Origin of the sequence: Micromonospora sp. H61 (assembly GCF_018070325.1) — a bacterium.
GTDB classification, from domain to species: Bacteria; Actinomycetota; Actinomycetes; order Mycobacteriales; family Micromonosporaceae; genus Micromonospora; species Micromonospora salmantinae.
In genome coordinates this window covers 1-57671 of the sequence record NZ_JAGPXY010000024.1, presented here as the reverse complement: position 1 = coordinate 57671, position 57671 = coordinate 1, and the positions used below count along the sequence as shown (strand labels likewise).

At 71.0% G+C, this 57671-nt stretch carries 50 protein-coding genes (1 of these 50 running past the window's edge); 21 read left to right on the top strand and 29 right to left on the bottom strand.

Annotation, left to right across the window (positions count from 1 at the left end):
- From KBX08_RS14840 to KBX08_RS14830, 3 genes are all read right to left on the bottom strand, one after another.
- Window positions 1–582, bottom strand: the beginning of a protein-coding gene (locus KBX08_RS14840; protein WP_210784076.1) for a hypothetical protein. 1587 nt of this gene lie to the left of the window's left edge; 582 of the gene's 2169 nt are visible here — the first part of the coding sequence; the start codon lies at window positions 580–582; its stop codon lies beyond the left edge, outside the window.
- A gap of 8 nt (window positions 583–590) precedes the next feature.
- On the bottom strand, window positions 591–1793 hold the full coding sequence (locus tag KBX08_RS14835) for a low temperature requirement protein A (RefSeq protein WP_210784075.1): 1203 nt from the start codon (window positions 1791–1793) through the stop codon (window positions 591–593).
- Between the two features lie 122 nt (window positions 1794–1915).
- Window positions 1916–2833: an SDR family NAD(P)-dependent oxidoreductase gene (locus KBX08_RS14830; protein ID WP_210784074.1), complete on the bottom strand. Its 918-nt coding sequence runs from the start codon at window positions 2831–2833 to the stop codon at window positions 1916–1918.
- A gap of 131 nt (window positions 2834–2964) precedes the next feature.
- Between KBX08_RS14830 and KBX08_RS14825 the strand changes: the two genes are divergently transcribed.
- A complete protein-coding gene (locus KBX08_RS14825) occupies window positions 2965–3786 on the top strand; it encodes a helix-turn-helix transcriptional regulator (protein WP_210784073.1) in 822 nt (273 codons plus the stop codon).
- Between the two features lie 25 nt (window positions 3787–3811).
- Here KBX08_RS14825 and KBX08_RS14820 read toward each other — a convergent pair whose 3' ends face one another.
- From KBX08_RS14820 to KBX08_RS14810, 3 genes are all read right to left on the bottom strand, one after another.
- A complete protein-coding gene (locus KBX08_RS14820) occupies window positions 3812–4579 on the bottom strand; it encodes a TetR/AcrR family transcriptional regulator (protein ID WP_210784072.1) in 768 nt (255 codons plus the stop codon).
- A gap of 89 nt (window positions 4580–4668) precedes the next feature.
- Window positions 4669–6303 (bottom strand): MFS transporter, encoded by a 1635-nt coding sequence (locus KBX08_RS14815; protein ID WP_210784071.1) that lies wholly within the window; start codon window positions 6301–6303, stop codon window positions 4669–4671.
- Complete coding sequence (locus tag KBX08_RS14810; RefSeq protein ID WP_210784070.1) at window positions 6297–6992, bottom strand: SDR family oxidoreductase; 696 nt, start codon at window positions 6990–6992, stop codon at window positions 6297–6299. Before KBX08_RS14810 ends, KBX08_RS14815 begins: the two co-directional genes overlap by 7 nt.
- A gap of 162 nt (window positions 6993–7154) precedes the next feature.
- Here KBX08_RS14810 and KBX08_RS14805 point away from each other — a divergent pair, with 162 nt between their 5' ends.
- The 4 genes from KBX08_RS14805 to KBX08_RS14790 all read left to right on the top strand — a co-directional run bounded on the left by KBX08_RS14805 (window position 7155) and on the right by KBX08_RS14790 (window position 11046).
- Window positions 7155–8447, top strand: coding sequence for a sensor domain-containing protein (locus KBX08_RS14805; protein WP_210784069.1), 1293 nt, complete (start codon window positions 7155–7157; stop codon window positions 8445–8447).
- On the top strand, window positions 8435–9100 hold the full coding sequence (locus tag KBX08_RS14800) for a response regulator transcription factor (protein WP_210784068.1): 666 nt from the start codon (window positions 8435–8437) through the stop codon (window positions 9098–9100). The genes KBX08_RS14805 and KBX08_RS14800 overlap by 13 nt, the downstream gene beginning before the upstream one ends.
- Before the next feature lie 96 nt (window positions 9101–9196).
- On the top strand, window positions 9197–10258 hold the full coding sequence (locus tag KBX08_RS14795; protein WP_210784067.1) for a Gfo/Idh/MocA family oxidoreductase: 1062 nt from the start codon (window positions 9197–9199) through the stop codon (window positions 10256–10258).
- A 260-nt stretch (window positions 10259–10518) separates the two neighbouring features.
- Entirely contained in the window at window positions 10519–11046 is a 528-nt protein-coding gene (locus KBX08_RS14790) for a DUF1062 domain-containing protein (RefSeq protein ID WP_238688026.1), read from the top strand.
- Window positions 11047–11088: 42 nt separating this feature from the next.
- On the opposite strand, the gene KBX08_RS14785 is transcribed toward KBX08_RS14790, so the two are convergent.
- From KBX08_RS14785 to KBX08_RS14775, 3 genes are all read right to left on the bottom strand, one after another.
- A complete protein-coding gene (locus KBX08_RS14785; protein WP_210784065.1) occupies window positions 11089–11265 on the bottom strand; it encodes a hypothetical protein in 177 nt (58 codons plus the stop codon).
- Window positions 11266–11774: 509 nt separating this feature from the next.
- Complete coding sequence (locus tag KBX08_RS14780; protein ID WP_030335934.1) at window positions 11775–11996, bottom strand: hypothetical protein; 222 nt, start codon at window positions 11994–11996, stop codon at window positions 11775–11777.
- Window positions 11997–12297: 301 nt separating this feature from the next.
- A complete protein-coding gene (locus KBX08_RS14775) occupies window positions 12298–13392 on the bottom strand; it encodes a PIN domain-containing protein (RefSeq protein WP_210784064.1) in 1095 nt (364 codons plus the stop codon).
- Window positions 13393–13611: 219 nt separating this feature from the next.
- On the opposite strand from KBX08_RS14775, the gene KBX08_RS14770 reads away from it, so the two are divergent.
- Complete coding sequence (locus KBX08_RS14770; protein ID WP_210784063.1) at window positions 13612–15648, top strand: glycosyl hydrolase family 28-related protein; 2037 nt, start codon at window positions 13612–13614, stop codon at window positions 15646–15648.
- 45 nt (window positions 15649–15693) lie between these two features.
- Here the strand turns inward: KBX08_RS14770 and KBX08_RS14765 are convergent, their stop codons facing one another.
- From KBX08_RS14765 to KBX08_RS14750, 4 genes are all read right to left on the bottom strand, one after another.
- Window positions 15694–16329 (bottom strand): hypothetical protein, encoded by a 636-nt coding sequence (locus tag KBX08_RS14765; RefSeq protein WP_210784062.1) that lies wholly within the window; start codon window positions 16327–16329, stop codon window positions 15694–15696.
- Between the two features lie 13 nt (window positions 16330–16342).
- Window positions 16343–17437, bottom strand: coding sequence for an SRPBCC domain-containing protein (locus KBX08_RS14760; protein ID WP_247669429.1), 1095 nt, complete (start codon window positions 17435–17437; stop codon window positions 16343–16345).
- A 71-nt stretch (window positions 17438–17508) separates the two neighbouring features.
- Window positions 17509–18558, bottom strand: a complete 1050-nt coding sequence (locus tag KBX08_RS14755; protein ID WP_210784060.1) for a nitronate monooxygenase family protein — start codon at window positions 18556–18558, stop codon at window positions 17509–17511.
- A gap of 29 nt (window positions 18559–18587) precedes the next feature.
- Window positions 18588–19703 (bottom strand): hypothetical protein, encoded by a 1116-nt coding sequence (locus tag KBX08_RS14750; RefSeq protein WP_247669420.1) that lies wholly within the window; start codon window positions 19701–19703, stop codon window positions 18588–18590.
- Window positions 19704–20063: 360 nt separating this feature from the next.
- On the opposite strand from KBX08_RS14750, the gene KBX08_RS14745 reads away from it, so the two are divergent.
- Window positions 20064–20336 (top strand): hypothetical protein, encoded by a 273-nt coding sequence (locus KBX08_RS14745; RefSeq protein ID WP_210784059.1) that lies wholly within the window; start codon window positions 20064–20066, stop codon window positions 20334–20336.
- Window positions 20337–20655: 319 nt separating this feature from the next.
- On the opposite strand, the gene KBX08_RS14740 is transcribed toward KBX08_RS14745, so the two are convergent.
- Window positions 20656–21924, bottom strand: coding sequence for an Nramp family divalent metal transporter (locus KBX08_RS14740; protein ID WP_112624877.1), 1269 nt, complete (start codon window positions 21922–21924; stop codon window positions 20656–20658).
- A gap of 267 nt (window positions 21925–22191) precedes the next feature.
- Between KBX08_RS14740 and KBX08_RS14735 the strand changes: the two genes are divergently transcribed.
- From KBX08_RS14735 to KBX08_RS14725, 3 genes are all read left to right on the top strand, one after another.
- On the top strand, window positions 22192–22599 hold the full coding sequence (locus KBX08_RS14735; protein WP_112678633.1) for a GntR family transcriptional regulator: 408 nt from the start codon (window positions 22192–22194) through the stop codon (window positions 22597–22599).
- 85 nt (window positions 22600–22684) lie between these two features.
- Window positions 22685–23575 (top strand): ABC transporter ATP-binding protein, encoded by an 891-nt coding sequence (locus KBX08_RS14730; protein ID WP_210784058.1) that lies wholly within the window; start codon window positions 22685–22687, stop codon window positions 23573–23575.
- The gene (locus tag KBX08_RS14725) at window positions 23572–24561 is read left to right on the top strand and encodes an ABC transporter permease (protein ID WP_210784057.1); all 990 of its coding nucleotides are present in this window, start codon (window positions 23572–23574) and stop codon (window positions 24559–24561) included. Before KBX08_RS14730 ends, KBX08_RS14725 begins: the two co-directional genes overlap by 4 nt.
- A 147-nt stretch (window positions 24562–24708) precedes the next feature.
- Here the strand turns inward: KBX08_RS14725 and KBX08_RS14720 are convergent, their stop codons facing one another.
- The 7 genes from KBX08_RS14720 to KBX08_RS14690 all read right to left on the bottom strand — a co-directional run bounded on the left by KBX08_RS14720 (window position 24709) and on the right by KBX08_RS14690 (window position 33494).
- Window positions 24709–25539, bottom strand: coding sequence for an ABC transporter permease (locus KBX08_RS14720; RefSeq protein WP_210784056.1), 831 nt, complete (start codon window positions 25537–25539; stop codon window positions 24709–24711).
- Window positions 25536–26504: an ATP-binding cassette domain-containing protein gene (locus KBX08_RS14715; protein WP_210784055.1), complete on the bottom strand. Its 969-nt coding sequence runs from the start codon at window positions 26502–26504 to the stop codon at window positions 25536–25538. Before KBX08_RS14715 ends, KBX08_RS14720 begins: the two co-directional genes overlap by 4 nt.
- A 177-nt stretch (window positions 26505–26681) precedes the next feature.
- Window positions 26682–27944 (bottom strand): ROK family transcriptional regulator, encoded by a 1263-nt coding sequence (locus KBX08_RS14710; RefSeq protein WP_210784054.1) that lies wholly within the window; start codon window positions 27942–27944, stop codon window positions 26682–26684.
- Between the two features lie 112 nt (window positions 27945–28056).
- Complete coding sequence (locus KBX08_RS14705; protein ID WP_210784053.1) at window positions 28057–29160, bottom strand: sugar-binding protein; 1104 nt, start codon at window positions 29158–29160, stop codon at window positions 28057–28059.
- A 52-nt stretch (window positions 29161–29212) separates the two neighbouring features.
- Window positions 29213–30511 carry a multiple monosaccharide ABC transporter permease gene (mmsB, locus tag KBX08_RS14700; RefSeq protein ID WP_210784052.1) on the bottom strand — a complete coding sequence of 433 codons (1299 nt, stop codon included), beginning with the start codon at window positions 30509–30511 and terminating at the stop codon, window positions 29213–29215.
- Window positions 30508–32055, bottom strand: coding sequence for a multiple monosaccharide ABC transporter ATP-binding protein (gene mmsA, locus KBX08_RS14695; protein WP_210784051.1), 1548 nt, complete (start codon window positions 32053–32055; stop codon window positions 30508–30510). The genes mmsB and mmsA overlap by 4 nt, the downstream gene beginning before the upstream one ends.
- Window positions 32056–32777: 722 nt before the next feature.
- Window positions 32778–33494 carry an SDR family NAD(P)-dependent oxidoreductase gene (locus tag KBX08_RS14690; RefSeq protein WP_210784050.1) on the bottom strand — a complete coding sequence of 239 codons (717 nt, stop codon included), beginning with the start codon at window positions 33492–33494 and terminating at the stop codon, window positions 32778–32780.
- Between the two features lie 68 nt (window positions 33495–33562).
- Here KBX08_RS14690 and KBX08_RS14685 point away from each other — a divergent pair, with 68 nt between their 5' ends.
- From KBX08_RS14685 to KBX08_RS14675, 3 genes are all read left to right on the top strand, one after another.
- The gene (locus KBX08_RS14685; RefSeq protein WP_210784049.1) at window positions 33563–34183 is read left to right on the top strand and encodes a TetR/AcrR family transcriptional regulator; all 621 of its coding nucleotides are present in this window, start codon (window positions 33563–33565) and stop codon (window positions 34181–34183) included.
- A 113-nt stretch (window positions 34184–34296) separates the two neighbouring features.
- Window positions 34297–35982, top strand: coding sequence for an ATP-binding cassette domain-containing protein (locus KBX08_RS14680; RefSeq protein ID WP_210784048.1), 1686 nt, complete (start codon window positions 34297–34299; stop codon window positions 35980–35982).
- Window positions 35972–37438: an aminotransferase class V-fold PLP-dependent enzyme gene (locus KBX08_RS14675; protein ID WP_210784047.1), complete on the top strand. Its 1467-nt coding sequence runs from the start codon at window positions 35972–35974 to the stop codon at window positions 37436–37438. Before KBX08_RS14680 ends, KBX08_RS14675 begins: the two co-directional genes overlap by 11 nt.
- A 19-nt stretch (window positions 37439–37457) precedes the next feature.
- Here the strand turns inward: KBX08_RS14675 and KBX08_RS14670 are convergent, their stop codons facing one another.
- Window positions 37458–37856, bottom strand: a complete 399-nt coding sequence (locus KBX08_RS14670; protein ID WP_210784046.1) for a hypothetical protein — start codon at window positions 37854–37856, stop codon at window positions 37458–37460.
- Window positions 37857–38234: 378 nt separating this feature from the next.
- Here KBX08_RS14670 and KBX08_RS14665 point away from each other — a divergent pair, with 378 nt between their 5' ends.
- From KBX08_RS14665 to KBX08_RS14650, 4 genes are all read left to right on the top strand, one after another.
- Window positions 38235–39494: a glycoside hydrolase family 16 protein gene (locus KBX08_RS14665; protein ID WP_210784045.1), complete on the top strand. Its 1260-nt coding sequence runs from the start codon at window positions 38235–38237 to the stop codon at window positions 39492–39494.
- 167 nt (window positions 39495–39661) lie between these two features.
- On the top strand, window positions 39662–40684 hold the full coding sequence (locus KBX08_RS14660) for a DUF4331 family protein (RefSeq protein WP_210784044.1): 1023 nt from the start codon (window positions 39662–39664) through the stop codon (window positions 40682–40684).
- Window positions 40685–40955: 271 nt separating this feature from the next.
- Window positions 40956–41501: a hypothetical protein gene (locus tag KBX08_RS14655; protein ID WP_210784043.1), complete on the top strand. Its 546-nt coding sequence runs from the start codon at window positions 40956–40958 to the stop codon at window positions 41499–41501.
- A gap of 76 nt (window positions 41502–41577) precedes the next feature.
- Entirely contained in the window at window positions 41578–42501 is a 924-nt protein-coding gene (locus tag KBX08_RS14650; protein WP_210784042.1) for a hypothetical protein, read from the top strand.
- A gap of 212 nt (window positions 42502–42713) precedes the next feature.
- Here KBX08_RS14650 and KBX08_RS14645 read toward each other — a convergent pair whose 3' ends face one another.
- The 3 genes from KBX08_RS14645 to KBX08_RS14635 form a co-directional block, all read right to left on the bottom strand.
- Complete coding sequence (locus tag KBX08_RS14645; RefSeq protein ID WP_210784041.1) at window positions 42714–45722, bottom strand: fibronectin type III domain-containing protein; 3009 nt, start codon at window positions 45720–45722, stop codon at window positions 42714–42716.
- A 162-nt stretch (window positions 45723–45884) separates the two neighbouring features.
- Window positions 45885–46115, bottom strand: a complete 231-nt coding sequence (locus tag KBX08_RS14640) for a DUF2188 domain-containing protein (RefSeq protein WP_210784040.1) — start codon at window positions 46113–46115, stop codon at window positions 45885–45887.
- Window positions 46116–46189: 74 nt separating this feature from the next.
- Entirely contained in the window at window positions 46190–46849 is a 660-nt protein-coding gene (locus KBX08_RS14635; RefSeq protein WP_210784039.1) for a M23 family metallopeptidase, read from the bottom strand.
- A gap of 122 nt (window positions 46850–46971) precedes the next feature.
- Here KBX08_RS14635 and KBX08_RS14630 point away from each other — a divergent pair, with 122 nt between their 5' ends.
- Genes KBX08_RS14630 through KBX08_RS14620 form a run of 3 tightly spaced genes read left to right on the top strand, consistent with a single transcriptional unit; the run spans window position 46972 to window position 50699 of the window.
- Window positions 46972–49419, top strand: coding sequence for a PEP/pyruvate-binding domain-containing protein (locus KBX08_RS14630; protein ID WP_210784038.1), 2448 nt, complete (start codon window positions 46972–46974; stop codon window positions 49417–49419).
- Window positions 49416–50081, top strand: coding sequence for a hypothetical protein (locus KBX08_RS14625; RefSeq protein ID WP_210784037.1), 666 nt, complete (start codon window positions 49416–49418; stop codon window positions 50079–50081). The genes KBX08_RS14630 and KBX08_RS14625 overlap by 4 nt, the downstream gene beginning before the upstream one ends.
- 51 nt (window positions 50082–50132) lie before the next feature.
- Window positions 50133–50699 (top strand): TetR/AcrR family transcriptional regulator, encoded by a 567-nt coding sequence (locus KBX08_RS14620; RefSeq protein WP_210784036.1) that lies wholly within the window; start codon window positions 50133–50135, stop codon window positions 50697–50699.
- Between the two features lie 82 nt (window positions 50700–50781).
- On the opposite strand, the gene KBX08_RS14615 is transcribed toward KBX08_RS14620, so the two are convergent.
- From KBX08_RS14615 to KBX08_RS14600, 4 genes are all read right to left on the bottom strand, one after another.
- A complete protein-coding gene (locus tag KBX08_RS14615) occupies window positions 50782–52098 on the bottom strand; it encodes a hypothetical protein (protein WP_210784035.1) in 1317 nt (438 codons plus the stop codon).
- Between the two features lie 14 nt (window positions 52099–52112).
- Window positions 52113–53639 (bottom strand): alkaline phosphatase, encoded by a 1527-nt coding sequence (locus KBX08_RS14610; RefSeq protein WP_210784034.1) that lies wholly within the window; start codon window positions 53637–53639, stop codon window positions 52113–52115.
- A 121-nt stretch (window positions 53640–53760) separates the two neighbouring features.
- Window positions 53761–54744 carry a PD40 domain-containing protein gene (locus tag KBX08_RS14605; RefSeq protein WP_210784033.1) on the bottom strand — a complete coding sequence of 328 codons (984 nt, stop codon included), beginning with the start codon at window positions 54742–54744 and terminating at the stop codon, window positions 53761–53763.
- Complete coding sequence (locus KBX08_RS14600; protein WP_307850556.1) at window positions 54741–56051, bottom strand: MFS transporter; 1311 nt, start codon at window positions 56049–56051, stop codon at window positions 54741–54743. The genes KBX08_RS14605 and KBX08_RS14600 overlap by 4 nt, the downstream gene beginning before the upstream one ends.
- A 221-nt stretch (window positions 56052–56272) precedes the next feature.
- Here KBX08_RS14600 and KBX08_RS14595 point away from each other — a divergent pair, with 221 nt between their 5' ends.
- Window positions 56273–57652, top strand: coding sequence for a DNRLRE domain-containing protein (locus KBX08_RS14595; RefSeq protein ID WP_210784031.1), 1380 nt, complete (start codon window positions 56273–56275; stop codon window positions 57650–57652).
- Window positions 57653–57671 lie beyond the last annotated feature (19 nt).

Here is a 57671-nt window from a genome sequence, read left to right as displayed (position 1 = left end):
GTTGTCGGCCGGGCCGGACCGACGGGTGCCGAGGAGGCGCAGGACCGCTATGGCGGCGATCGGCAGGAACGCCAGCACGGCCAGGCGCTGCCCGACGTGCCGGCCGTCGAGCCCGGACATGGTGTCGAAGGGCGGGCGGCAGCGGGCCGCGCCGAGACACTGCCAGGCGAGCAGGTCGAGGGCGACTCCGGCGATGGACACCACGTACAGCACTGTGAGGTTGAGCGCGAGGAGCCGACACAGCACGCTGACCGCGGCGGCGCGGCGGCGGCCGGTGGGGCGCATCCACACGGCCACGTTGCTGAGCATGAACGGCAGCAGGAAGACCATGGCCAGGGTACGGCCGACGGTGCCCGAGGGCAGGTCTCCCCAGCGGTACGCCTCCAGGGTCACCTCGTCCGGGGCGACGCCGTCCGAACGGGTGGCGCGGTGGAAGCCCCCGCTGCCGTCGCCGGCGACCTGCCGGACCTGCGGCTGGTCGAGGATGACCGTCGGGTCCGCCCCGGACACGCCGTGCACCCGCAACTCCACCACGTCGTGTCGTCGCGGTTGGTCGCTGTGCTGCGGTCTTCCCTCAGGCATCGGCGGAGCTATCCGGGTCGCCGCTGGTTGACTGGGTCGCTCTTCCCGGAGTGGCGGATGAACCGCCGCAGTCCCGGCATCGCGTCGAACAGGACGATCAGCACTAGCACCCCGGCGACGACTGCGCTGTTGACCAGTTGCGGAGACCGCACGGTGGCCAGCCCGCCCACGATGATGGCCGGCACACCGACCAGACGCGCCCAGGGCCAACTGCCGTCGACCACCGCCGCGAGCAGGATCCGGGCGGTCAGGAACAACGCGGGGCCGATGACGCCCACGGTCGTCTGCCCCGTTTCGCGTTCTCCCGGATGGTCGATCGTCATCTCCATGGCCACCGAGGTGGCCAGCACACCGGCGATCATGACGAGGTGCAGGTAGCCCGCCATCAGCGTCAACTTGCTGCCGGGCGGGCCCTCCGCCTCGATTCTGGCGCCCAGCCGCCCGCCGGCGGGCACCAGATAGAGCCGGGCGAGGGCCACCGCGGTCACGAACGCCAGGGCGAAGGCCACCGTGCTGTCCCGGTCCAGCCCGGACCCGCTGTAGGTGATGCCGGCGATCAGGATCAGCTCACCCAGGGCGATGATGAAGATCTGTTGGTACCGCTCGGAGAGGTGTCTGCCGTTCACCTGGAGTTCGGGCCAGGTGCTGCGCCCGAGCCGCGGGAACGGCCAGCGCAGCCGGGCCAGGGAGTACTCCAGCACGAGTGCGACCGCCCAGAGCGCCTCCCGGGCCGGGGCGACGGCCGCCCCGACCACCCAGAGCACGCCGGAGATCGCGAACCAGACCGCCACCCGCAGGCTGCGCACCTGTAGCGGGTGCCCCCGCAGGGCGGGGATCAGGATGGCCGCCCGACCCAGGTGGATGGCCACGTAGGCGACGGCGAACACCATGGCGTGCCGGTCGAACACGGTGGGTACGGCCGCGGCCATCAGCAGGCCGCCGAACATCGTCCAGAGCAGCAGGGTGACGATCAGCGGAGCCCGGGGCTCGAACCAGTCCGCCGACCAGGCGGTCACGAACCACACCCACCAGAGCGCCGCCAACATCAGCAGCACCTCGAAACCGCCGTTGAGGCTGGGGTCGTCGAGCAGCGCCCGGGACAACCGGGTCAGCGCGAAGATGAACGCCAGGTCGAAGAAGAGTTCCAGGAACGACGCCTTCCCCGGGTTCTCCCGCCGAAGCAGCAGCCGTCCCGGAAGCCTGCCCGCCATCGCCATCCTTCCCCGGCCCGCGGCTGCCACCGCCGCCCCAGTCGTACCACCCGGACTGCCGGGCCCGGGTCGGTTCCGCCGAGCCCGGGCCGCCGTTGTCAGCGGCCAGCGGTGACGCCGCGCTAGGAGATCAGGTCGGACGCCACGGTCCAGAGCCGCTCGGCGTTGCCCGGGTCGACCGCATACGCGGCCACGCCGCTGTAGTCGGCGGGCCGCTCGGTGACGACCGGGGCCTCGGCGCAGTCCTCGAAGTAGCGACCGCCGACGCCGTCGAGCAACGGGGATGCCGCGAGCAGCACCGAGGTCGCGGCGCCCTGTTGCGGGGTCTTGTGCATTTCCTTCGGCGACTTGAGCCCGCCGGTGTGCTTCTGCAACCCGGTGGCGATCGCGCCCGGGTTCAGCGCGTTGGAGTAGATCCCCTGGTCGGCCCAGCGGCGGGTGGCTTCCACGGCGAGCAGGGCCTCGGCGCTCTTGGACTGCCCGTAGGCCAGCAGCGGGTCGTAGGGCCGGAACGCGAAGTGCAGGTCGTCGAAGATGACCGGGGAGAAGAGGTTGCCGCTGGAGCTGACCGACACCACCCGGGCGCCGCCGGCCGCGGCGAGGGCGTCGTGCAGGCCGACGGTCAACGCGAAGTGCCCCATGAAGTTGGTGGCGAACTGCATCTCCCAGCCCTCGGCGGTGCGCTCCAACTCGGGCAGCGCCATGATCCCCGCGTTGTTGACAAGGATGTGCAGCGGCTGGTCCCAGCCGGCGACGAACTGGCGTACCGACGTCTGGTCGGCGAGGTCCAGCTCGCGGACGGTGACCCGCTGCGCGCCGATGCCGGCCGCGATGTCGGCGGCGGCCTGCTCACCCGCCGCGACCCGGCGGACCCCGAGCACGACCTCGGCGCCGGCGGCGGCGAGCGAACGGGCCGTCTCGATGCCGATGCCGGCGGCGCCGCCGGTGATGATGGCCCGCTTGCCGCTCAGGTCCACCCCGGCGATGACCTCGTCGGCGGTCGAGGCGAAACCGAAGGGGGTCGTGATGCGCTCTGCCATTGCTGTCCCGTCTCTCGATCACGCTTACTCCGACACTGTCACCCCGGTGGCAGGCGCTAGCCGGTTCCCTGTTTTTCCTGGTAGTGGCAGGACCAGGCTGGGCGGTCGGTGGCGGCTCCTACGATGGGCGGGTGAGCACGGCCGGCCCGCTGGGCGAATACCTGCGTGCCCGGCGCGAGCTGATCGGGCCGGGCGACGTCGGCCTGCCCGCGCACGGCCGTCGGCGGGTGCCCGGCCTGCGCCGCGAGGAGGCGGCCCTGCTCGCCGGCATCAGCGCCGACTACTACCTGCGGTTGGAGCAGGGGCGTGACCGGCACCCGTCGACGCAGGTGGTCGAGGCGCTGGCCCGCGCGTTGAGGCTGGACGCGGACGCCGCGGCACACCTGCACGGCCTGGCCCGGCCGGTGCCTCCGCGCCGGGTGGCGCGCCCCTCGGAGCGGGTGCCGGTGGGCATCCGGCAGTTGGTCGGCTCGTGGGCGGAGACGCCCGCCTTCGTGCACGGTCGACACCTGGACGTGCTGTTCGCCAACCCCGCCGCGACCGCGCTGGCGCCGATCTTCACCGCCGGGGTGAACCTGCTGCGCGCGGTCTTCCTCGACCCGAGCGTGGCGGCGCTCTACCCGGCTCTGACGGCGGTCGCGGCCAACGCGGTGGCCGGCCTGCGCGCACAGGTCGGCCCCGACGTGGACGATCCCCGCCTCGTCGAACTGGTGGAGGAGTTGACGGCCGGCAGCGAGCGGTTTCGGCGGTTGTGGGCCCGGCACGACGTCACGGCCCGTGCGGGCGGCGGGGTGCGGGTGTTCCAGCACCCGGAGTTGGGCGAGTTGGCGCTGCGCTACGAGAAGCTCTCGATCAGCGGCACCAACCAGTCGCTGGTGGTCTATCACGCCGAGCCGGGCAGCCCGTCGGCGCGCTCGCTGGCCCGGCTGGCTCGACGGGCGGCACCGCGCTAGCGTCGCCCTCCCCGGAGCGGGCCGGCTAGCGGTCGGCCGCCCGCTCGGCTACCACCACCGAGATCCCGTCGAGAACACGTTGCAGTCCGAACTCGAACGCGTACTCCGGGCCGTACGCGGCGCCGTGCTGCTCGCCGGCCGCGGTGCCGACCCGAGAGGCGATCGGGTAGGCGCCCGGCTTCAGGAAGGTCTCCAGCCAGGGCGCGTGCGACTGCCACCACTGACCGTCGGTCATGCCGGTCTCGCGCTCCAGGTCGACCACCTCGGACGCGGCCCGGGCGGCGCTCTTCACGTGACCCAGCACAAGGGTGAGCACCGCGTCGACCTCGACGTCGGTGAGCCCGATGTCGACGATCGCGCCGAGCTCGTAGTCGTACTTGGCCATCAGGTGCGGGCCGAGCACCGGTCGCGTCGTCTCGGCCCGCAGCATCCAGGGATGCCGCTGGTAGAGCGCCAGATTGTCGCGGGCGATCCGTTCCAGCCTGGTCCGCCAGTCGCCGTCGACGGCAGGGCGCGGCATCTCGCCGTACGCGGTGTCGATCATGACGGCGACGAGTTCGGCCTTGCCCGGCACGTAGGTGTAGACCGACATCGTGCCGACCCCCAACGCCTCACCGACCCGGCGCATGGTCAGCGCGTCGAGCCCCTCGGCGTCGGCGATGTCGATCGCGACCCGGACGATCCGGTCGACGCTGAGCGCCGGACCGGCGCTGCGGCTGGTCGGCTCCCGGGTGCGCCAGAGAAGGGCCAGGCTGCGGGCCGGGTCCGCGGTCGCCTTGCGCTCACTCGCCATGGTTCGGCCATCCTAACAACGCGGCCGTACGCCGTACGACCGCGCCGGTCTGCTCCCGGGTGGTCCGCGCGGTCGCGCCACGGCGTGCGTCAGAGCGCCTCGCGGTCGTCGGAGAGCGTCGGACCGGCGGCGGCGGGCACCAGGTGTCGGACCTCGGGTTCCCCGTCGGTCAGCTCCCGGGCCCGTCGCTCGGCCGCGCGGTCCTCACCGGTCAACCGGCCACCGTGCTGACGCAGGTGCTCGTCCCAGGACGGCACCAGATACACCTCGACGAACCGGTCCATCGTCTCGGCCGGGCGGAACAGCCCCCAGCGCATCGCGCCGGTCCGCTGCCGCGCGCCACGCACCAGGTCCATCGCCGCCAGGAACCGTTGGGTCCGCTCCGGCCGGACGGTGTACTGCACGGTCACCAGCACCGGCCCCACAGCCGGGTCCGGCTCGTGCGCCAGGTGCAGTTGCGGCCAGTAGGCCGCCGGTTCGCGGTCCACCGACCGCAGGTCCGGCAACGGCCAGATCCGACTCGTCAGGGTGCCGACAAGCATCAGCGCCGCCGCCGCCAGATACGCGAGGACCAGCCCGGCCATGTCGGCCACCAACCCCCACAGCAGCGCGCCGACGGCCTGCCCACCGGCGAAGCACACCTGGTAGACGGCGAGGCCCCGGGCCCGTACCCAGCTGGGCAGGAAGAGCTGCATCTCGGCGTTGACGTTGGCCAGCACCGTCACCCAGGCCATCCCGGCGGGCAGCAGGGCCAGCAGCACCAGCGGCACAACCCGCACGGTGCCGACCACTGTCAACGCCACTGTGAACAGCGCCCCGGCGATCAGCAGGAGCTGGTTGGCCGACAGCCGGGTACGGATCACGGCCAGCAGCACGCCCCCCGCGATGGCGCCCACGCCGAGGGCTGCCAACAGGACCCCGTACCCGCCGGAGCCCAACCCCAGCCGCCGACTCGCCACCAACGGCAGCAACGCCCACAGCGCGCTGGCCGGGACCACGAAGACCAGCGCACGGCGCAACAGCCGGCGGACGGTCGGCGAGTGGCGTACGTAGCGGCTGCCGGCGCGCAACGCGGCGGCGAACCGCTCGGGCACCTCGACCGCGCGGGCGTTACCGGGCCGCCAGCGCCACAGCGCGTACGCGAAGATCCCGAAGGCGACCGCGTTGATGCCGAAGACCGGGGCGACGCCGGTACGGGCGATCAGCACGCCGGCCACCGCGGGCCCGACCGCCCTGGCCACGTTCACGCTTATCGAACCGAGCGCGGACGCCGACCGCAGTTGGTCCTGCGGCACCAGCTCCGGGATCACCGCCGCCCAGGCGGGCAGGGTCAGCGCCTGCCCGACCCCGAACGCGAAGGTGAGCGTGAGCAGCAGCGCCGGCGGCATTCGGCCGGCGAGGGTGAGCAGCGTCAACGCCACCGCCACCGCCACCAGGAACAGCTGCACGGCGATCAGCAGGTGCCGGCGGTCGAAGCTGTCGGCCAGCACCCCGGCGGGCAACGCCAGCAGCAGCACCGGCAGCAGACTGGCGGTCTGCACCAACGCGACAAGGGTGGAGGCGTTGGAGTGGTTGATCAGCAGCCACTGCGCGCCGACGGTCTGCATCCAGGTGCCGATGTTGGCGGCGAGCAGGGCCAGCCACAGGTTGCGGTAGACCGCCGTACGCAGCGGCGCCCAGGCCGAGGCCGGACGGTCGGCGGGTCCGGCTGCGGCCGTCACCACCGCCCGTCCGCGCGCAGCACGCGCTCACCTGAGACGTAGAGGTCGTCGGGTTCGAGCAGCAGCAACCGGACGACCTCGGTGGCGACCTGTTCGGGCATGGCGTACACCTCGTCCAGGAACTCGGCGCCCACCCGTTCCTGTAGCCGCGTCGGCATCGGCCCGGGATGCAGCTGCATCACCTTGACCCGGTTGCTGTGCTGGGCCTCGGCCAGCGAGTCGACGAGGCTGTTGCCGTAGCTCTTGGTGGCCCGGTAGACGGGGATGCCGGGCCGGGGGGCCGCCAGCGCCAGCGCGCCGATGTAGACGACGTTGCCGTGGCCCTGTCGGTGCAGGTGCCGCACCGCCTCCCGCAGCAGGTAGGTGATGCCCAGAACGTTGATCTCCACGGCCCGGCGGATGTGTTCCACCGACAGGTCCCCCAGGTCGCCGCCCGCCCACATGGAGGCGCAGGCCGCCACCCCGTCGATAGTGCCGTAGCGCTCGACCACCTCGGCGAACCCGTCGCGGACCTGCTCGTAGGAGGAGATGTCGCAGACGGCGCCGTCGCAACCCAGCTCGTCGGTCGCGGCGGCGACCTCGGCCGGCACGTCGCCGAACACCACTACCTGATGCTCGTCGACGAGCAGTCGGGCCACCGCGAGGCCGAGGCCGCTGGTCCCGCCGACCACCACGAAGGTTCTGGCACCCATGTCTCTCCAGCCGCCGCCAGCACAGGTCACGCGGGCCGCGTGACGGCGCGTTCTTCCCGTTTCCGGACCCCGCACACCCGTTCCCCGGTAGTGCTGGGCATACCCCGAAGAGTGGATCTGGACGGCTGGGGCACCCGGTCGCTCCCGATTAGCGTCTGCTGCATGACCACGCAACCCCCTTCGCACCTGGCCGAGGCGCTACGCCGCCGCCGCTGGCTGATCTCCGGGTGGCCCTGGCGCGCGCTGGCCTACCTGGTGACCACAGTGCCGATCGCCGGCGTCCTCGGTGTCGGGCTGCTCGTCATCGGCGCGCCCCTGCTGGCCGCCGCCAACGGGCTCCGCCAGCACGGCCGACCGCCGAGCATCGCCCTGATGCTGTTCCTGGCGACCGGCAGCCTCATCCTGTTGGCGTTGGCCCCGCTGGTGAGCTTCCCGGTGGCCGTCGTCGAGCGGTGGCGCGTCGGGCTCGTCGACGGTCGTCCGCTGGCCTCGTCGCCGTGGCCGGGCCTGGTCGCCCGCTACCGCAGCGCCGCGACCTGGCGGGAGGTGGCGTACCTGTTCTGGCTGGGCGGGTTCACTCCGGTCGCCTACTGGGTGTTCCTGGTGCTGGTGCTGCTCGACCTCGGAATGATCTCCAGCCCCTGGCTGGCCGGCGACGCCGACCAGCCGGTGGTGATCTGGCAGCCGATCGACAGCACCGGCGAAGCCATTCCGTACGCGATCGTGGGGGTGCTGCTGATCCCGGTTCTCTGGTACGCCGTCGGTCTGCTCGCCGCCGTCCAGGCAGCCGTGGCCCGGTGGTTGCTGGCCCACCCGGTGGACGCGGCGGCGCTGCGCGAGGTCACCCGCTCCCGCACCCGACTGGTCGGCGCGTACGAGGCCGAACGCCGCCGCATCGAGCGCGACCTGCACGACGGCGCACAGCCCCGGCTCACCAGCCTCACCCTCCAGCTGGGGCTGGCCCGGCTGGACGTGCCCGAGGACTCCCCCGCCTCCCGACCACTCGCCGTGGCGCACGACCAGGCCCGGGGACTGATGGTGATGCTGCGGCAGTTGGTGCACGGCATCCGCCCGCAGAGCCTCACCGACCTCGGCCTGGCCGGCGCCGTACGCGAGCTGGCCGACGCCGCCACCATCCCCGTCGCTGTGCACGCCGACCTGTACGACGAGCTGCCGGAGATCGTGGAGACCACCGCCTACTTCGTGGTCTCCGAGGCGCTGGGCAACGTGGCCCGGCACGCCCGGGCGACCCACGCCGACGTACGCGTCACCCGGGCCGGCGGTGACCTCGTCGTCGAGGTGACCGACGACGGTCACGGCGGCGCCGACCCGGCCCGGGGCACCGGCCTGACCGGGCTCGCCGACCGGATCGCCGCCGTGGACGGCCGGCTGCTGCTGTCCAGCCCGCCCGGCGGGCCTACGGTGGTGCGGGTGGAGCTGCCATGTCGTCGGTGACCCGGGTGGTGCTCGCCGAGGACGAGGTGCTGCTGCGGGAGGGTCTGGTCGCGCTGCTGACCCGCTTCGACTTCACTGTGTGCGCGGCCGTCGGCTCCGCACCGGACCTGCTGGCGGCGGCCCGCGACCACCAACCGGACCTGGTGCTGACCGACATCCGGATGCCGCCGGGCCGCCGCGACGACGGGCTGCGCGCGGCCGTCGCGCTGCGCGCCGAGCGACCTGACCTCCCGGTCGTGGTGCTCAGCCAGTACGTGCAGACCGGGTACGCGGCGGCGCTGCTGGACAGCGGCGACGGCCAACGCGTCGGCTACCTGCTCAAGGACCGGGTCGCCGAGGTCACCGAGTTCGTCGACACGCTGCGCCGGGTCGCCGGCGGCGGCACCGCCATCGACCCGGACGTGGTCCGGCAACTGCTGCACCGCCCCCGCGACCCGCTCGCCGCACTGTCCGCCCGGGAACGCGAGGTGTTGGCGCTGCTCGCCGAGGGACGGTCCAACGCGTCGATCGCCGGGCGGCTGCACGTCAGCGAGGCAGCGGTCGGCAAGCACGTCGGCAACATCCTGCTGAAGCTCGACCTGCCCCCCAGCGACGACACCAACCGTCGGGTGCTCGCGGTCCTCACCTACCTGCGCGCCGACCCGGTGAGCTGACGGGCCGAGATCGGGCCCGACCGCCCCCGGCGTAGATTCTTCTCAGCGGTACCGGCGCCCAGGTCAGGGCGCCGACCAGGGAGACGGGGGAACGGCATGACGAAGGCGCTGCGGGTTGGTCTGCTGGGGTACGGGCTGGCGGGACGGGTGTTCCACGCGCCGCTGATCGCCGCGACTCCCGGGCTGCGACTCGACGCCATCGTGACCCGCGATCCGCAGCGACGCGAGCAGGCGCGACAGCACTTCCCGGACGCCCGCCTGGTCGACGACGCCGACGAGCTGTGGCGTACCCCCGACGCCCTGGACCTGGTCGTGGTGGCGACGCCGAACCGGCAGCACGTGCCGATGGCACGCGCGGCGCTCGCCGCCGGCCTGCCGGTCGTCGTCGACAAGCCGCTCTCCCCTACCGCCGCTGAGGGCCGCGTGCTGATCGACGAGGCTACCGAGCGAGGGGTGCCGCTGACGGTCTTTCAGAACCGGCGCTGGGACGGCGACTTCCTGACCGTCCGCCGCCTGGTCGAGCAGGGCGAGTTGGGGCAGGTGCTGCGCTTCGAGTCCCGGTTCGAGCGGTTCCGTCCGACGATCAAGCCGGGCTGGCGGGAGCTCGCCGGTCCGGAAGAGGCCGGCGGTGCCCTCTTCGACCTCGGCGCCCACCTCGTCGACCAGGCGGTGCAGTTGTTCGGCAGTGTCGACCGGGTCTACGCGGAGGTGGACCGTCGCCGTGCGGGCGCGGCCGTCGACGACGACGCCTTCGTGGCGTTGACCCACGCCAACGGGGTCCACTCGCACCTGTGGATGGGCGCGGTGACCGCGCAGCTCGGGCCGCGCCTCCGGGTGCTGGGCGACCGGGCCGGCTACACCAGCTACGGGCTGGACGTGCAGGAGGCGGCGCTGCACGACGGTGGCCGACCGGACCAGCCGGGCTGGGGCGAGGTCCCGTCGGACCGCTACGGCCTGCTCGGCGTCGACGGTGACCTGCGGCCGGTGCCGACCGAACCCGGCGCGTACCAGAGCTTCTACGCCCAGGTGGCGGCTGCGCTGCGCGACGGTGCGCCGATGCCGGTGGACCCACGGGACTCCGTCCACACTGTCGAGTTGATCGAGCTGGCCCACCGGTCGGCGGCCGAGGGCGTGGTGCTGCCGGTCCCGACCGCCTGACCGGGGCGGACACCTGAGCGATCGGTACCTCCCGGCACCCGGGCTCCTGACGCGTACGCGAAAACCAGTGGAGCGGCGCCACCGTGCGCCGTTAGCGTGCTGCGCAACCAGGTCGTCTAGGCAAGGACGTGCCGTTGTACACCCTGTGAGACCTCCCGAGAGCTGATCTGTCGCGCGTCGCGCAGTTGCGCCGCGCTCCTTTTTGCTGCGGACTTCTCACTGAAAACCGGTGTACTTCTGTGCTCATAAATTGGGCCGTCGTGCCCACCTGCCTACCGATCATTCGCCGCCGTTGCCACGCGTGCGCGTCCCAACGCCTTCGGGCGAGCGGCAAGTTCCGTGTCAACGCCAACCACAAGATCCTCGACGTCTGGCTGCTCGCGCTCTGCACCGTGTGCGGGGAGACGGCGAAGCTCACCGTCCTGGAGCGGATGACCGTGCGCTCCATCCCACCCGAACTGCTGGACCGGCTCCATGCCAACGACCCGGGCCTGACCGCCGAACTGCTCCGGGATCCGACCGTCCAGCACCGAAACCGATTCGTCCTGGACTGGGACAACGCCTGGCGTTTCGACACCGGCGGATCGGATCACCTGGACCTCGACGTGATCGACGTCGCGGTCCGCAACGCGGCACGGATCCCGGTCCGGCCGACCCGACTGATCGCTGAGGGTTGCGGTCTGTCGCGGGGCGAGGTCGACCGACTGATAGCGGAGGGGAAGGTCGTTTCGGCGTTCCGGTTGAGCGGCAAGCTCTCCGGCGACTTCACCTTCACGCTGAAGCGCTGACCCGCTCCTCGGGGCCTGTCCGGCAGAACGCCGGGCAGGCCCCTAGCCGGCGCTCTCCTCGGAGAGGGCTTCGTCCGGCGTCCGGGCGTCGTCGTCGGTCAGCGCGTCATCGTCGGTCAGCCCGTCGTCCGACGAGGTGGCCAGGTCGGCGAGCCGCCGCTCGGCCTCCCGGACCTCCTCGTCGAGCCTGGGGTTCTCCTCGTCGGGACCCTGCGACATGGGACCTCCATCGGGCGCGACCGGCAGACCTCCGGGTACCCGACCTAAGGGCGGAGACACGGATGTCTGCCGCTGCCCTTTGATCAAGTGATGAAAAACAGCTGTATCTGCCCCTCGAGACCTACTTCTCATCACTTGATCAAGGAGATCCCACGTCTTCCGCGACCCAGAGGCCACGGCCCTGAAGACCCACCACCAAGCCGCGTGTCTGAAGGACGATGATCGCCCGCTGAACCGTTATCACACTGACGGGTGTTGGATACGCACTGGACTCGGGCTCTGGAGAGGCCGTGGCGAGCGGGCGGTTGCCTTGAGTGCCAAGGTCGCGACATCTGCCCGCAACTGGATTGGGCGTTAGCGCTTCTGGCAGATGCTGCTTCCGTCATGCTTCAGAAGCGGTGACGCGTGAGCTGAGCGGTTTCGGCGGACCAACGTACCGAGCGCCGGGCCGGTCGGCGGGCGCGCCGGGCTGGAGCCCGGGAGCGTTGCCGACCCGGCCCGGTGCCGGATCAGCGCTGCTTCAGCTCGCGCCAGGATGGGTGGGTGCCGCGCCAGGCGTCGGCGAGGATGGCCGCCGAGGCCCGGCTGGGGCACTGCTGCACCCGCTCACGACCCGACGCCCCACCGATCTGGGCGCGGACCTCCCAACCCTGCCCGTCAGTACGGATGTACACGTCCCGGCGCCCGCGCGGGGTCGTGTCTCCGTTCCACCAGTGTTCCTCCACCTTCATTCGCCGACCGTATAGCAATTCCCGCGCCGAGGGTACGGCGCAGGTATGCCCGGACCGGGGCAAGAGCGACATTCCAGGCGCATTTCAGCCCAACCGTTGACGGTTCGAAACCATAACGGGCGGTTCTCCCGCTCCTGACTTGCGAATCAGGAACCCCGCCCCACTCTGCACCCTCCCCGCAACTCCCACCCCCAACCCTTGTTGATCAAGAGGTTCGCGTCACGAATCCCGTTCCCGGTGACGCGAACCTCTTGATCAACACGCGGGAGACACGCGGGAGACACGAGAGGGGGCAGCGCGGTCAGGTTTGGGTTGTCAGGAGGTAGTCGTCGGCTTCGGGGCTCCAGCGCAGATCCAGTACGCCGGCGGTGGCGGCGGCCTTGCAGAACTGCAGGAAGCTGCGGTAGCCGAGCTTCTTCTCGCTGAAGTCGGGGCGGGCCCGGCGTACCTGGTTCTTCAACCCGGACAACGCCACCGGGTTGCCGCCGCTACCCAGGTCCGCCACGACGCCCCGGAGTAGGCCGAACGCCACCTCGCGGTCGCCGTGCTCGGGCAGCGAGACCTCGGGGTCACCCTTCGCCGGGCCTTCGGCCAGCTCGATCACGTTGCGCTCGGCGAGGTGGCGCAGCAGTTCGCCGAAGGTACGGAAGCCGTAGTCGGACTCGCTGAAGGTGGGGTCCTTGCGCAGCAGGGTGCGCTTGAGGCGGGAGGCGGTGACCTCACCGTTGGCGCTGCCCTGCAACCCGGCGACCGACTGGGCGACGAGCACGGCGAGGGCGTCCACGTCGCGGCCGGGCTCCTCCCCCGCCGGCCGGCGGTCAACCTCCGGCTCGTGCTCCCGCTCCGGCTCGGGTGGGCGTTGCTCCGCGCCGGCCTGCCGGGTGGCGGGACGAGCGCGCCGACCACGGGCCGGCGGGATGTCCACGCCCTCCAGCCGGTCGTAGTACAGGAACTCGTCGCACGCCGGGGGAAGCAGCCCCGAGGTGGACCCCTCGACCCCGACGCCGATGACCCGCTTGTTCAGCTCGCGCAGCTTGTGCACTAGCGGAGTGAAGTCGCTGTCACCACTACAGATCACGAAGGTGGAGATGTAGTCGCGCTCGAACGCCAACTCGATCGCGTCGACGGCCATCTTGATGTCCGCGGCGTTCTTACGGGACGCGCCCATCCGCTGCGGGATCTCGATCAGCTCGACGTGGGACCGGGTGAGCATCCGGCGGTCCTCGTCGAAGTAGGACCAGTCGGCGTACGCCCGGCGGACCACCACCCGACCTCGTTCGGCCAGCGCGTCGGCGATGGGCCGGAAGTCGAAGGCCGCGCCGCCGCGATGGTCGCGCGCGCCCAACGCGAGGTTCTCGTAATCGAGGAAGAGGGCAATCCGGTCTTCTTGATCCACGCGGATCAGCCTACGCCGGGCATGAGCTGGTCGGGGTAGGCGACGCGCGACACCTCAACTCGACGACCGTCCATTTCTTGCGGCCTCATAGTCGTTTATTTTCGTTGTTCGATAGACGTCTTGCAGTGCCCTGTCCGGTGCTGCATCATGACGATCAATGTCGGGCGTTGGGGGAACGCCGGGCGGACCTCCACCACCACCCACCCAGGAGGGTCACCGATGTTTCGCAGCCTCACGCCGGCGCGGGGACGCCCCGGCCGGCCCAGCGGCACCGCCGTCGCGCTCGCGGCCGGTCTCGCCGTGCTGGTCGCCGGGCCCACCGCGGCCGCCGCCAGTCCACCCGCGCCCGTCGGCGCGCAGCCGGTGGTCACCCGGGCCGCACTCGATCCGGCGCTGGTCGCCGGACGCGGCGCGGACGTCGACTTCCTTGAGCAGGAAGCGGAGAACGCCCGCACCAACGGCGAGATCATCGGGCCCGACCGGACCGCCTACACGCTGCCCTCGGAGGCTTCCGGCCGCCGGGCGGTCCGGCTCACCCCCGGGGAGTACGTGGAGTTCGTCCTGCCCAGCGCGGCGAACGGGGTCACCGTGCGGTACAGCATCCCGGACGCGCCAGAGGGCGGTGGGATCACCGCCCCGCTGCGGGTCGCCGTCAACGGCAAGCACCTGCGCACCATGACGCTCACGTCGCAGTACTCGTGGCTCTACAACCAGTACCCGTTCACCAACGACCCACAGGCCGGGCTGCTGCACCCGGACTGGTGGATCACCGAGTGCCAGTGCGTGCCGTCGGCCACCACGCCGTACCCGAGCATCGACAAGCCGTTCCGGCCCACCCACTTCTACGACGAGCAGCGGCTGCTGCTCGGGCGTACCTACCGGGCCGGCGACAAGGTCCGGCTCACCGCGCCGCCCGGTAGCGCCGCCGCCTGGACCGTCATCGACCTGCTCGACTCCGAGTTGGTCGCGCCGCCACACGTCCGGCTGCTCGCCGCGAACGTGCTCGCCTTCGGCGCCGACCCCACCGGCCGGCGGGACTCCGCCGACGCGCTGGACCGGGCCATCGCCTTCGCTCGGCGCGCCCACCTCAAGGTGTACGTCCCGCCGGGCACCTACCAGGTCAACCGGCACATCATCGTCGACGACGTGACCATCGAGGGCGCCGGCAACTGGTACACCACCATCAAGGGCCGCGAGGTCGCCCTGCCGACCCCCGCACCGGACGGCTCGATGCACACCGGAGTCGGGTTCTACGGTCGGGACGCCACCGACGGCGGCAGCCGTAACGTGCACCTCTCCGGCTTCGCCATCGAGGGCGACGTGCGGGAGCGCATCGACACCGACCAGGTCAACGCGATCGGTGGGGCGATGAGCGACTCCACCATCGACGGGCTCTACCTGCACCACACCAAGGCCGGCTTGTGGTTCGACGGCCCGATGCGCAACGTCCGGGTCACCAACAACGTCATCGTCGACCAGATCGCCGACGCGCTCAACTTCCACACCGGCGTGACCGACTCCCTCGTGTCGCACAACTTCGTCCGCAACACCGGCGACGACGGCCTGGCGATGTGGTCGGAGAAGACCGCCAACGCGCGGAACACGTTCGACCACAACACAGTGCAGTCACCGACCCTGGCCAACGGCATCGCCATCTACGGCGGCACCGACACCACCGTCTCGCACAACCTGGTCGCCGACCCGGTACGCGAGGGCAGCGGCCTGCACGCCGGTGCCCGCTTCGGCGCGGAGCCGTTCACCGGGTACCTGCGGTTCACCAACAACACCACCGCCCGCGCCGGCACGTACGAGCTGAACTGGAACATCGGGCTGGGCGCGATCTGGGTCTTCGCCCTGGATCGCAGCATCGAGGCGCCCATCGAGGTGACCGGCGACGCGTACCTGGACAACACGTACAACGCGATCATGCTGGTCAGTGACTGGCCGGTGAAGGATCTCTACTCGATCTCCGATGCGCGGTTCCGGGACGTCCGGGTCGACGGCACCGGCACCTCGGTGGTCAGCGCCCGCGCGGCCGGCTCCGCCTCGTTCGCCAACGTGGACGCCCGCAACGTTGGCGCGGTCGGCGTCAACAACTGCGGATCGTTCCACTTCACCCCGGCCGGTTCGGAGTTCACACTGACCGACCTCGGCGGCAACGACGGCGGGTGGCTCGCGCCGTGGCTGCTGCCCAACACCATCACCTGCGACGACCGGCCGCCCGTGTCGCCGCCCCCGCCTCCGGCGCAGTGGTGACAGCGGTGGGCGGCCCGAGCGATCGGGCCGCCCACCGCACACCGATCAGCGCGTCCTGGCGTACGCCAAAGGCACGGTCGTGGACTGACCGTGCCATCTGCCGCGCAGCGTGCCCCCGGCCGGCCCGTCGGCCCCGGCTCCCGGCCGGCGCACGACGACCAGCTCGACGGTGTCGGTGTCGATGAGCGTGCGGTCCTCGTCGACCACCCGTCGCACCGCGCCGACGACCGGCACCTGGGCGTCGGGGGCGCCGTCGACGACGACAGTCACCGTCGGCTCACGCACCTCGCGCCGGCCGTCGACCTCGAAGTACTGCTCCGCCTGGCCGCTGCCGGTGAGGATCGCGTGGGCCAGCGCGGCCGCGTACACCGGGTCGACGCAGCCGTCGTACACCCAGCGCCGGCCGAGCACCGAGTGCTCGGTGGTGCCGACCAGCCAGCTGTCCGCACCCTCGAGGGGCGCGGCGCGGTAGGTGAGCGGAACATGGTGGACCGGCCCGTCGGCGGCACCGACCAGCATCGTCTCGATGCCAACCTCGCCGGCCGGGTCGTCGAAGCGGTAGGCGCCCCGGCTCACCACCTCGACGCCGGTCGGTCCGGCGAACCATTGTCGGTCGGGCAGCCAGGCCGTCAGCAGGTCCAGCTTCGTGGGGTGCAGGGTCGCCCTGTGCAGCAGTGCCATGACGGCAGCCTAGTCAGAGGCCCGCGCACTGTTGCCCGCCGATCGTGCAGCCCTCCGGCTCCCGGGCGTTCGGCCGGCTGTCGCGGACGTCGAAGCTGATCGTCTGGGATCCCCCGGCCGCCAGGGCGGCTCCGGTGAAGGTGATCACCTGTCTGTCCTGTCGCCAGTTCGCGCCGTCGACGTCGTCGACTGTGGTGCCTTCGGCGAGGGTGACCACCACTGCCCAGTCCGCCACCGGTGCGCCACCGGGGTTGCGGACCACGATCTCGCCGGTGTAGCCGAACAGTCGGTCGGAGTCGGTCTCGTATCGGGCCGTGACGGGCGCCGGTGGTGGAGGTGGCGGTGGCGCAGCCGACGCGGGTGTCCGCGAGGGCTTCGCCGACGGGGTCCGACTCGGCGAGGTGGTCGCCGACGCGGTGGTCCGGGAGGGGCGCGCCGAGGGGGTCGCCGTGGGGGCGACGGTCACCGTGCCGGCCGTCACGGTAGGCGACGCGGTCGCGGTCGGCGCGGGCGCGGCGGACGGCTTCGAGTCGGGCGGCAACGTCACCCATGCCGCCGTACCCGCCACCACCACGGCACCCGCGACCACGGCGACCAGCGTGCGACGCCGACGAGGGTTGCGGCCGGCCCTGCCGCGTACGCCGATCAGCGGCAGTTCCGCGGTCATCCCACCGTCGGCCCGGCGCAGGTCGACCTGCTGGAAGGCGAGCCAGTCGAGGATGGCCGGCAGCCGTACCGTCAGCGCCTGCCGGAGCTGTTGCTCGCGCGGCTCGTGCTGCTCGGCGGACCACGCGCCGTGCGTGCTGACCTCCCGTAGCTCCAGCCGGCAGCCCTGCTTCGTGGTCGTGACCGTGCAGGTCAGCTCGCTGAGCCGACCTGCCTCGTCGCAGGCCAGCACGAGCAGGTCCGGTTCCTGCCGCTCGGTCACCTCGACCTCGACGTTGGCCTCGAAGCCGGGCAGACCGGCGGTGTGCAGCAGCATCCGGTCCGGTACGCCCTCGACCATCTCGGCCTCGGCGAACCACCGGCCGAGCAACTCCCGATCGGTCAGGGCGCGCCAGACCCGCTCAGCCGGGTGGGAAAGCTCGACCTGCGCACCGATCTCCATCACGGCGAGACTCTAACGGGTTGCCCCGCCCGGCCTGTCCCGCCCGCCCGAGACGGTTGCCGGCGTCCTGGTCAGCCCCAGCGGCTGGACCGCTCGACCACTGTGGCCAGCGCGGCCCGGGCGTGGGCGCTCACCTCGGCGACCACCTGCGCCGCCGGCATGTCCCGAGCCAGCGGGTGTGCCTGCCCGGCCCACAGGTTGACCACCGATGCGTCCGCGTCGCGCCGGGCGGCGGCGAGCAGGGGACGCGTCAGGTGCAGCACCTGGGGGTAACCGCGCGGTGCCACCGCGTCGTGCTCGCGCAGGAAGTCGTTGGCCACGCCACGGGCCCGCTTACCGGTGTACGCCCGGGTCAACGCGGTCGGCGCGGCACCGGCCACCGCCGCCCGGTGCATCGGCGAACTGCCCGCCTCCGGACAGCGCAGGAAGGCCGTGCCGAGTTGCGCGGCGGCGGCGCCGGCAGCCAGCACGGCGGCCACCGAGGGCCCGTCGACGAGGCCACCCGCGGCCACCAACGGCCGGTCACAGCGAGCGGCGGTCAGCCGGAGCAGCGGCAGCAACCCGAAGTCGTCGTCGTCCGGCAGGCCGCCGCGATGCCCACCGGCCTCGGTGCCCTGCACCACCACCGCGTCCACACCCAGGTCGGCGGCGGCGGTCGCGGCGTCCGGGCGGGTGACGGTGGCCCACACCTCGGTGCCCCGCTCGCGCAGGGCGGTCACCGCCGCCCGGTCGGGCAGCCCGAACACGAAGGACACGACCGGGACCGGGTCCGCGAGCAACGCGGCCAGCTTCTCCGGGTACGCGTCGTCGCCGCCCACCGGCTCGCCCAGGCTCACGCCGCGTTGCGCGGCCTGCGGGGCAAGCCGTTCGGCGTACGCCCGAACGGCGGCCTCGTCGACGTCGCCAGGGTCGGGCAGGAAAAGGTTCACGCCGAACGGCCGATCGGTACGCGCGCGGACGTCGGCGACGTCGGCGACCAGCCGGCCGGTGTCGATCATCCCGGCGGCGAGGAAGCCCAGCCCACCCGCGGCGGACACGGCGGCCACCAGCGCAGGCGTGGACGGGCCACCAGCCATCGGGGCGGCGATGATCGGGTGGCGCAACGTGGACAGGACGGACATCCCCCCATCCTGCCGCAGGACCGACCCGCTCACCGGCGCGCGGTGTGCCTCCACCGCAGCACGCCGGCCAACCCGAGCAGGATCAGCAGTGTTCCCGCGCCGAGGGCCAGCGGCCAGGTCCGCGCGCCCTCTCCGCCGTCGACCTCTCCGGCGGCCGGACGGACCGCAGTGGGCGACACCGGGTCGACGGACTCCGTGGAGGGCGCGGCGGTGACCGTGGTGGCCGTGGCCGGATAGCGCAGGATCGTCGGGCGGGTGCCGGCTGGTTGACCGGCGGACTCGGAGACGGTCAGCAACGACCGCCCGTCCCGGCTGTAGGTGATCGACTCGCCCTGGGGCTCGTCCGGCAACGGGGTGATCCGCGGGGTGCCGGTGGTCAACGCGCGAACCACGTCGCCGTCGGGCACGTCGTACTCGAAGGCGTCGGCGTAGCTGCGCAGCGCCACCCGCCGTCCGTCCGGTGCGCTCGCCGCGCCGGTGATCACCCCGCGGCCCAGGAACGAGAACGGATTGCTGGTCGTGGTCGAGGGCACTGTCACCTGGCCGAGCGCGGTCAGCGGCGTCGGCGCGTCCGGCCGCAACGCGGTGGTCGGCGCGTACAGGAAGACCGTGCCACTGCCGCCCTTGGTGACGATCAGCGGCCGACCGGACGCGTCGAGCAGCAGCGCCTCGGCGTCGTGCGGACGGTCCGGGTAGGTCATCCGGTGCAGCACCGGCTGCTTCGCCCCCGGCGCGAGCCGCCACACGCCGACAGTCGTCCGGGTGCGGTCGTTGTCGCCGATGTCGGCGACCCAGACGGTGCCGTCCCGGCCGATGGCCATGTCCTCGGTGTCGCGGGGCCGGGACGGGAAGGAGACGGTGCGCACCACAGCGCAGCGCTGGTCGAGGAAGAAGATCCGGCGGCGGGCCTCGTCGTCGGCCCCGTCGTTGATCACCACGTACCCGTCGTCGGTGGCGACCATCCCGGAGATCTCGCGCAGCCGGTCGTCGCGCACCTGGCAGACCGGCGTCCCCGCTGCCGCGCCCGCCGTGGCAGCGGCCGGCACCAGCACCACGGCCGGGGGCAGCATGCCCGCGAGCAACGCGGTCAGTACCGCCCCCGCACGAGCACGCCGCCCCCAGGTCAACCGTCCACGTACCCGCATCGCCCACCCTCCTCGTCGCGGCCGTGACCGGCCACCCGCCCATCCTGGCTGATCCCGGCCACGGTCGGCGGTCATCGGGGGGACGCGCCGACCGCAACCCGACCGGGCCGAGGCCGCCGCCATCCTCACCGAGGTCTTTCCCGGCCACGACCTCGACGAGATCGACACCCCGCCGGCGCTCTTCGTCGTTCACGGGCACCCGCTGCGCCTGGGAACTGGGGGCGGCCACCACGGTACGGAATCCGACCGCGGGCCACTGCCGCCGGTCGTGACGCTGACCGGCGTGCCGGCGTGAGTGCGGCGCTGGCGGGTAGGCAGCGGCCCGGCGGCATGTCGACACCCGCCGGGTGGGAGGCTCCGATGAGCACGTACCGGGACGAACAGGGCGGCACGTTCCCTCCGCCGGAGGCGGATGCCCTGGAACAACGGCAGGACGCGTTCGACGTCGGGCCGCCGGACCGGGTGTCGGGGGACGTGGACCCGGAGGCGGCCGAGGCCGACCTGGCCGAGCAGGGCGCCTTCCCGGCGGGCGCGCTCGAGGAGGTGACGTCGCTGCCGGCCGACGCCAACCCGGCGGACGCCCTCGAACAGCGCCAGGAGATCCCGGCCCGCGACGAGGGGCGTCGCACCTGACCACACCCGCCCCGAGCCGGCTTCGGCCGCCAAGCGGCTCCACCGCCAAGGCGGGGCTGCCCTCGGAACGGGCCCGGCCACCCACAGGGCCTGGCCCACCCACGCGGCTCCGGTCACCCACACAGGTGCCGCCCACGTACACGGATCCGGCTACCCACACGGGCTCCCGGCCCGACATGGTCCTCGATGGTTATACCTGTGAGTCATAAAAATGACTCACAGGTATAACGCTCGTACGAGTGTCCGGGCCCAGGCAGCCGGCCCGGCTCAGCCCGCACCGCCGACCATCCGGCTCAGCCGGCACCGCCGACCAGCCGGCTCAGCCGGCGACGACCTGCCAGAGGAGGAACGCGTTGAGCGCGACCACCAGCACGGCCACCAGGGACGCGGCGGCGGTGGTGAGCGGGTGGTTGACCAGGTTGCCCATCAGGTCACGCCGACGGGTGAAGGCGACCACCGGGATCAGCGCGAACGGGATGCCGAAGCTGAGGATGACCTGGGACAGCACGAGCGCCCGGGTCGGGTCGAGGCCGATGGCGAGCACTGCCAGCGCGGGCAGCAGGGTGACCAGCCGACGCAGCAGCAGCGGTACCCGCCGACGCAGGAAACCCTGCATGATCACCTCTCCGGCGTAGGTGCCGACGCTCGTGGAGGCGAGCCCCGAGACCAGCAGGGCGACGGCGAACCCGAACGCGGCGGCGGTCCCGATGGTCTGGCCGAGCCCGGCGTGCACCCCCTCCAGGCTGTCCGCGCCGCCCGGGCCGCCGCCCCGGAAGCTGGCCGCGGCGATCAGCAGCATGGCGAGGTTGACCGCGCCGGCCGCGCTCAGGGCGAGCAGCACGTCGGTGCGCTGGCCGCGGAACAGGATCCGGCGCTCGGTGTCGTCGGCGGCGGGAATGCGGTCGCGGGTGAGCGCGGAGTGCACGTAGATGACGTGCGGCATGACTGTCGCGCCGAGGATGCCGGCGGCCAACAGCACGCTGTCCGTGCCCTGTAGGCGCGGCACCAGACCGGCCATGGCCGAGGCGGGATCGGAGCCGGAGGCGAGCAGGTTGGCGGCGAAGGCCAGGACGATCACCCCGAGCAGGACGGCGATGACGACCTCGAAGGCGCGGTACCCGCGCGAGCGCAGCGCGAGCACGGCGAACGCGGCAGTGCCGATGATGATCCCGCCGGGCAGCAGGGGGATGCCGAAGAGCAGGTACAGGGCGACCGCGCCACCGATCACCTCGGCCAGGTCGGTGGCCATGGCGACCAACTCGGCCTGCACCCACATCACCCGGTTCACCGGCCGGGGTAGGCGTTCCCGGCACAGCTCGGGCAGGCTGCGCCCGGTGGCCAGACCCAGCTTCGCGGTGAGCGTCTGCACCAGCATCGCCATCAGGTTGGCCACCACCACGACCCAGACCAGCAGGTAGCCGTACCGGGCGCCGGCGGCGGAGTTGGTGGCGAAGTTGCCGGGGTCGACGTAGGCGACGGCGGCGACGAACGCCGGGCCGAGCAGGATCAACCGCCCGCGTACGCGGCCCCGGGCGCGAGCGGCCTGCAGTGGAGTCGCCCTCGACGTCGTCAGTTCGTTGGTGACCACCGAACACCTCCCCGTCCACACAAATCGCTGCCGGTCCCTTCCCCGCGGACTGACCCTTGGGTGCCAACCGGTGGCCTGCCGGTGCCACCGGGGTCGGCCCGCCGCGCCGGGCAGGGTCCGATGCGCCGCCGGCGAGCGCGCGGCGCGCCGGACGAGACGCGCCGTGCCCGAACAGAACGTGCCGCGCCGGGCTTGACAGCCGGTGGGTCACCGATGAAGCTGTCTATTAGTCCTACTGTCGTAGGACAACAGGAAGGATCATCGGGAGTGATCGAGTTCGTACTGGACAGCCGGTCGAAGGTGAACACCTACATGCAGCTCGTGCAGCAGGTGAAACAGGCGCTACGGGTTGGCCTGCTGACACCGGGCGACCAGTTGCCGAAGGTCCGGGACGTCGCGCAATCCCTGGCGATCAACCCGAACACGGTGCTGAAGGCGTACCGGGAGTTGGAGATCGAGGGTCTGGTCGGCGGCCGACCCGGGGTGGGCACGTTCGTCCAACGCACCCTGGCCAGCGCGTCCCTGCCCAACCAGGCCGAGCTGCGCGACGACCTGGTGGCCTGGCTGCACCGGGCGCAAGCGGCCGGTCTCACGGCCGAGGACGTCATCGCCCTGGTGGAGACGACGCTGCGCGCCACCCTCGCCGACGACGCCCCGCAGAAGGAGCCCGCGTGAGCGAGCAGAGCGAACGAACCATCAGGCACCGCAAGCGCTCGTGCGACCGCGAAGCGGTGGCGTGGACGGAACGAGAGGACAAGGAATGGACATGGTCTTGGAAGCAGACCGGCTCGGCAAACGGTACGGCAGCACCTGGGCGTTGCGGGACTGCTCGCTGCATCTGCCGACCGGCCGGATCGCCGCGCTGGTCGGGCCGAACGGCGCGGGTAAGAGCACGTTGTTGCACCTGGCCGTCGGGCTGCTCAAGCCCGACGCGGGCACGGTCCGGGTGTTCGGTCGGTCCCCGTACGGCGACACGGAGGGGCTGGCCGACATCGGGTTCGTCGCCCAGGACACCCCGCTGTACCGGGACTTCACGGCATCCGAGTTGGTCGTCGCCGGCGGCAAGCTGAACAAGCGGTGGAACGCGGCGTTGGCCCGTACTCGGCTGGCGCAGCTCGGCATCCCGCCGGACAAGCCGGTCGGCAAGCTCTCCGGCGGTCAACGGGCCCAGGTCGCGCTGGCTCTGGCACTGGCCAAGCAGCCGCGGCTGCTGCTGCTCGACGAACCGGTCGCCAGCCTCGACCCCCTGGCTCGACGGGAGTTCCTCCAGTCGTTGATGGGCAGCGTCGCGGAGTCGGGCACCACAGTTCTGCTCTCCTCGCACCTGCTGGCCGACCTGGAACGCGTCTGCGACTACCTGATCGTGCTGAACGCCTCCCAGGTGCAGCTCACCGGCACTGTCGACGACCTGGTCGCGGGGCACCGGCAGCTCGTCGGGCCGCGACACGACGGTGGCGCTGTCGGGGGCGTCGCCGCAGTGATCCGGGCCAGCCACACCGACCGGCAGTCCACGTTGCTCGTCCGCACCGACGGGCCGGTCACCGATCCGGCCTGGACGGTCCGCGAGGTGAGCCTGGAGGACGTCGTGCTGGCCTACCTGGCCGACGGCACCACGAAGACCAGTCACAGCGAGTGGGGGGTAGCGGCATGATCTGGTTGACCTGGCGGCAACATCGCAAGCAGGCGTTCTACACCCTGCTGGGGTTCGCGGCACTCGCCGCGGTGCTGGTGCCGATCGGCCTGGCGATGCGGAACACCTTCAGCGACCTCGGGCTGGTGGACTGCGTCAGTCAACTCGCCCGCGCCGACGTGGCGCAGACGACCCGCGAGACCTGCGACGCGGGCTTCCGACGCTTTGGCAACCAGTACGGCAGCCTCAACCTGGTGGCCGTACTGCTGATCACCCTGCCGGCACTGGTCGGCCTGTTCTGGGGTGCCCCGCTGGTCGCCCGTGAGGTGGAGCAGGGCACGCACCGGTTCGTCTGGACCCAGGGCGTCGGCCGCAACCGGTGGGCCCTGGTGAAGTTCGGGCTGGTCGGCGCGGCTGTCGTGATCCTCGCGGCGGTCTACGGGCTGGGCATGTCCTGGTGGGTCGACCCGCTCAACCAGGCCGCCCACGAGGGCCGACTCGGCATGATCGTCTTCGATCTGCAGGGCATCGCCCCGATCGGCTACACCCTCTTCGCCGTGGCGCTCGGCATCTTCGCCGGCACGGTGTGGAAGCGGATGTTGCCCGCCATGGGCATCACCCTCGCCGGGTTCATCGGGGTACGAGCGGCGGTGGAGATCCTGGCCCGGCCGTACTACCAGGCAGCCCGCACCAAGACCTTTCCGATCGAGGGGGACGGGCCGCCGGAGGTCAGCCGGGGGGACTGGATCCTCACCCAGGGTGTCCGGAACCCGGACGGAACGATGATCGCGGAGGACACCCGGATTCAGTGCCCACCGGGCGGGAAGGGGCCGGACGGTCGGGTCTGCGGCGCCGAGTTGGGCGTCGAACCGGGCGCGTACAACTGGCAGCTCTACCAGCCGGCGGACCGGTTCTGGCTGTTCCAGGGCATCGAGACGGGCATCTTCGTCGCCCTCGCCGTGCTCCTGCTCTACCTGGCGGTGCGCCGGATCCGGCGGATCGCCTAGTTGGGCGACGGTGCTCGTCGGGGAGCGGGGGCCTCGGCGATCACCCGCCTGGGCCCGATCGAGTCGGTGCAGGTCCACGCCGGTGAGCCTGACGACGGCCACCGACACCGATCGGGCCCAGAGAGTCGAACTCCGCGTCCGCGCGGCTCAGCCCGCCAGCCGTCGGTACCGGGCGACCGAGAGCGGCAGGAAGACCGCGACCAGGACCAGCGGCCAGAGCACCGCCAGCAACTGGTAGTGCTGCGCCGCCCAGGAGTCGCCGCCCCAACCGGGGTTGCCGAACAGCTCACGGGTGGCGCCGACGGTTGCCGACAGCGGGTTCCACGCGGCCACCGCACCGAGCCAGGCGGGCATGGTGGACGGTGCGACGAACGCGTTGGAGAGGAAGCCGAGCGGAAACTCCAGGGTCTGCACGGCCACCACTGCCGTCTGCCCGCGGGTGACCAACCCGAGGAAGATGCCGACCCAGATCAGGGCGAAACGCAGCAGCAGGATCAACCCGACCGCCGCCAGTGTGGCACCGACCCCACCGTGTGCCCGCCACCCGATTGCGAGACCGGTCAGCAGCAGGACCCCGAGGGTGACCAGCGCGAACAGCATGTCGGCCACCGCCCGGGCCGCCAGCGGCGCCAGCGGTGAGACGGGCATCGATCGGAGCCGGTCGGTCACCCCGCGCTCCAGGTCCTCGGCAACGGCGATCGTGGTGAGGCTGATGCCGAAGACCATGGTCATCACGAACATGCCGGGCATCAGGAACTCTCGGTAGCTGCCGCCGCCGGGCACCTGCAACGCGCCACCGAACAGGTAGGCGAACATCAGCACGATCAGGATGTTGAAGCCGAGCGAGGCGATCAGCGGGCCGGGATCGCGTCGCCACCGGGCCAGGCCGCGCCAGATCAGCGTGCCGCTGTCGGCCAGGAGGGTGGGCCGGCCGGGCGTCAGATCCACCGGCGGGGCCGGCGTGCTCACCGCGCTCATGCCGCCACCTCGGCCGACGCCGCCCGGTGCCCGGTGAGGTGCAGGAACACGTCGTCCAGGGTTGGGCGGCGCAGCGCGACGTCCGCCACCGGGACGTTCACGGCGTCGAGCGCCCGCAGCACGTCGACGAGCGCACCGGCCTGGTGACCGACCCGGACGCTCACCATCCGCCGGTCCACGTCGACAGTCGGTTCGTCGTCGGCCGCCCGGCGTATCTGGGCGACGGCGACGGCAAGGTCGGTCGGCGCCGCGACGACCACCTCGATCCGATCGCCGCCGAGCCGGGTCTTGAGGTCGTCCGGAGTTCCCTCGGCGATTACCCGTCCGGCCTCGACCACTGAGATCCGGTCGGCGAGTTGGTCGGCCTCGTCCAGCTGCTGGGTGGTGAGCAGCACTGTGGTGCCGGTGCGTACCAACTCCCGGACCGACTCCCACACCTCGTTGCGGCCACGCGGGTCCAGCCCGGTGGTGGGCTCGTCGAGGAAGAGGACCGCGGGGGCCAGGATCATGCCGGCCGCCAGGTCGAGCCGTCGGCGCATGCCCCCGGAGTACGTGCTGACCGGCTGCTCGGCGGCGTCGGCGAGACCGAAATGTTCCAGCAGCTCGCCCGCCCGTTGGCGGGCCCGACGGCGACCCAGGTGGAACAGCCGGCCGAAGAGCACCAGATTCTGCCGGCCGCTCAGCGCCTCGTCGAGCGCGGGATGCTGCCCCACCAGTCCGATGCGGTAGCGGACCTGGTCGGGCTGGCGGGTCACGTCGAAGCCGGCCACCTCGGCACGACCCTCGTCGAGTCGGAGCAGGGTGGAGAGGATCCGTACCGCTGTGGTCTTACCGGCCCCGTTCGGGCCGAGCAGGCCGCACACCGTTCCCCGCGGCACCCGCAGGTCGAACCCGTCCAGCGCGTACCGGTCCCGATACCGCTTGCGCAGCCCTTGGGCCACTATCGCGTCGACTGTTGTCGTCACAGCGCTCCCCTCCCGAAACTGAACGGCCACCTTACCGTACAACGTACGATAACGCGTTCGGGAATGACGACCAGACCGAGTGAGGGCAGGGTGGGGCCAGCGGTAACCGTCGCGGCAGACGATGAGTTCACGCGCCACGCGTTCCGAACCCGGGCCGGCACCGGCAGGGAGTCGCGGCTACTCGGGCTCGGCTGTCCCGACCTGGCCCGCGACGCCGACGTTCAACGGGTCGGCCAGGAGTTTGTCGAACGCCAGCTCGGCGGCGCCGATCAGGACGGCGTCGCGGCCGAGCGCCGCCGCCCGCAACCGCAGGTGCTCGCGGGAGGCGGGCAGTGGCATGGTGTCGAGCCGGTCCCGGACCACGTCCGCACCGGCGGTGAAGATGTCGCGCAGCGAGCCACCGAACACCACTGCATCCGGGTTGACCACGTTGACCAGGTTCGCCACGCCGAAGCCGAGCCAGTCCGCCACCTGCTCGACCGCCGCGCGGGCGGTCGGGTCGCCCTCCGCCGCGGCGCGCAGCACCTCGGCCACCGCCGCGCGGTCGCTCGGGTCACGGCCGGCGTGCCGTAACAGCGCGGCTTCGGAGATCTCGGTCTCCCAGCAGCCGCGTGAACCGCAGCCGCAGGGCAGGCCGTTGGGGTTGACGACCATGTGGCCGACCTTGCCGCTGTGACCCCGGTGGCCGATCACCAGTCGGCCACCGACGATGATGCCGGCGCTGATGCCCAGGTCGCCGTGCAGGTAGATGACGTCGTCGATGCCGACCGCGACACCCCGGACGTGCTCGGCCAGGCCGGCGATGTCGGCCAGGTCCCCGGCCACGAAACCCGGGCCGGAGCTGAACTCCGCCTCCAGCGCGGCGCCGAGCGTCTCGTCGATGCTGGCGATCCGGAGCCTGCCGTCCGGGTCGCGGGTGGTGTCGGTGACCGCGGCGGCGCCGCCGACCAGCAGCGCGTCGCCGGCCACCGAGCGTTCCATGTCGCGGACCAGGTCGGCGAGGGGACCGACGGCTTCGATCGCCGACATGCCGCTGGGTCGGGGGATCTCCCGCAGATCGAGGATCTGCCCGCCGAGGCCGACCCGGGCGGCACGCAGCCGGTCCGCGTCGATGCTCAACGCGTGTGCGTAGACCCGGTCGGAGCGGGGGCTGACCACCAGCGAGGGGCGGCCGGCGCGGCGGGCGGTGGTCGGCGCCTCCTCGGTGACCAGGCCGCTGGTGACCAGGTCGGCCGCGAGGGCGCCGATGGTGCTTCGGTTGAGGCCGAGCCGGCTGGTCAGCTCGGCGCGGGACGTCGGTCCGTGCAGGTGGACGTAACGCAGCACAGCGCCGAGGTTCTGCCGCCGGATCTCCTCCTGGCTGGCGCCGGGGACCGACGGCAGCGGGGATTCGGCGTTGCGGCCGACGCCGGCTGGCCTGGCCCGTACTGGTGTCGCCACGGTCAGACCTCCTTCCGGGTCGAGGCCGGTTGGTGCGGGGGTGCAGGGACGACGATGGGTCCCGGTAGAGGAGACCCGGGACCCATCGGCGTTACTACCTACCGTGCGGTGATTACTTGGTGAGCGGCGCGAGCTTCGGGTCGGTGGCGTACGCCTCAGCCGCGTTCGCCTTGGTGACGGCGACCGGCGGGAGCAGGTACGTGTCGACGACCTTGCTGCCGTTGTTGTAGGACTTGGTGTCGTTCACCTGCGGCTTGTCGCCGGCCTGGAGAGCCTTGACCATGTTGATGGTCTCCTTCACCAGGTTGCGGGTGTCCTTGTTGATCGTCATGTACTGCTCGCCCTTGACGATCGACTTGACCGACTCGACCTCGGAGTCCTGACCGGTGACGATCGGGGTCGGCTTGCCAGCACCCTTGACCGAGGTCAGGATGGCGCGGGCCAGCGTGTCGTTCGGGGAGAGGACGCCGTCCAGCTCCTTGTTGCCGTAGGTCGAGGTCAGCAGCTGGTCCATGCGGGCCTGCGCACCCTCGGCCTTCCAGCCCTGGATGGCGGTCTGCTTGACGTCCTTCTGACCCGAGGCGACGACCACGTTGCCCTTGTCGATCTCCGGCTTGAGCACGTCCATGGCGCCGTTGAAGAAGACACCGGCGTTGTTGTCGTCCGGCGAGCCGGAGAACAGCTCGATGTTGTACGGGCCGTTCGGCTTCTTGGCCTTCATGCCGTCCAGCAGGGCCTGGCCCTGCAGCTGGCCGACCTTGAAGTTGTCGAAGGCGACGTAGTAGTCGAGGTCCGGGGTGTTCGTGATGAGCCGGTCGTAGGCGATGACCTTCACGCCGGCCGTGTGGGCCGCCGCGACCTGGGTCGACAGCTGCGCCGCGTCGGTCGCGCCGATGACGATGACCTTGGCACCCTTGGTGACCATGGCGGTGATCTGGGCCTGCTGGTCGGCGACAGTGGTCGACGCGCCGGCGTACTGCACGTCACCCTGGAAGCCGGCCTCCTTGAGACCGTTGCTGAACAGGTCACCGGCGAGGACCCAGTTCTCCGAGGTCTTGGCCGGCAGGGCCACGCCGATCAGCGAGTTCGCCGGGAAGCCCTTGGCGGCCTCGCCGCCGGAGCCGCTGTCGGCGTCGCGGCCGGAACCGCAGCCGGCGAGGGCCAGCATGGCGGCGGCGCTGATGGCCACCACCGACGTGCCGAAGAATTTACGCATGGTGAGGACTTGCCTTTCTAGATGGTGAGGCGGGTAGAGAGGTCGGTGGCCGTCAGCCGGACACCGCTGCCTTGGCGGGCTTGCGCTCCGCGTCCGGCGGTGAGGCGGGTGGGACGGAGTCCTCGCGGCGGAACGGCCGCATCAGGCTCCCGATGATGGAGAAACGCCCCTGGCTCTTGTTGTAGACGTCGATCGCGACGGCCAGCAGCAGGACCAGGCCCTTGATGATCTGGACGCGGTCGGTGCCGACACCCATGAGCTGGAGGCCGTTGTTGAGCACGGCCATGACGAGACCACCGACGATGGATCCGCTGATGGTGCCGATACCGCCGGCGACGGCCGCGCCACCGATGAAGACGGCGGCGATGGCGTCCAGTTCCCAGCCGTTGCCGTCCTGCGGTCCGGAGGCCGCCGAACGGGCCACGAAGATCATGCCGGCCAGCGCGGCCAGGACGGACATGTTCATCATGACGAAGAAGTTGACCCGCTTGAGCTTCACACCGGACAGCTCGGCCGCCCGGGAGTTGCCGCCCACCGCGTAGATGTGCCGGCCACCGGCCGTGTTGCGGGTGTAGAAGGAGTACGCGATGACCAGGACCAGCAGGATGATGCCGGAGATCGGGAAGCTGGTGCCGACGCGACCGCTGGCGAAGCGCAGCGCCGCGAAGGCGATGACGCCGACCATGATGGCCATCCGCAGGATGGAGATCCACATGGGCGCCGGGTCGGCGTCCATCGCCCGTCGGGTCTTGCGGGACTGGATCTCGCGCCACACCACCGCCAACGCCGCGGCCAGGCCGAGCAGCAGCGTGGCGTTGTTGTAGCCGGTGTTAGGGCCGAACTCGGGCAGGAAGCCGGAGCCGATCTCCCGGAAGCCCTCCGGCACCGGGACGGTGCTCGCGTTACCGATGAACTGGTTGCCGCCCCGGAAGAGCAGCATGCCCGCCAGGGTGACGATGAACGCCGGCACCCCGATGTAGGCCACCCAGAAGCCTTGCCAGGCGCCGATCACCGCGCCGATGGCGAGGCCGAACACGATGGCAGCGGGCCAGGGAAGGTCCCACTCGGTCATCGACTTGGCGACCAGGATGCCGGCGAAGGCGGCGACCGAGCCGACCGAGAGGTCGATGTGCCCGGCCACGATCACCATGAGCATGCCGATGGCCAGAATCAGAATGTACGAGTTCTGCTGGAACAGCGCGATCAGGTTGTCCGACCGCAGGGTGAGGCCGTCGGTCAGAATCTGGAACAGGACGACGATCGCCACCAGGGTGAAGATCATGCCGAACTGGCGAGCGTTGGAGGTGGTGCCTCCGAACAGGTTCTTCTGAAGGTCCTTCAATCGGCTCATCGTGTGGCCATCTTCTTCGTCGAGGTCATCTGCTTCATGAGGGTTTCCGGGGTGGCGTCCGCCCGGGCGATCTCGCCCGTGATGGCGCCTTCGAACACGGTGTAGATGCGGTCGCACAGCCCGATCAGCTCAGGCAGCTCCGAGGAGATGACGATGACGCCCTTCCCCTGGTCGGCGAGCCGCTGGATGATGCCGTAGATCTCGTACTTGGCACCCACGTCGATGCCGCGCGTCGGCTCGTCGAGGATCAGCAGGTCCGGGTCGGTGAACATCCACTTGGCCAGGACGACCTTCTGCTGGTTGCCGCCGGAGAGCTTGGAGACGCTCTCGTCGACAGTCGGGGCCTTGGTCCGCAACTCCTTGCGGTACGACTCAGCCGCCTGGTATTCCTCGACCTCGTTCAGGACGCCGTGGTGCGAGATCTTGGACAGCTTGGCTGCCACCGTCGACGTCTTGATGTCGTCGAGCAGGTTGAGGCCGATCGCCTTGCGGTCCTCGCTGACGTAGGCGAGGCCGTTGTCGATGGCATCCGCCACCGACTTCAGGACGATCTCCTTGCCGTCCTTGATGATCGTGCCCGACTCGAACACCCCGTAGGAGCGGCCGAAGACACTCATCGCGAGTTCGGTTCGGCCCGCGCCCATGAGACCGGCGAAGCCGACGATCTCGCCGCGGCGCACCACGAAGCTCTCGTTCTTGCAGACCTGCCGCTCGGCGGAGATCGGGTGCCGGACGTTCCAGTCGCGGACCTCGAAGAAGACCTCGCCGATCTTCGGCGTGTGGTCCGGGAACCGGCTGCTCAGCTCGCGGCCGACCATGCCCCGCACGATCCGGTCCTCGTCGACCCCGTCCGCCTTGACGTCGAGGGTCTCCACGGTCCGGCCGTCGCGCAGGATGGTGATCTGGTCGGCGATCGCCTCGATCTCGTTGAGCTTGTGCGAGATCATGATCGAGGTGATGCCGCGGGAGCGGAACCCGCGCAGCAGGTCCAGCAGGTGCTTGGAGTCGGCCTCGTTGAGCGCCGCGGTGGGCTCGTCGAGGATGAGCAGCTTCACGTCCTTGGCGAACGCCTTGGCGATCTCGACGAGCTGCTGCTTGCCGACCCCGATGTCCTTGATCAGGGTGTCCGGGTCCTCTTCCAGACCGACCCGGGCCATCAGGTCCAGCGCCATCCGGTTCGCGGCCTTCCAGTCGATCGCGCCCCGCTTGCGCGGTTCGTTGCCGAGGAAGATGTTCTCGGCGATCGACATCCCGGGAATGAGCGCGAGCTCCTGGTGGATGATCACGATGCCGGCGTTCTCACTGGCCCGGATGTCGGAGAACTTGCTCTCCGACCCCTGGTAGGTGATCTTGCCGTCGTAGGTGCCGTGCGGGTACACCCCGCTGAGCACCTTCATCAGGGTGGACTTGCCCGCGCCGTTCTCGCCGCAGATGGCATGGATCTCGCCGGCGCGAACCACCAGGTTGACGTCGGAGAGGGCCTTGACTCCGGGAAACTCCTTGGTGATGGAGCGCATCTCAAGGAGGATGGGCACGTCGCTCATCGCTCGTACCACCTCGCCAACGTCATCGGTTGCCTCCGGAAGGTTGAACCTTCACTTGGTTTTGTTGTTGACGGCAACGTATTGCGGCCGAAGGGCCATCCGCAAGGCGAGGGACTGTTGAAAAAGTAACAATCCGGCAATATAGATGTCGCACAGTGTTCGTCCGCCACAGCGACCACGGCAGCCCCTCGCGGTACCCCTGGCATGACTGCAGCACCCACGCCCACCTGCGACAACGTGCCAATTGACCCCGGCCGTTCCCGCAGCTTTCCCACCAGGCAAGATGCCTCGGGGACGGTGCGTCCGGTAACGCAGCGCACACGTCAGGCCATCGAACGATGGGAATCGGGCGCCAGCCCGGCGCCGTACGCGAGGCGCACCACGAGCCCTCGGGCGGCTGATGTGACCCACGCCTCTACCGGCCGCACGAATCGATGGCCATCGTCCTGCAACGCCGTGCACCGGACGACGGGTCAGTGCCCTGACGTCCCTTACGCGCAGTTCGTGACGGCACACTGCGCGCCGGGCCCTGGGTGTGGGTCCCGGTCCGGGTACACACCGGCGACCCCGATCGCACCAGCGGCGTTGACCAGCCGGGCCGCGTCGGCGATGACCTGGTCGCGCGGGGTGTCTCCACCAGCCGCCGCCGGGCCGGATCCGCACCGGCGGTGCGAATCCGGCCCGGCACATCGGCGGGATCCACGGACTGGGTATGGCGGGGATCAGTGACCGGCGTTCTGCCCGCCGTCGACGTGCAGGATCTCGCCGGTGACGAACGGGGCGGACTCGAGGTAGAGGACGGCGTCGACGACGTCGCTGGTCTCGCCCATCCGGCCGACCGGGTGCAGGCCCGCGAGCGTCTGGTGCGTCTCGACCGGGTGCATCGGGGTCTTGATGATGCCGGGCGCGACGGCGTTGACCCGTACGCCGCGAGCCGCGTACTCGATGGCCAGGGACTTGGTGGCCGAGCTGAGGCCGCCCTTGGTCAGCGACGCGAGCACCGACGGAACGTGCGAACTGGGCTGGTCGACGAAGCTGGTCGTGATGCTGACGATGTGCCCCGAGCCCTCAGCCAGCAGGTGCGGCAGGACGCGTCGGGTGAGGTGGAAGAAGCCGGCGAGGTTGACCCCGGTGACCAGGTCGAACTCCTCGTCGGTGTAGTCGGTGAACGGCTTGGCGACGAAGACACCGGCGTTGTTCACGAGGGTGTCGATCCGCCCGAATCGGTCCAGTGCGGCACGCACCACCCGTTCGGCGGTGTCGGCCTCGGCGATGTCGCCCCGGACCGTGACGATCTCCGGGTCGTCGGACGCGCCGATCGAACGCGAGGTCGCCACGACGCCGTACCCGAGCTTGCGGTAGGCGGCCACGAGGTCGGCGCCGATGCCCTGCGAGGCGCCGGTGATCACGACGACCTTCTGGCTCTGACTGCTGTTCATGAGAAAACCACCTTCACTAGACGACTGGTCTACTAAAGGCTAGCCGACCGGTCGTGTATCGTCGAGGCATGGGTCGAACCAGTGACGCGAAGAACAAGATCCTCGACGCGGCCGCCACGCTGATCGAGCAGCGCGGCTACACGGCGCTCGGCGTGGCCGAGATCTGCGCGGCGGCGGGCGTGCCGAAGGGCAGCTTCTACTACTTCTTCGAGTCCAAGCGGGCGCTCGCCCGCACCGTCATCGACGAGCACTGGATCACCCAGCGCCGCCAGTGGGAGCAGTTGCTCGGCAGCGAGCGCGACCCGCTACAGCGGCTCCGGGACCTGTTCGAGGCCACCGAAGAGGTCCAGCGCGTCGGCCAGCAGAAGGCCGGCGTGGTCGCGGGCTGCCTGTTCGGCAACCTCGCCCTCGAACTCAGCAACCAGGCCGAGGAGATCCGCGGCCGGCTCCAGGAGATCTTCGAGGAGCAGATCAGCCTCATCGAGCAGGTCGTCGTCGAGGCGAAGGAGCGCGGCCTGGCGGGCCCGGCGGTCGACAGCCGGGAGGCCGCCCGATCGATCGTCGCCCAGATCGAGGGGCGGGTCCTGCTCGCGAAGTTGCTGAACGATCCGACCCAACTGGAGACGCTGTGGCGCAACTGCCTCGATCTCCTGCAGGTGCCGGCGCCGGCACGGACCACCACCGGCTGAACGGACGACGGTCGCTGACCGTCCACTCCGGGCGCACTGCGCGGGCCGCTCAGTAACATCGGCGAGGCACGATATTCAGGCGGACCACTCCCCGACCGGATCGAGCACTCGACATGACGACCGAGCAGACCACGTCTCCCCCGCGTGCCGGTGTCGGCATCGCCGCTCAGGGGCTGGGCCAGAGCGTCCGAAGCGGTCGCCAGATCCTGACCGACATCTCAGTGAGCATCGCGCCGGGCGAGCTGGTCGCGATCATCGGCGCCAGCGGTGCCGGCAAGACCACCCTGCTGGAGATCCTCGCCGGGGTACAGCGACCGGCAGCGGGCACCCTGACGTACGACGGCACCACCGCGGGCGGCACCATCGGTGTCGTTCCGCAGGACGACATCATCCACCGCGAGCTGCCCCTGGCCCGCACCCTGCGCTACGCCGCCCGACTGCGTCTGCCCTCCACCACCGGGCCGGCCGAGATCAGTGACCGGGTCGCGGAGGTGCTCGCCGAGCTGCGGCTCACCGACCGGGCCGCCACGCCGGTCGGTCTGCTCAGCGGCGGTGAACGCAAGCGCGCCAGCATCGCCGTCGAGCTGCTCACCCGACCCGGCGTGTTCTTCCTGGACGAGCCCACCTCCGGATTGGACCCGGCGATCGCCGTGGAGCTGCTCCGGGTGCTCCGCGCGCTGGCCGACACCGGCGCCACCGTCGTGCTGACCACTCACCAGATCACCGACGTGGACCATTGCGACCGGGTCGTCGTGCTGACCCGTCAGGGCCGGCTGGCGTTCACCGGCACCCCGACCGCCGCCCGGGAGTTCTTCGGCCTGCGGTCCCTGGCCGAGGTGCACCTCCGGCTCGACGAAGCGACGCAACCCGCCGAGTGGCCCGATCGCTTCGCCGAGCAACGCGCGGCCGAACCGCCGCCGCGTACCACCGACGACGGTGACGCCGCCGCGACGCCGCCCCGGCGCGTCGGCCGGCTGCGCCAGTGGGCGGTCCTCACCGCGCGCAACACGGAGATCGTCGTCCGCAACCGGCTGACCCTGGCCATCCTGCTCGGCTCGCCGCTGATGGTGCTCGGCATGTTCGCGCTGCTGTTCCGCCCGGGGGCATTCGAGCCGACCAGACCCAGCCCGACGGTGACCGTGATGATCCTGTTCTGGATCGCGTTCGGCGGCTTCTTCTTCGGGCTGACCTACGGGCTCCTCCAGATCTGCACCGAGCTGCCGATCCTGCGCCGGGAGCGGCTGGCCGGTGTCCGGCTGGTCCCGTACCTGCTGGCGAAGGTCGCGGTGCTGCTGCCGCTGCTGGCCGTGGTGGACCTTGCCCTGCTCGGGGTACTGCGCGGCATGGACCGGCTGCCGCCGGTCGGCGGCGCCGACTTCGCCGCCCTGTACGCGACGCTGCTGCTCTCCTCGGCGGCGGCGCTCGCCCTCGGTCTGCTCTGCTCGGCGGCCGTGTCCGACGCGGCCCAGGCGACGCTCATGCTGCCGATGCTCTGCTTCCCACAGGTGCTGTTCGTCGGCGCGATCCTGCCGGTGCCGGCGATGGCGGCCGGCGGTCAGTGGCTCAGCTACGCGATGTCGAACCGGTGGGCGTTCGAGGGCCTGGGGCACACCGCCGGGGTGGAGCGGCTCTGGCGCGACGGCGGCTCTCCGCTCGGCCCGCCGCTGCTGGCCACGTACGGCGACAGCTTCTCCCGGCCGGTGTGGGTCGACTGGCTGGTGCTCGGCGGTTTCGTGCTGCTCTTCCTGGGCGCCGCCTGGGCGGTCCTGCTCCGACGGGATCCCCGTCGTGCGTCCTGACCCGGCGCCGCCCGCCTCCCCCACTGCGCTGCCGGGGTACGCCGCCACCGGCCGGATCGACGAACTACGCGCCACCGAGTACCGACACCTGGACACCGACGGGCAGGTGTACCTCGACTACGCCGGAGCCGGGGTGGCCGCCCAGGCCCAGGTTCGCTCCCACCACGACCGGTTGCTCGCCGGCCTGTACAGCAACCCCCACTCGGAGAACCCCACGAGCGTGGCGGCGGGCTCACTGGTGGACTCGGCGCGACGCGCGGTGCTCGACTTCTTCCGCGCCGACCCGGCCGAGTACGCGGTCATCTTCACCCCGAACGCCAGCGGCGCCTGCCGGCTGGTGGGCGAGGCGTACGACTTCGGCCGGGCCGCGCCGCTGGTGCTCACCTGGGACAACCACAACTCGGTCAACGGCATTCGCGAGTACGCCCGGTCGGCTCGCGCGTCCGTACGCTACCTGCCGCTGAACGGGCCGGAGCTGCGAGTTGCCGAGTCGGACCTGGTCGCGGCGCTCGACGCCGGCAGTGGCGGGCTGGCCCGTCGGTGGGGTCGGCCCGGTCGACGCGGGCTGTTCGCCTATCCGGCGCAGAGCAACTTCTCCGGTGTGCAGCACCCGCTGGGCTGGGTGGAGCTGGCCCACCAGCGCGGCTACGACGTGCTGCTCGACGCTGCCGCCTTCGCGCCGACGAACCGGCTGGACCTCAGCGTCGTCCGGCCGGATTTCGTCTGCCTGAGCTGGTACAAGCTCTTCGGCTACCCCACCGGGGTCGGCGCGCTGCTGGCTCGCCGTTCCGCGCTGGCCCGGTTGCGCCGGCCGTGGTTCGCCGGCGGCACCATCCGCGCCGTGAGCGTGCAGGGCGACTGGCACCGGCCGATGGACGACGAGTCGGCGTTCGAGGACGGCACACTCAACTTCCTGAGCATCCCGGACGTGGAGTTCGGGTTGGGCTGGCTCGACTCGATCGGCGTGGACCTCGTCCACGCCCGGGTCGGCCTGCTCACCGAGTGGCTGCTGGAGCGGCTGGCCACCCTGCGGCACGACACCGGCGGGCCGCTGGTCCAGGTGTACGGGCCGACGACGGGTGCGGGGCGCGGTGGCACTGTGACCTTCAACCTCCGTCACCCGGACGGCACGCTGGTCGACGAACGGCTCGTGGCGCGGGAGGCGGCAATGGCCGGTCTCTCCCTGCGTACCGGCTGTTTCTGCAACCCGGGCGCGGCCGAGGGCGCGTTCGGGATGAGCCGGACGTCGATGCGGCAGCGGCTGTTGGCGGGGGTCGACACGATCGACCAGTACCTTGCCGCGCTGGGGCTGCCGACGGGCGGCGCGGTCCGCGTCTCGTTCGGACTGGCCTCGATTGCGACCGACGCGGAGCGCCTCGTCGACTTCGTCCAGTCGACCTACCTCAACCGGAGTGCCGGTACGGAGTCACCACTGCCACCTCGGCTGCGCTGCTGACCTGCCCCGACCCCGCCGACTAGCTGACCTGGGCCACCGGCGCCGGGCGCTGCTTGATCTCCTCCATGAACGGGAACCGGGCGGTCAGCTCGGCGAACGTCAGGCCGGCCCGCCAGGCGGCGGCCACCTGGGCGACCTGCACCAGATCCATGACGTCACCACGGGCGAGAACCTCTCCCGAGACGCGCAGGTCAATCATGAAGTACCGGGCCTGCGAGCCCAGCCCCACGCAGACCACGCCCTCGTCGGAGTGCAGCTCGGCGCAGGTGAACCGGGCCCGCCCCTGCTCCGGCGCGGTCACCCGGCCGACGTCGAGCCCGTGGCGGGCAGCGGTTTCGATCAGCGCGGGGGCCAGGCCACCCCGCTCGACCAGATCCGGGTAGAGGCGCACACCCAGCGCCGTCGACGCCTCACTCATGACTGACTCCCACTTCCTTGTGACAGAGACCAGCAGCGCGCAGGTTACGGGAAAGTTTCCGGCACGCCTCGTCATCCTGTCCCGCGTGGACGCCCCACGGCAATAGGAAAGGTCGATTCGACCGCTATCGAGTAACCCTCGGCCGCGCCGAACTCCCTCGATGGGTCGGCCTCGTCCATCTCGGAGGCATCGAGCGATGCCACGGCGACGACCGGTGTCGGCGCTCGACCGCTCACTGGTCAGCATCGGGCGGTAACGGACGGTCGTGATATTGGAAACACTCTTGACAGAAAGAAATGATATCGACATGCTTCGCTTTAGAGAGCGCTCTCTATCCTGGTCAACCGCCTCCATCACCCCCAAGCTGAGGAGCCTCCCGTGTTCACAGACCGGCCCAGCCTCCGCTTCCGCCCCCTCGTACTCCTGGCGGCCGCCCTCGTCGCGACAGCGACGGCGCTCGTCGTCCCGGCGAACCCCGACCGGGCCGAGGCCGCCATCGGCCCCATCAGCTGGCAGGACGAGTTCAACTCCCCCGCCGGCACACCCGTCGACCAGAACAAGTGGCGGTTCGACACCGGTGGCGGCGGCTGGGGCAACAACGAGCGGCAGTACTACACGAACAGCACCAGCAACGCCGTCCACGACGGCCAGGGCAACCTGGTCATCACCGCCCGCCGGGACAATCCCGCCAACTACCAGTGCCACTACGGGCGCTGCGAGTACACGTCGGCGCGGTTGCTGACGGCGGCCACCTTCACCCAGACGTACGGGCGGTTCGAGGCCCGGATCAAGGTCCCGCGTGGTCAGGGTATCTGGCCGGCCTTCTGGATGCTCGGCACCGGCGGCGGGTGGCCCGACGCCGGCGAGATCGACATCATGGAGAACATCGGCCGGGAGCCCAACACCGTCTACGGCACCGTGCACGGGCCCGGCTACTCCGGCGGCGGCGGCATCACGGGCAGCCGCACCCTCGGCGCGCCGCTCGCCGACACCTTCCACACCTACCGGGTGGACTGGGAGCCGAACGTCATCACCTGGTACGTCGACGGGGTGCAGTACCACCGGGTCGATCCCGCTCGGCTCGGCGGCAACCGCTGGGTGTTCGACCACCCCTTCTTCATGATCCTCAACGTGGCGGTCGGTGGTAACTGGCCCGGCTACCCCGACGGCTCGACCCAGTTCCCACAGCAGATGCTCGTCGACTACGTCCGGGTGTCCAGCTACACCTCGGGCGGCGGGGGCGACCCGACTCCCGGCACCAACCGGATCCGGGGCGCGCAGAGCGGTCGCTGCATCGACATCCCCGGCGCCAACCCGGTCGAGGGCGCCAAACTCCAGATCTGGGACTGCAACACCACGGCGGCCCAGAGCTGGACCTTCGCCTCCGACGGGACCGTCCGCGCGATGGGCAAGTGCATGGACCCGGCCTGGGCCGGCACCGCCAACGGCACCGAGGTCAACCTGGTCAGCTGCAACGGCAACACCGCGCAACGCTTCACCCTCAACGCCTCCGGCGACCTGGTCAACCTCAACGCCAACAAGTGCGTGGACGTACGGGAGGCCAACCCCAACAACGGTGGCAAGCTGCACCTGTGGGACTGCCTCGGCGCCGCCAACCAGAAATGGTCTCGCATCTGATCACCCGAGCACGAAGGCGTGGGCCGTCCGAGGAGAACTCGGGCGGCCCACCGCCGTTGGAGCCCCGCCCACCTCCTCGAACCAGATTGACTCGATGGGCGGGAGGCCAGGCTCATGCCCACTATGTTCGGATTAGTCCAGAATCCGGCAGTTCCGGGAGTGAGCTCATGTCGCACCACCTCGATACGCCCCTGGCCGCCCAGGACGGCCAGTTGCACATCGACGACCTGTACGTCTTCAACGGCGACCGCGCCACGGTGTTCGTCATGGACGTCAACAGCTCGGTGACCAAGGCCGACATCAAGCGCGGCTTCCACGCCGAGGCGCGCTACGAGATCAAGATCCACATCAATGGCACCGCCGTGGAGGACCTGACCTACCGGTTCGCCTTCGGTGAGCCGGACGGCGAAGCCCGGCAGGCCCTCCAGTTGTACGAGCTCCCCGGAGCGGACGCCCGCGACGACGCCGCGATGGGCACCCCCATCGCCGAAGGCCGCACCGGCGAGGTGACCACCGGCGGCAACGTCCGGATCTGGGCCGGCCGGATCACCGACCCCTTCTACGTCGACCTCGACGAACTCGCCACCATCAACGGCGCGGTCAAGAACGGTTCGCCTGTGGACCGGTCGGCGTGGCGAGTCGACCAGGCCAAGAACAGCTTCGCCGGCACCACAGTCGAGTCGATAGTCCTTGAGGTCTCCCACAACGAGCCGCTGCTGCGCGACGGCACCGAGATCGGTGTGTGGTGTCGCACCATGCTGGCCACCGACGCCGGCGGATGGCGCCAGATCAACCGCGCCGGCCACCCCATGATGTGGCCGATCTTCTGGCCCCACGACACCGACTTCTCCGACCCCGCCAACTTCCGGCACCCCAGCAACGACCTCACCGAGGGCGGGGAGGAGATCGCGAACGCGGTCGCCGGGGTGGTCAAGGCGAACGGCACCGCACCGGACCCGCAGGCGTACGGCTGGAGCGTCGCCCGGCAGCTCTACCCCGACGTGCTCTCGTACAAGGTCGGCACGGCCGCGAACTTCGGCTTCGCGGTCCGCAACGGGCGCACCCTGGCCGACAACGTGCCCGAGGTCATGTTCTCCCTGATCCTCAACACCGGCACCACCGCCGGCCTCACCTCGGAGGTCACCAAGGCCGCCCGTTCCGCGACGTTCCCGTACGTGGTCGCGGCCTGAATTCGCTCGCAGGGCTCGGCGGCCGGCAGGGCGCCGAGCCCTTGCCGTGCGCGCCCTCCGCGAGGGCCGAACGCACATGACTGGCCGATCCATGATCGTCCTTGATTGAGGAAAGAAGCCCTTCCCGCGCACGCGACACCACTACGTCCCGGACCGAGCGCGATCTTCGAACGCCCACCGGGTGACGCACGCACCATTCGGCCCATATGGGCGTTTTGCGTAGTTATTCTCTTAAGTGCTCACCAGGGCACTTTGGGACATAGGAGACTCGATGCGCAGAGAGATTCTCGCGGGCTTGGCCGGCGTTGCCGCCGTCGTCGCGCTCGCCGGACCGGCCGCCGCGGACACCACGGGCGACACGATCGTGACCCTCACCGTCGACGCCGCCGGTGGCCTGTCGATCACGGTGCCGGCGACGGCGAACATCGGCCACGGCGTGGAGGGCTCGACCGTTTCCGGTCAGCTCGGCCCGGTCACCGTGCTGGACCAGCGCGGATCGCTCACCCCCAACTGGACCGCCAACGTCATCTCCACCGACTTCGTCACCGGCGGTGGCTCCTCCGGGGAGACGATCCCGAACATCAACGTCCAGTACTGGTCGGGTCCCCCGACCGCGACCGCTGGTGGCGGCACCTTCACACCGGGTCAGCCCACCGCCGCCCAAGCAGTGATCATCAACGTCCCCCAAACGGCGATGAGCCACACCGGCGGCACCGGCAACAACTTCGCCACCTGGAACCCGACCCTGGTGGTGGACGTGCCCGTCGGCACCGTCCAAGGTGTCTACACCGGGACGGTGACACATTCGGTGTTCTGAGCCGCTCGGCCGGCTGGTGCTGCTGGCCTCGGTCGCCCTCGGGGCGCTCGGGGTTTCGGCGGCACCGGCCGTTGCCGTGCGGGAGCAGCGACAGGAGCCGGCCGAGGAAGCCGCGATCAGCATCCGGATGCTGGACATCCCGGCCAGTCGGGTGCAGGACCCCCGGGCCCAGGTCTACATCGTGGATCACCTGAAGCCCGGAGCGACGATCAACCGCCGGGTCGAGGTGCAGAACACCTCCGCCGAGACGCAGAAGATCGAGTTCTATTCCGGCGCCGCGTCGGTCGAGAACAACGCCTTCACAGTGCCCGAGGGGCGTACCGGCAACGAACTGAGCGGGTGGATCCGGCTGAAGACCGCCACGATCGAGTTGGACCCGGGTGAGCGACGACCGGTCGAGGTCGAGCTCGCCGTGCCGAAGAAGGCATCGAAGGGCGAGCGGTACGCCGCGATCTGGGCGCAGGTCACCAGCGCGAAGGAACGCACCGGCAACGTCACCCAGATCCACCGGGTGGGCATCCGGGTCTACCTCGACATCGGTCCGGGTGGTGAGCCGCCAACGGACTTCCGGATCGAAGGGTTGGCCGCGGAGCCTGGCACCGGCGAGTTCCCCGTGGTCACCGCGAAGGTCACCAATACCGGCGAACGCGCGCTGGACATGACCGGCACTCTGTCGCTGACCAAGACGGCGGTCCAGGCCGGTCCGTTCAAGGTGACAAACGGCGTGACGATCCTGCCCGGCCAGAGCGGTCAGGTTCGGATCGAGGTCAACCAGGCCCTGCCCGCCGGGACCTGGGACGTGCACGCGAAGCTCGCCAGCGGCACCGTGGAACGCACCGCGACCGGGAAGATCGTCCTACCCGTCGCGGCGCCGATGACGGTCGCGACGTCCGGCGGGCCGAGTTGGCTGGTCTACACGGTCGGCGGCGTCGCCCTGCTGGTGCCGGTCACCCTTGGCGGCTGGTATCTCGTCCGGCGGCGCCGGACCCAGCTGGCCTGACCACCGCCCCTGCCAAGCAACCTGCCCGGCCGTTCCCCCCGGAACGGCCGGGCAGCACCGTCCGTTCCCCCCGGAACGGCCGGGCAGCACCGTCTGACCGAGTCGATCATGGACTTGTGGTGGTCGACTCGGGCGCCACCAGAATGATTTGTCCCCCACCACAACTCCATGATCCTCGAGGCGGGGCGGTGGGCGAGGGTGTGGGGCGGGGTTCAGATGACGGAGTGCGTCACGACCGCCACGTAGTCGCCGACCACCACCTCGGACGGGAGGGTCACGAACAGCGTGGGGTTCCAGGTGGCGGAGTTCGGGCCTCCCGTTTGGCCGGACCACCCGGCGGCCGTACGCGGCGTGTTCAGCACCGCCCCGGGCTGCGGGACGAAGGATCCGACTCCGGTGCTGGCAAGGAGAGGCCCGGAGGCGTACGTGATGGTGCTGTTGGGGATGGTCTCGCCACCCGAGCCGGAGCCCGTGGTGAAGCTCGTACTGGAGACGACGGTGACCCAGTTACCGGAGAACGGCCCTCGGTCGTCGGTGACGGTCACCGGGCCGAGTTGGCCCGAGACGCCGGTCGCGCCGGAGGTGACGGTGCCGAGCGCCGAGATCGCCGGGACGCTGATGGAGAGCCCACCGAGCGGAGTGATGACCAGATCGACCGGTCGGGTCGCGGACTGGTCGAACGAGTCGGTCACCCGGACGGTGAACGGGAACGTGCCGGACACGGTGGGCGTGCCGGAGAGCAGGCCGGTGACCGGGTCGAGGGTCAGCCCGGCGGGCAGGCTCCCGGCGCTGACCGACCAGGCGAGCGGGCCGGTGCCGCCGGTCACCGTGAGCTGGTACTGGTACGGGTCGTACGCCCTGCCGGGTGGAGGCGGTGGGAAGGTCAGCGTCGGCGGCGCGTTGACAGTCACCGACCCGGAGGGGTCCGACTGTGGGCCGGTCCCGCCGGCGTTCGTCGCGGCCACCCGGAAGGTGTACGTGGCACCGGCGCTCAGCCCGGTGACGATCTGGGTCGTGGCGGTTCCGCTGAAGACCCGGGGTGTCTGCGCCACCCCGGCGAGGTACGGCGTCACTGTGTAACCGGTGATCGGCGACCCCCCGTTGGCCGGGGCCGTCCAGCTCACCGTGGCGGCGTTGGTTCCGGCGGTGGCCGAGGTGTTCGTCGGCGCCCCCGGCACTGTGTACGGGACCACCGCCGCCGAGGGTGGGCTGGCCACACCGGTCCCGTACGCGTTCACCGCCGCCACCCGGAAGGTGTACGACGCGCCGGCGGTCAGCCCGGTCAGGGTGCGGCTGGTGGCGGAGGCGTCGAAGGTGACTGTCGCTTGGGTGACGCCGTCCCGGGTCGGGGTGATCAGGTAGCTGGTGATCGGGCTGCCGTTGCTCGCCGGCGCGGTCCAGCCCACCGTGGCGCTGGTGACGCCCGCGACCGCGGTGGGCGTGGCTGGCGTGCCCGGCGTGGACGCGTAGACGTAGGTCGCCGACCCGGCGGAGCCCCGGGTGACGACGCTGACCGTGACCGTCGCCGGGCTGGACCGGGCCGGCATGGCGGAGATGCCGAGGGTGCCGTCGGGGTTCACTGTGAAACAGCCGGCGGCGGGGCCGGAGGTGCACGGCACCAGCAGCACCGACGTGCCGGCCTGCTGTTCGGCGGCCGTACCGATGGTGATCGCTGTTGCGCCGGTCAGATTGCTGCCGCCGACGGTGACCGCGATGCCACCGGCGATGGAGCTCTGCGCCGGGGTGACGGTGACGCCGCTCGGTGCGGCGGCCGGCGCAACGGGTGTGGTGACGGTGGAGTAACCCGGGTTCGCGTCGATCGACGATGAGGTCGCCACCGTCGCGGTCTGGATCAGCGCCGGCGTCACGCCGGTGCCGGTGACGGTCGCGACGACCGTGAGGGGTGCCAGAAAGCTGCCGCCGGCGAACGGCCCGTTGCTGTTGGTGCAGGTGATGGTCTGCCCTGACGGTGCCGCACAGACCCAGCCGGAGCCAGACGCGCTGCGCGGTACGACACCGGTGGGCACGGTCTGCGTGACCGAGATCGGCGACGTCTCGGCGGCGCCGGCATCGACCCCGGCGGTGATCGAGTAGGTGACCGGGTCACCGGGCTGCGGGGTGGCTCCGACCGCGCTGGTCTGCGACACGTTCAGGTCCGGCACCTGGTTGAAGCTCACCGTCCGAACGTTGTCGATCTCGTGGAAGTCCGTGACCGAACCGGTGGAGCCAACCCAGCCGAAGGCAAGCTGCCGGGGGTAACCGCTGGCGTTCAGCCAGGACGGCGACGGGTACAGGTTCGGCGACACGACCGGAAGACTGCCGGCCAGGGTCCGCGCCGACCCACCGACCGGGGTGAACCTGACCCGGTACTCCCCGGCCGGAACGGTGATGCCGCTGTCGGTGGTGAACGAGGACGCGGTGGTGTTGGCGACCACCTCGACCGGCACCACCGAGGCGGCCCGGGTGCTGGCGCGCAACGCCACGGCGGGCGACGAGGTGCTGGTGGCGGTGCTGTTGATCGCGCAGTACCCGACCCCGTTGCGGCCCGGACCCCGGATCACCACCTGGCCGGGGACCCGCGTGTTCGTGGTCGAGATGTAGGGCGGATTCGTGCAACCGGTGCCCTGGTAGAGGCTGTTGCTGAAGTTGCCGAAGACGTCCAGCCCGATGCCCAGATAGCCGTTGGACAGACCCACCGAGCCACCGTTGAACGCCGCCGAGTAGCCCAGGGATCCGCCCGACTGGCCGATCACCGCCGGGGACCGCGGGTTGGCGGGGTCGACAGCGGCCAGCGCGAACGCCAGGCCGTCCGCTCCGATGCTGATTCCGCCGTACTGATAGGTGTTGAAGGTGACGTGCAACCCCTGGGAGGTGGGCACGCTCACCGCGCCGAACACCCCGCCCTGCCGGTTCGCGACAGCCGGGGTGAGCCGCAGCTTGCCCGAGCCCTGCGGATCGGTTGACGTTGGGCAGCTCAGTAGCGGGCCGATCGTCGAGTTGCCTGCCGCACTCAGGCAGGCGACGTTGCTCGCGGTGGCGGCCGGCACGCCCGGCACCGCCACCGCGCCGACGCCGTTCGGGGTGTTGTTGTGGAACGGCTGGTCGAACAGGACGGACCCGGCCGCCGAGGCGGGGAGCGGCGCGACCGCGAGAACTCCCACGGTCACGGCTACCGTCAGCGCTGTGATGCTGCTCGGACGACGCCGGCCCGGAAACGACATGCCCCACTCCCAGCTTTCACTCCAGTCCCGATCTGGACTATATCCCCCAAAAACACCCATATTTCTCGTACGGGGATAAAGCCGACTGGCTTCCCGCCGCGCAAAAAGCGGACCGACCCCACGGTCACGCCGGGTGGGTCGGTCCGCTGGGACGGGAAGCTGTCAGCCCTCGATGTCACGGGGGTCACGGCTGCGGGGGTAGGTGTTCTTCTCCCCGATCGTGCCGTCCTGCTTCTTGATCACGTGTTCGACGCCGCGGTCGGCCGCCATCTCGCGGCCCTGGGCCTGCGCGTCGGCCTTCACGTCATGCGTGCTGCTGGCTCGCTCGTGGCCCTCCGGCTTGTTCTTCCACTGCCCGTCCTCGTGGTACGTGTCGACATCACCCTTGGCCATGGCCCGCTCCCTCCCTGCGTCTGAACTGTCTCCCGAATCAGTGCCCCCGAGCCGTGTCGGGCAAACTGCGGTCCTCAGGAGACGGCCGGGCAGTTGTTGCTCACCCGCCGGAGGATCTGTTCGCGTTCGTCGGTGGTGATGCCGGACGGCGTACCGTCGAAGTGGGTCTCGACCTTGTCCCAGCCGCGGCGCTGCTCGTAGTGCAGGTGCGGGGCTCCGGAGTTTCCGGTGCTGCCGAGCCGCCCGATCTGGTCCCCCTGGGCGACCTTCTGACCGACGGTGACCAGCGGCGGTTCGAGCAGGTGCAGGTACTGCGTCTCCCACTTGCCGCCGTGGTCGATCTTCACCCAGTAGCCGCCGCCGCGCCCCCGTGGGCCGTCCGGGTTCTCCGGGGTCCGGCCACCCAGCGAGCCGTTGATGCCCGCCACTGTGACAGTGCCGGCGTACGAGGCGAGCACCGGCCGCCCCCACGTCTCGCCCTCGACCGGGAAGAAGTCGACGTCGTAGTCGTCGTGACCGGGGTAGGTGCTGAGCTGCCACGTCTCGCCGCAGGTCACCGGCATCTGGAAGAGCGGGCGCGGCCCGGCCGGTCGCAGCATCGGCACCGCGACCACCGCGACACCCAGGACGGCCGCCGCCGCGACGAGCACGAGCAGGACGCGGATGGCACGGCTTCGAGGGCGGCGGTGGGAGCGGGATCTGGTGGGGCGACCGGTCGTCACCGGCCCGAGCATGGCAGATCCCGGCAACGTTCCGATCCCGAGGTGGCGTACCCGCAGCGGTGACATTGCAGTCGCATCGCAAACGAGATACCGTCAGGTGCAATGCAGTTGTATTGCAACGAGAGTGGGCTGCCATGCACGTGATCGCGTTGTCCGAGGTGACCGCCGCCATGACCCCCCTGGTCGGCGGCAAGGCGGCCGGGCTGGGCGAGCTGATCCGGCACGGCGAGCGGGTCCCCGACGGCTTCTGCGTCACCACCGAGGCACACCGGCTCGGCGTCGTCCCCACGGCCGAGGTCGTCGCCGCGTATCAGCGGCTCGGCGCGGGCCCGGTGGCGGTGCGCTCCAGCTCGACCGCCGAGGACCTGCCGGATGCGAGCTTCGCCGGGCAGCAGGACACCGTCCTCAACGTCACCGGCACCGCCGAGCTGATCGCCGCCATCGAGAAATGCTGGGCTTCGCTGCACGGCGACCGCGCTACCGCCTACCGCCACGCCCACGGCATCGATCACCAAACGGTGCTGATGGCCGTCGTCGTGCAGCGCATGGTCACACCCACTGTGGCGGGAGTGCTGTTCACCGCGAACCCGCTGACCGGGCGCCGCGACGAGATGGCCGTCGACGCCGCTGCCGGCCTCGGCACGACAGTGGTGGACGGCGCCGCAGCCGTCGACCACTACATCCTCGACGACGTCACCCGCACCGAGGCCGGATGCCTGACGTCCACGCAGCTGGCCCGCCTCCGCGCCACCGGCGAGCGGTTGCAGGCCCACTTCGGCTGCCCGCAGGATGTCGAGTGGGCCATCGACGCGGACGACGTACTGTGGCTCCTCCAGTCCCGGCCGATCACCAGCCTGTTCCCCGCCCCGCCGCTCAGCGAGAAGCCCCTCCCCCGCGTCTACCTGGAGTTCGGGCACGTTCAGGGCATGCTGCAACCGGTCACCCCGATGGGCATGTCGACCCTGCGCACGCAGATCGCCGCGATGCTCGCCGCGCTCGGGGTGCGGGTCGAGATCGTCGACATCGGCGGCCGCCTCTACGGCGACCTGACCGACCTCGCCCGCGACCGGTCGTCCCGCAAGCGACTGGTGAAGCTCCTGGCGGTCGACTTCGGGCCGCGCGCCCAGGCGGCGATGCAGCACGTGCTGGCCGATCCCCGGTTCGCCCCGACCAGCGGCGGCGCCCGGCACGGTGGGGCACCGGGGGCCGCGTCGCTGCGGACGGCCCGCCGCGCGGTCGTGGGGATCCTGCGGGCGCTGGCCCGTCCCGAGGCCGCGCGGACCCGGATGTTCGAGGCGATCGAGCACCTGAGGGTGAGCTCAGCGGCCCCCGCCGACCTGCGTACCACAGCCGACCGGCTGCGCTTCGTGCAGGCGCAGGACGCCGACGCCGACGCCGACGACAGCGCCGACGCGATCATGTGGCCGATCGTCGCCGGGATGCTCGCCGCCGCTCTGCCGACCGCGCTGCTCAAGGGCGTCGCCGGCCCGGACGAGATCCACACCGTGCTCGGCGGCATGCCGCACAACATCACCATCGAGATGGACCTGGCCCTGTGGCGGCTCGCCCAGGGCGTGGGCGAGCACCGCCAGCTTCTCCTGGACACCCCGCCGGCCGAGTTGGCCGCACTTTACCTGCGCGGAACGCTGCCCGACATCGGCATGGCGGCCTTCCTCGACGTCTACGGGCACCGGGGCGTCGCCGAAGTCGACCTCGGGGTGCCCCGCTGGGCGGAGGACCCCACGCCGGTCTTCGCCGCGGTCGCCAACTACCTGCGGGTCACCGATCCGCAACAGGGTCCCGACCAGCGCTTCCAGCGGGCCGCGTCAGCGGCGGAGACAGCGCTGGAGGAACTGGTCACCCGAACGTGCCGTCGGCGGCCGGTGCGGGGCAGGGCCGCCGCTTTCCTGTTGCGCCGGGCGCGGTCGCTGGCCGGCCTGCGCGAGGCCGGCAAGTTCGCCGGGCTGTACCCGCTGCGCGAGACCCGTCGCCAACTGCTGCTCATCGGCGCCGACCTGCACGGCTCCGGCCTGCTGGACAAGGCCGACGACATCATGTTCCTGACCCTCGACGAGGTGCACACCGTCGTACACCAGGGTGTTGATCTGCGCGGCACCGTCACCTCCCGACGGACCGTGCACCGCCGGGAGCTGCGGCGTCGGACGGTGCCGGTGGCACTGCTCTCCGACGGTACGGATGTCGAGACCGTCCTGACGGCCGCATCGGCCGGCGACGGGACGCTCGCCGGAGTGGGTGCGTCGGCGGGCCGGGTGACCGGCCCCGCCCGGGTGGTGCACGACCCGAGCACCGCCCACGTCGAGCCCGGCGAAGTCCTGGTGGCCGCGACCACGGACCCCGGCTGGACCCCGCTGTTCCTCACCGCGGCGGCGCTGGTCACCGAGACCGGCGCGATCATGGCGCACGGCCCGACGGTGGCCCGTGAGTACGGCATTCCCGCCGTCATCTGCGTGCCGGACGCCACCCGGACCATCACCACCGGGCAGCTCGTCACAGTGGACGGCGGCGCCGGAACCGTCACGCCGCACGGACCATCGGCCCCCGAGCAAGAAGGACGACAATGACCGACACGAAGACACCGGCCAGGGCACGGGTGGGCCCGCTGCTGCGGCGGGCGGCCGAAGCCGAGGCCGCGACGTGGCGCAGCCTGTACGTGTGGGCGCGGCGTCGCCCACTGCCGCTGGGGCCCGGCGACGAGCCGTTCGGCTACCTCGGCGTGGTCAAGCCGATCCTGGGCATCTTCATCGGCCTGTCGGTCGTGGAGATCCCGATCTTCGACGTCGTGGTCACCCACGTGGTGCCGTGGCGGCCCGCCCGCTGGATCGTGCTCGGCCTCGGCATCTGGGGTCTGCTCTGGATGATCGGCCTGTTCGCCAGCATGACGATCCACCCCCACGTCGTGGGCGACCGGGGCCTGCGGGTACGGCTCAGCTGGGGCATCGACGTCTGGATCCCGTGGACTGACGTCGAGGCGTTGCGAAAGCGCTACCGTTCGCTGCCGTCGAGCAAATCGGTACAGGTCGAGCAGGAGGGCGACCGGCGGGTGGTGTCCATCTCGGTCGGCAGCCAGACCAGCATCGACGTCCTGCTGCGCCGGCCGCTGACCTTCGACCTGCCGAAGACCGGGTCCACGCCGGTAAACGAGCTGCGACTGTACGCCGACGACCCGGACGGCCTGCTGCGCAGCGCGCGGGGCACTCCGGTGAGCCAGACCGTCAGCCGGTGACCGCCGCGCTGGCGGAGTCCCCGGGCCACCCACTGTGAAACGATCGAGGCCATGCCCAAGAAGGTCGATCACCAGGAGCGACGCACCCTCATCGCGGACGCGCTGATGCGGGTCGCCGCTGATCAGGGCCTGGAGGCCGTCAGCCTCCGACACGTGGCCGCCGAGGCCGGCGTGTCCGCCGGGATGGTCCAGCACTACTTCCGGACCAAGGACGAGATGATGGCGTTCGCGTTGAGCGTAGTGCGCGAGCGCAGCCAACTCCGGGTCACCGAGGCGGTGGCGCGGCTGGGCGAGACCCCGTCGCCTCGACTGCTGCTGCGCACGATGCTCGCCGCGCTCCTGCCGCTCGACGACGGCACCCGCGACAACGGACGGGTGGCGCTCGCGTTCCTCGCCTACACGGCGGTGCGACCGTCGGCCGCGCCCAGCCTGCACGAGGACACCGCGCAATTCACCGGGTTCATCGCCGGCGTCCTGCCCGACCGGCACGGCCCCGCCGCCGCGGCCGGCCTGCTGGCGCTGATGGAAGGGCTCGGTGTCTACCTGCTGGGCGGGCAGTACACAGCCGAACAGGCGCTGGGCGCGCTGGACGCCCACCTCGACCTGCTCTTCGGCTGATCGACTCGGTGGTGCCGAAGTCGCGGTGCCCCCGGTAGCGGGACACCGCGACTTCACCCGACCCGACTGGATCCCGCCCGGCTCAGTGGGTCGTGACGCCCGCCCGAGCCTTCAGTCGGCGCAGCTCGTCGGCGGACATCAGCCAGGTGGAGTTCGTCGTCCCCAGGCCGAGGAGCACCTGGTCGAAGGTGTTGCCGTCGTTGTCGTCGGTGTAGCAGACGCTCACCTCGCCCCAGGGCGACGCGGCGACCGCGAAGTGCTCCTGGCGGCCCGTCGTGGTCTGGCTCAGCGCCTGGGCCGCCAGCCGGCCGGTGGACGTGCCGTCCGGGTTGAGGCCGCGCGCCCAGACGTCCGGGTTGGCGCCGGACACCGTCCAGCCCACCACCACGTTGTCCTGGTCGTCGATGCCGATCCCGGGAGCGATGGCACCGGTGCCGGTGGAGACCGGAACCTCGCCGTGCCGTGCCGTGCCCGCTGCGGTGAACGATCGAGCCCAGACACCCCGGGTGCCGGTGTGGTCGGATTCCCACCCGACTGTGAAGTCACCGGCGAAGTTCGCCGCCACCGAGGCACGCTGCTGCTGTCCGCCGCTCTGGGCGTTGGCCGTCCGCCGCGACAGCGCCACGGCACCGTTGGACCGCGCCAGCCGGGTCAGCCCGATGTTGTACGAGCCGTTGGCGTCGGCGTCCTCGTCCCAGACCACCAGCGCCTCGCCGGAGGCGGACACCGCGACGTCGGGGCGGTGGTGCGGGCCCGTCGTCTGCGAGGCGGTCACCTCGTACGCCTTGGTGGTGGCGGCGGTGAAGCCGGCGGCCTTGACGGTGGCGGGAGCGGTGCCCTGCACGTCCTCCCAGACCACTGTGAAGCCGACGGCGGCGGCGTTGGTGGGCGCGCCGTCCGGGTCGACCGCGACCTTCGGCCAGATCTGCTGCCCGGCGTCGCTGGCGTTGGCCTGCCCCGAGCCGAGCACCGTGCCGGCGGGTGACACCACCCGGTACTGGATGTTGTAGACGCCGTTGCCGTCGCCGTCGGCGGCCCAGACCACCACGGCGTTGCCCCGGTCGTCGAGCCCGACGTCGGGGCTGAGGTGCCGCCAGGCGGCCCCGCTGGTTCCCCCGGTGGAGAGCTTCAGCTCGTACGCGGACGTGCCGTCGCGGAACAGCCGCAGGTAGATCTCGCTGTGGGTGTCGTCCTGCGGTGCGGTGCCGTCCCGGTCGTCCTCCCAGACCACGGCGACGTGGCCGTTGCGGTTCATGGCGATGGAGGGCAGGTCCTGGTCGCCGGTGGCGACGCTGTTCGCGGTGGTCCAGGTGACCGCCTCGGCGGTCATCGCGGTCGGGCCGGAGACCACGTTCGGGACCAGCAGGGACGCGGTGAGCAGTGCGGTGATCGCGGTCATTGTGGTTCTCTCCCTTACCCGGCCTGCAGGCCGGGCTGGCCGTCGAGGATGACGAACGAGCGCACTGTGGACGCCGCCGCGCCGTGCTCGGTCACTGTGTTCACCGCGCGGAAGTCCGCGCGGACCTGGCTGCGGCTGATCGTGGTACGGACGTAGCCGCGCCGGTCCGAGTAGAACTTCAAGTGCGGGTTGGCCGCCGCGTTCGGGACCGTGGTGCTGCCGCTGCCGTTGCCGGTGGAGCTGATCGAGGTGCAGACCAGCTCGGTGCCGATGGTGGCCGAGGCGGGGTTGGCGTAGTCGGCCTTGAGGTCGTTGGCCCACGACCGGTGCACGTCGCCGGTGAGCACCAGCGGGTTGCGTACCCCACGCTGCTGCCAGCCGGTCTGGATGCGGCTGCGGGAGGCCCGGTAGCCGTCCCACGCGTCCATGCTCGCCGCCCCGTTCGCGTCGAGTTGCTGGGCGAAGAAGACCTGCTGGCCGAGGATGTCCCAGGTGCCGTAGCGCTGGGCCAGCCCGTCGAGCAGCCACGCCTCCTGGGTGGCGCCGGTCAGCGACCGGGACGCCAGGTCCGCGTCGGCGCAGACCTTCCAACCGTCGCCGCAGGCCTGGTCGTCACGGAACTGCCGGGTGTCGAGCATGTGGAAGGTGGCGAGCTGCCCCCACCGGACCCGTCGGTACAGCGGGATGCTGTTGCCGTTGGCGGCGGACGCCGGCCGCAGCGGCATGTTCTCGTAGTAGGCCCGGTACGCGGCGGTGCGCCGGGCGGTCCACTGGGCGGCGGTCAGCGTGGGGCTGCTGTCGTTGCGGACCATGTTGGCGTAGTTGTTCTCCACCTCGTGGTCGTCCGGCACCACCAGCCAGGGCGCCGCCGCGTGGGCCGCCTGCAGGTCCGGGTCGGACTTGTACAGCGCGTACCGGCGGCGGTAGTCGGCCAGCGACACGATCTCGGCGCCGACGTGCTGCCGCACCGTGGAGCTGCCGACGCCGCCCTCGTAGATGTAGTCGCCGAGGTGCAGGACCAGGCCGGGGTTGTCCTCGGCCATCCGCCGGTACGCGGTGTAGTAGCCGGCCTCGTAGTGGGCGCAGGAGGCGAAGGCCATCACCAGGTCGCGGCCGAAGGCGCTGGGCGCCGGGGCGGTCCGGGTCCGCCCGACCGGCGAGATCTGGCCCTGGGCCCGGAACCGGTAGTAGTAGTCGGAGTCGGCGGCGAGCCCGTCCGCGATGGCGTGCACGGAGTGCGCGTCGGCGTACCGGGCGACCACCGAGCCGGAGGCGACCAGCGAGGTGAACCGGTCGGTGGCGGACACCTGCCACTCCACTGTCACGTCGGCGTTGGCCATGCCACAGTGCCCGTCGGCGTTGAGCGGGGAGGGTGCCAGCCGGGTCCAGAGGACCACGCTGTCGGGCGCCGGGTCACCGGACGCCACACCGAGTTTGAAGGGGTACGGCACCGCGGCGCGGGCACCCTGGCGGGGTGTCACCGCTGCTCCGGCGGTCACCAGTCCACCGAGGACGAAGATGCGACGGCTCAGCCTTGTCATGGTCAACAGCCTCGGGAACGTCGATGAACGGCGATGGCAGCGCGGCGGAATCCGGCATGACGGAATGCTGTCCGCGCAAAGGCGTTCAGGTGTCCGGACGCCGGGGCCGGGGACCGGACCGTCAGGTGAGCGGGGACGGCGACTCGGCGCCGGGGATCACCAGCGCCGGCGTGCCGAACCCGTGCGCCGGAACGCTCCAGACGTCGGGCTGGCCGTCGTCCCGGCGTAGCGTGTAGGCCAGCTTTTCGTTGTCCAGCCACGCGGCCTGGTCATCGACGCTGCGGACCTCGGCGGTCGCGGTGACCCGCATGCTCGACAGGTCCAGGACCGACAGCCGCCAGCCCTTCGCCGGGTCGGCGTCGACCGCCTCCTTGAACGCGAGCCGGGTGCCGTCCGGTGACAGCGACGGGCACTCGACGTTCTCCTTCAGCGTCTCGACGCTACGGGCCGCGAGGTCACCCCGGACGAGGTACCTCCTACCGCCGGTCGCCATTGTCGCGTAGAAGCGGTTGTCGTCGGCGGTGAAGGTGACGCCCCAGTAGTTGACGTCCGCGTTGCGGTAGGCCCGGCCGTCCCGGGTGATCCCGAACTCCTCGAGGGAGGCCACAGTGGTGCCGGTACGGGTGTCGAGGATCCCGGTGCGGGTGGAGAAGCCACTGGAGGTGTACGAGTCGCCACCGACGAACGTCGTCCAGGAGACCATCCGGCCGGACGCCGAGACCCGGGCCCGGTTCGGCAGCCCCGGCACACTGACCGCCCTCGTCTGGCGCAGCGTCGCGTCGAGCACGACAACCTGGTACGACCAGGCGGTCTCCGGCTTCAGACAGACCCCGGTGCCGGCCGCCGCGTACACCCGGAGGCACTCCAGGCCGGCGACGGTGCGCGGCCCGGCGGGGTCGGTCGCGGCGACTGTGGAGACGTGCCGGTCGGTGATCGCCAGCAGGCGCGGCCCGGGTGCCAGGGTGACCGCCTGCTCGCCGCCGGCGGGGGGCGTCGTCCGGGGAGCCTGCGCGGCCGTGGCGGCGTAGCCGGCCGCCACGGTGCCCAGCAGCACTGCCGAGGCGACCACCACGCCGAGCTTCGCTCGGGTCGACATCGCTGTCATCGGAGCACCTTCCGGGTGGTGAGTCGGGACGGGGAGGCCAGCAGGAGCAGCGTGCCGACCAGGACGCCGGCGACGGCCACGGCCGCCGCGCGGATCGCGTTCTCCGGCCCCCACGCCTGCCAGGCCAGACCGAACAGCACGGAGGAGACGAGGTACGCGAGGGCCTGCCCGGTCTGCACCAACGCGATTCCGGTGGTCCGCAGACGCGCCGGCAGCACCGGACCGGCGAGCGCGATGAGCACGCCGTCGGTGGCTGCGTAGAAGGCGCCGTACAGCGTCAGCGCCAGGGCGATCAGCGGCCAACCGTCGACCGGGCCGGCCAGCAGCAGGTACGTCGCAGCGAGGGCGGTGTAGCCGCCGATCACCACGGGCAGGCGACCGATCCGGTCGGCGAGTACGCCGAGCGGGGCGGCGAGCAGCAGGTACGCCAGGCTGGTCCCCACCGCGAGCAGCGGGAACCAGCGCAGGCCGAGGTCCATCCGGCGTTGCAGCAGCAGGTAGACGAAGCCGTCGCCGATGGTGGCCAGCCCGAGCATCGCGGCGGCAAGCACCAGCCGCCGGGCCGGTCCGCCGCGCAGCAACCCGAACGCCTCGCGGACGGAGACCTTGGCGTCGCTGGCCTCGCCCGCCGCCTCGCCGCCCGCCGCGTCACCGCCCGCCGCCTCGCCGGACGGCTGCTCCCGGACGAAGAGCACGAGCACCACGACGGCCAGGGCCGCGATGCAGAAGCTGGTGACGAAGACCGCGTCGTACGACTGCCCGACGACCAGCAGGACCGCGAACGCGGCGAGTGGCCCGAGGAACGCCCCGACGCTGTCCATCGCCCGGTGCACCCCGAACGCCCGACCCAGCGCCTCGGGTGGCGTGGAGAGCGTGATCAGCGCGTCGCGCGGCGCGCTGCGTACACCCTTGCCGAGCCGGTCGACGGCGATGACGGCGCCGATGGCGGGTATCGACCGGCCGGCGAGCAGCAGGCCGAGCTTCGCGACCGCCGAGAGCGTGTAGCCGATGCCGGCGATCAGCTTGCGCCGTCGGAACCGGTCGGCGGCGAAACCACCGACGACCCGCAGCAGCGCGGTCGCGCCGGTGTGGACACCGTCCAGCACGCCGAAGGCCACCGGGCTGAGGTTCAGGCCCAGCACCAGATAGAGCGGCAGGACCGCGGCCACCATCTCGGCCGACACGTCGGTGATCAGACTGACCGTGCCGAGCGCGACGACGTTGCCGCTGACCATCGCGAACCGGCGGCGTCGGAGCCCCGATCCGGGTTCATCGGCGACCGGTCGGGAGACGGTCGACAGGTACACGAGCATCTCCTCTAATCGGCGGTCGACGGGCAGCCATCGTCCGTACTCAGTGGAGGGGGCACAACGGACCGCGGGTGGCATCCGGACGAGGGTCGGGTGAAGGGACTTCCAACACCGAGGTGTTCGCCTGCCGGGACGCACTGTTCATCCGCCCGCCGCCCACCGTCTCATCGACCTTCCTACATTCCTTGCGCTCTACCCCACGAGGCAAGGAGTCCTGGATGGACATTCGACTCCCCCGTCCGTCGGTGACGCTGGGGGTGGTCACGGTGATCGTCGCCGCGACCGGCGCCGTCGTCGTGACCGGCGCTGGCGCGGCGTCGGCGGCGAGCGTGACCTTCACGCCGGTCGCCGACACCTACGTCCAGAGCGACACGGCCGCCACCAACTACGGCACGTCCACGCAGGTAGTGGTCGACAACTCGCCCGTGCGGCATTCGTTCCTGCGCTTCACAGTGAGCGGTGTCAGCGGCACGGTGACCGGCGCCAAGCTGCGACTGCGCACGATCAGCGGCAACAGCGGCAGCGACGCCGGCGGCACGTTCCGCCGGATGTCCAACACGACCTGGTCGGAGACCGGCACCACCTGGAACAACCAGCCGACCATCGACGGCGCCGCGCTCGGCACGATCGGCGCGGTCAGCGGCAACACCTGGTACGAGGTCGACGTCACTGCCGCGGTCACCGGCAACGGCACGTACAGCTTCGGCGCCACCTCGACCAGCGGCGACGGCGCCTACTACGACACCCGAGAGAGTGGCGCGGACGCCCCGCAACTGGTGGTCACCACCGGGAGCACGACGCCACCCCCGTCGGGCGACCCCGTGTTCGTCGGTGCCGGCGACATCGCCGACTCGGGCTCCGGCGACAGCGCCACCGCGACGCTGCTCGACAGCATCCCGGGAACGGTCTTCACCACCGGCGACAACGTCTACGACAGCGGAACGGCGTCGCAGTTCAACAACTACTACGAGCCCACCTGGGGTCGGCACAAGTCCCGCACCCGCCCGTCGCCGGGCAACCACGACTACAACACGTCGGGCGCGACCGGCTACTACAACTACTTCGGTACGTCGGCCGGCCCGAGCGGTCGCGGCTACTACTCATTCGACCTCGGCAACTGGCACGTCGTGTCGCTGAACTCGAACATCAGCATGTCGGCCGGGTCGACTCAGGAGCAGTGGCTGCGCGCGGACCTGGCCGCCAGCAGCAAGCCGTGCACCATCGCGTACTGGCACCACCCGCTGTTCACGTCCAGCTCCAACCACGCGCCGTCGACGTCGACGCGTCCGCTGTACCAGGCCCTCTACGACTACAACGCCGACGTCGTGGTCTGGGGGCACAACCACGTGTACGAGCGGTTCGCCCCGATGAACCCGGCCGGTGGCGCCGACTCCAGCCGAGGTCTGCGCAGCTTCGTCGCCGGGATGGGCGGCGCCGGCCACTACGGCTTCGGCACCATCCAACCCAACAGCGAGGCGCGCAACAGCTCAGCCTGGGGCGTCCTCAAGTTCACCCTGCACTCCACCAGCTACGACTGGCAGTTCGTGCCAGTAGCCGGCCAGACCTACACAGACACCGGCACCAACACCTGCCACTAACCCCACCCCACCCCACCCC

Bases quoted from the DNA above. Each gene is read 5' to 3' on its own strand.
- KBX08_RS14620 (WP_210784036.1), top strand. From the start codon at position 50,133: ATGCCCAAGAAGGTCGATCACCAGGAGCGACGCACCCTCATCGCGGAC.
- KBX08_RS14670 (WP_210784046.1), bottom strand. From the start codon at position 37,856: ATGAGTGAGGCGTCGACGGCGCTGGGTGTGCGCCTCTACCCGGATCTG.
- KBX08_RS14770 (WP_210784063.1), top strand. From the start codon at position 13,612: ATGTTTCGCAGCCTCACGCCGGCGCGGGGACGCCCCGGCCGGCCCAGC.
- KBX08_RS14830 (WP_210784074.1), bottom strand. From the start codon at position 2,833: ATGGCAGAGCGCATCACGACCCCCTTCGGTTTCGCCTCGACCGCCGAC.
- KBX08_RS14685 (WP_210784049.1), top strand. From the start codon at position 33,563: ATGGGTCGAACCAGTGACGCGAAGAACAAGATCCTCGACGCGGCCGCC.
- KBX08_RS14640 (WP_210784040.1), bottom strand. From the start codon at position 46,115: ATGGCCAAGGGTGATGTCGACACGTACCACGAGGACGGGCAGTGGAAG.
- KBX08_RS14800 (WP_210784068.1), top strand. From the start codon at position 8,435: ATGTCGTCGGTGACCCGGGTGGTGCTCGCCGAGGACGAGGTGCTGCTG.
- KBX08_RS14655 (WP_210784043.1), top strand. From the start codon at position 40,956: ATGCGCAGAGAGATTCTCGCGGGCTTGGCCGGCGTTGCCGCCGTCGTC.
- KBX08_RS14680 (WP_210784048.1), top strand. From the start codon at position 34,297: ATGACGACCGAGCAGACCACGTCTCCCCCGCGTGCCGGTGTCGGCATC.
- KBX08_RS14725 (WP_210784057.1), top strand. From the start codon at position 23,572: ATGATCTGGTTGACCTGGCGGCAACATCGCAAGCAGGCGTTCTACACC.
- KBX08_RS14660 (WP_210784044.1), top strand. From the start codon at position 39,662: ATGTCGCACCACCTCGATACGCCCCTGGCCGCCCAGGACGGCCAGTTG.
- KBX08_RS14635 (WP_210784039.1), bottom strand. From the start codon at position 46,849: ATGCTCGGGCCGGTGACGACCGGTCGCCCCACCAGATCCCGCTCCCAC.
- KBX08_RS14760 (WP_247669429.1), bottom strand. From the start codon at position 17,437: ATGGAGATCGGTGCGCAGGTCGAGCTTTCCCACCCGGCTGAGCGGGTC.
- KBX08_RS14625 (WP_210784037.1), top strand. From the start codon at position 49,416: ATGACCGACACGAAGACACCGGCCAGGGCACGGGTGGGCCCGCTGCTG.
- KBX08_RS14765 (WP_210784062.1), bottom strand. From the start codon at position 16,329: ATGGCACTGCTGCACAGGGCGACCCTGCACCCCACGAAGCTGGACCTG.
- KBX08_RS14785 (WP_210784065.1), bottom strand. From the start codon at position 11,265: ATGTCGCAGGGTCCCGACGAGGAGAACCCCAGGCTCGACGAGGAGGTC.
- KBX08_RS14690 (WP_210784050.1), bottom strand. From the start codon at position 33,494: ATGAACAGCAGTCAGAGCCAGAAGGTCGTCGTGATCACCGGCGCCTCG.
- KBX08_RS14810 (WP_210784070.1), bottom strand. From the start codon at position 6,992: ATGGGTGCCAGAACCTTCGTGGTGGTCGGCGGGACCAGCGGCCTCGGC.
- KBX08_RS14730 (WP_210784058.1), top strand. From the start codon at position 22,685: ATGGACATGGTCTTGGAAGCAGACCGGCTCGGCAAACGGTACGGCAGC.
- KBX08_RS14835 (WP_210784075.1), bottom strand. From the start codon at position 1,793: ATGGCGGGCAGGCTTCCGGGACGGCTGCTGCTTCGGCGGGAGAACCCG.
- KBX08_RS14755 (WP_210784060.1), bottom strand. From the start codon at position 18,558: ATGTCCGTCCTGTCCACGTTGCGCCACCCGATCATCGCCGCCCCGATG.
- KBX08_RS14720 (WP_210784056.1), bottom strand. From the start codon at position 25,539: ATGAGCGCGGTGAGCACGCCGGCCCCGCCGGTGGATCTGACGCCCGGC.
- mmsB (WP_210784052.1), bottom strand. From the start codon at position 30,511: ATGAGCCGATTGAAGGACCTTCAGAAGAACCTGTTCGGAGGCACCACC.
- KBX08_RS14795 (WP_210784067.1), top strand. From the start codon at position 9,197: ATGACGAAGGCGCTGCGGGTTGGTCTGCTGGGGTACGGGCTGGCGGGA.
- KBX08_RS14615 (WP_210784035.1), bottom strand. From the start codon at position 52,098: ATGACCGCGATCACCGCACTGCTCACCGCGTCCCTGCTGGTCCCGAAC.
- mmsA (WP_210784051.1), bottom strand. From the start codon at position 32,055: ATGAGCGACGTGCCCATCCTCCTTGAGATGCGCTCCATCACCAAGGAG.
- KBX08_RS14605 (WP_210784033.1), bottom strand. From the start codon at position 54,744: ATGACAGCGATGTCGACCCGAGCGAAGCTCGGCGTGGTGGTCGCCTCG.
- KBX08_RS14610 (WP_210784034.1), bottom strand. From the start codon at position 53,639: ATGACAAGGCTGAGCCGTCGCATCTTCGTCCTCGGTGGACTGGTGACC.
- KBX08_RS14745 (WP_210784059.1), top strand. From the start codon at position 20,064: ATGAGCACGTACCGGGACGAACAGGGCGGCACGTTCCCTCCGCCGGAG.
- KBX08_RS14645 (WP_210784041.1), bottom strand. From the start codon at position 45,722: ATGTCGTTTCCGGGCCGGCGTCGTCCGAGCAGCATCACAGCGCTGACG.
- KBX08_RS14595 (WP_210784031.1), top strand. From the start codon at position 56,273: ATGGACATTCGACTCCCCCGTCCGTCGGTGACGCTGGGGGTGGTCACG.
- KBX08_RS14750 (WP_247669420.1), bottom strand. From the start codon at position 19,703: ATGCGGGTACGTGGACGGTTGACCTGGGGGCGGCGTGCTCGTGCGGGG.
- KBX08_RS14705 (WP_210784053.1), bottom strand. From the start codon at position 29,160: ATGCGTAAATTCTTCGGCACGTCGGTGGTGGCCATCAGCGCCGCCGCC.
- KBX08_RS14805 (WP_210784069.1), top strand. From the start codon at position 7,155: ATGACCACGCAACCCCCTTCGCACCTGGCCGAGGCGCTACGCCGCCGC.
- KBX08_RS14820 (WP_210784072.1), bottom strand. From the start codon at position 4,579: ATGGCGAGTGAGCGCAAGGCGACCGCGGACCCGGCCCGCAGCCTGGCC.
- KBX08_RS14630 (WP_210784038.1), top strand. From the start codon at position 46,972: ATGCACGTGATCGCGTTGTCCGAGGTGACCGCCGCCATGACCCCCCTG.
- KBX08_RS14780 (WP_030335934.1), bottom strand. From the start codon at position 11,996: ATGAAGGTGGAGGAACACTGGTGGAACGGAGACACGACCCCGCGCGGG.